The following is a 57,671-nucleotide window of genomic DNA, read 5'->3' as shown; positions in this document are numbered from 1 at the left end:
GATCTCCTCCTCACCCAAGGGCGTACCCGCGAAGCCCAAGCCATTCTGGAACTGCTCAAAGTCCAAGAATCCTCTAACTACGATGAACAACAACAAACATCCCCGATCCAATTCCCCCTCCATCCCCTAGAAACCCAAACCTGGCAACAGATCGAACAACAGAAAACCTTCTCCCTCGCCACCCTAGAACCCCTGGGTAAAACCCTCAAACAACAGACCGATCGCATCACCCAAGACATGAATCAATCCAACCTCGCGATCGGGAACCCCAACACAATCCTCAACGCCCAACCCAACACCATTCTGATTCAAAACCTAGTCGTCGGTGATAAACTCTGGGTCATCTGGACAAACGCGAAAGGTACCGTCAAAACTATCGCCCTCGATGTCCCGCAAAAAGAACTGACCCAAACCGTCGATCGGCTGCGCAAAGCCCTCGGCTCCCCCTACAGCAACCTCGACAGCCTCAAAGCCACCAGCCACACCCTCTACAACTGGCTCATCCCACCCCCCCTGCAAACCGAACTCAGCCAAAACCCCAACCTGCAACTCCTCTTCTCCCTCGACCACGTCACCCGCTACATCCCGATCGCCACCCTCTACGACGGCCAACAATACCTGATTCAAAAACACACCCTCTCCAACCTCATCACCACCGACACCGACATGGGCGATCGCTTTGCCCCCCCCGGTCAGACTCCCACCATCCTCGCCCTCGGCACCTCCCACGGCTTCCCCGGTTTCAACCCACTCCCCAACGTCGAAGCCGAACTCCACGCGATCGTCCGCCAGAATAACGATCGGGGTAATCGGGGTAACGATCGGGGCATCTATCCCGGCATCATCCAACTCAACGCAGCCTTCACCGCCAACAGCCTCCGCAACCCAGCCCCCTCCCGCGTCCTCCACATCGCCACCCACGGCAGCTTCAACCCAAAAACCATCACCGCCTCTTTTTTATTACTAGGCAACGGCGACAAACTCCCCATCACAGACATCGCCAACCTCACCAACCTCAGCACCAAACACCTCGTTGTCCTCTCCGCCTGCGAAACGGGCATCAGTAGCGCCAGTTCCGACGGCACCGAAATCTCCGGCATCAGCAACTACTTCCTACGGCGTGGCGCAAAATCCGTTCTCGCCTCCCTCTGGGCCGTGAACGATGCCAGCACCGCATTGCTCATGCAACAGTTCTACCAACACCTCGCCAACGGCCAAACCAAAGCCCAAGCCCTACAACAAGTCCAACAAGCCTTCATCACGGAACAATTCTCCCTCACCGATGCCCGCGCCTTACCCCGTGCCAATGCCCGCCCCGATGTGCCAGGGCAACCCGCCCCCAACTCCCTCGCCCATCCCTACTACTGGGCACCCTTTACCCTCGTCGGTAACAGCTTGTAACCCCTTGATTTCGACAACCTTGATAGACTAATTCAGTCCCAGCTTTCCCATTGCCCAATCTCCCCCGATCGAGGGAATACAACCCACCATGGACAACCTGAGTCAATACTGGACAATCCTCCGGCTCCAAGCTGACGGCACCTACCAACCCAAAGAGCTGCCCCCCGCCAAAGCATTCTTCCTTCAACAATTTCCTGAACCGATCGACCCTGCCAAAATCCTCGATCGCCTCCTGACCCATGCCGATTCCCAGGCGCAACTGTGCCTCCGTTGCTACATCTCCCATGTCATTGTGCAAGCCTGCCTCAAACTAGTTCGACAATTTGGCGACAACTACCAATTTCAACTCTCCGACCTTCTGCCCTTCGTCCTCGATGATGATGGGCGATTTGCCTATGACCCAGAAACTAGTTCCTATAAGCCCCTCGCGATCGTAATTTTGCAGCGCTTCCGGGCAGAGTCAGGCAGCCTACAGAACTGGATTATCCGCTTCGTTCGGCAGCATCCCGCCCTCCAGCAATTCCTACTCAGCCAAGGGTTACACCTCATCACCCCCTGGGCCATCCTCAACGACACCTCCCCCGATAGCCTAGAAAAAATGCTACGGGAGTTCTATCAATTATCCGTATCCGAAATTAGTTTTGCCATCGTTTTGCTCAACAGTTACCACAACGTTTATTTACACGATCGGCAACACCAAAAGGGACGTAGACGGTGTGAAGATCCCACCCCAGCCCAACTGGAACGTATGGCTACATTTATCGAACAAAGTATCCATGAACAATTAAAACCCGATAACATTTCCGATCGACTTAAAAAACTAGCAGAACAACTGCGCCAATATCGGATCTATCGTCGGGGTGGACTAGTCAGACAAAGGAACTTGAGCCAATCCTTAGATGTGCCCGAAACCGCTGAACAATTAGAATACCAAATTTCCCAAAATCAACCCACACCAGAGGATGACGATGCGATCGCAGACTTTCTCCACGCCTTTCGCCAAGAATTTACCAACGCCCTAGAACAAGCCCTCCAGCAAGTTATCCAGGATCGCCTCCAGCAAATACCACAAAAAGCAACTCAATTTCTCCAAGCCCTCGAACAACTCCACTGCCAACGCTGTTCCATGCGCGCCATTGCCCCCACGATCGGGCTACAACGCCAGGATGAAGTCACCCGTCTCCTCAAGCTCAAAGCGTTCCGTGCCGATGTGCGCAACCTCATCCTGCATCAACTCAAAAGCTTCATTCAGGAAAAAGGGCCATTTTTTGTGGATCCCGATCGGTTGGTGCAGGTCGCCCAACAGATCGATCGCGCTTTAGAAACGCAAGTCGATGAGATGATCGCAGCCGTCCAGGCAGAAATTAGCACCGCCAAAGGCTACAGCATCACCCCCAGCCTTTTTACGCAGAAACTCTGTACCTATCTCCATCTGATTATGACAGTTCCGTAATTTCTCGGAAAGCTTGATATTCATAGGGTTGCGGCTTCCAGATTGAGACAGTAATGTACACCAAACAGTACGCTAAGCAGTACACCAAAATACAGTACGCCAAGCAGTACACCAAAACACAGTACATCACCCGCTGATTAGGCAATTACCCGTCGAACCCACCATGAATTCTCAATCACCGACCTCTTCCTCACCCACCATCACTATTATGGACAGTTATCTACGCTCGACCGATTTTCTACTAGACGCTGATCTTCTCCTAGACTATGAACCGTTGCAAGGTGAGATTGTTCCCCTAGAAGATGCAGACTTTTCGCAAGCCCAAGAGATTAGCCAACGCTGGGGAAAAGCCTCCGAGTCTGTTCAGTCTAGTTGGGCAATTTATCTCCATGCATTGGCAATCCAAGCCTTTCAGCATTGGTTCAAACAACGAACGACCTCCGCATCACTCGATCTCTCCCAAGCAATCATCCTGTTGCCAGAGACAGCTGAGTCTTCCCAGCCTAGTATTCGCTCCAATACCACTCCCCCAACCATCAAAGGTCATATTGCAGTTTGTCGAATTAAAGTTGCAACCTTTAACCTTTGCCTAATTGTTACCGATGGCAGTGCTGATGATTGGTGTATTCCCGCTTCTTCTATTCATAATCCTCAGTTTGCCTCCCACTTTTATCTCCCGATCGTCCTCCATGAGGAATCCGGTCAAGCGGAAATCCTCGGGTTCCTACGCCATGACCAACTGCCGCAACTCCAGGAAACAGACCGCTATTGTCGTCTCGCGATCGAGCAAGCCAACCCAGACTTAGACGAGTTCTTACTCTATCTGACTTGCCTAGATCCCGTAGCGATTGCCTTACCCCAAGGTAGACCGACTCCCGACCTTTCCCAGCGACTGCGCCAACTACTGGTGCAACCTGTGGTGAGAACCGGACAATGGCTGCATCAGCAAGTCGATCGAGCCAATCAAGCCGCTAATCATCTAGGAGATGCGATCGCAACAGAGTTGGCGGCATGGCAGGTACTTCCCGCGATCGATCTCGCCCCGGCAACCCGTGAGTTACGGGATGTGGAAGCAGATTCTCCCATGGGTGATTTGTCTGCCATTCTGATGAGCTTGATGCGCAAGGGAATCGCAATCCCCCTAGAAAAAGCAACCGCCTACCAAGATGTGCAATTAGGTGACTTGGCACTGCGCCTGTATGCGGTGATTGCGCCTGTAACACCATCGCCGGAGTCCGGTGTAGCCGAATGGTCCTTACTCGTGATCTTGCGCCAGCAGGATCGCGCCGATTTACCTCGGGGCTTAGGGTTGCAGATTGCAGATGCTAGCGCGGTCTTAATCGATCGGCAAACGGAAACAACCCAATCTGACTTTCTCTATGGCAGCGTGACGGGGGAACTGGATGAACAATTTACAGTCACCTTGCAGTATCAAAATCAAACCATCACCCTCCCGAACTTTGCCTTTACATAAAAAATTCATGCTTCTCATGTTCTGCAAATCGTTTCATCCAACAATCCCCGATGTCTGCTAAACGTGTTTTTCTCCGCATTAGCCAAGCCGATCAAACTTGCATCTTCTTTTTGGATGCAGGCCAAGGTCGTTCAATCCAGCGGTCTATTCACTACCCTGCTAGCTTAAAGAATCTGTATGATAACTGGCGTGCTCTCTATGGCCGATTCTATCGCGATTTGCGGGGGCGACCCGGCCCCAGTGGGACGGGGGACGTTCCGCCGGAGGATTTGCGGGTGCAGCTTGCGCAAGCTGAGGTGTTATTGCTGAATGAATTTGATACTTGGCTTAGCCATGCAGAACTGTTACCGCTGCGGACGCAACTGGCTGAACTGGCGAAGGCCAATGGTGGAGAACCGATCGCCCTATTTCTAAGCTGTGACAATATCGACTTGGAGCGGTTGCCCTGGGAAGCTTGGGACGTGGGGCAGCAGTTTGGAGCGGCTCAGTCCATTCAAATTATTCGATCGCCCATCAACATTCGCTATTCCGCTAAAACACTGCAACGGCAGGGACGGCTGCGCATTCTGGCCATTATGGGCGATGACACTGGCTTAGATTTCCAAAATGAATACGAGGCACTGAAAGCCCTAAAAACAAATAAAGTGGCAGATGTGCAATTTGTGGGCTGGCAGGAGGGATTGGCTGAGAATGATCTGAAAGATCGAATTACCCAAGCGCTCAGTGATGTTGTGGGTTGGGATATCCTCTTTTTTGCAGGACACAGCAATGAAACTGAATTAAGTCAGGGCAGAATTTTTATTGCGCCTGGTCAGTCGCTGCTGATCAGTGAACTGCGACCGTTTTTAAAGCAAGCGCAGCAGCGGGGCCTCAAAGTCGCCATTTTCAATTCCTGTAGTGGTTTAAATATTGCTGAGGGCTTGGTGGATTTGGGGTTGAGTCAGGTGGTCGTGATGCGGGAACCGATTCACAATCAGGTAGCGCAGGAGTTTTTTCTTCAGTTTGTCAAAGGATTAGCCAGTGAGCAAACGATTCATGCCTCGCTCCGATCGGCCTGTCAGTACCTCCAGGGACGCTTAAAGTTTCCCTCGACCCATCTGGTGCCATCGCTCTACTGCCATCCTGATGCCCCGCTATTTCAGGCCCGTCCAGTGGGGACCCGTGCCAAGTTACGTCAATGGAAACCGACTGTTTGGGAAGCGATCGGGTTGACGGGGTTAGTCGTGCTGAGTAGCTTGCTGAATGTGCAACAGGCACTCATCGATCGCCGGCAGTGGGTTCAGGCGGTCTATCGGGATGCAACAGGGCAAACACCTGCGCCAAAGCCTTTGGTTTTACTGGTTCAGATAGATTCTGATTCGATCAAGAACAATCGCATTGAACCCGTCTGGCCGATTAATAAAGGCTATCTTGGTAAGCTGTTGACTCAGGCAGCCAAGATGCAAGCGCCGATCGTGGGTCTGGATTATTTGCTCGATCGTCCGCAGAAAGAGGTTGATCAGTCCTTTAGTCAAACAACGAAAAAGTTAGTAGCCCAAGGATTGCCCTTGGTGGTTGGGGTGGATTGTCGGGGCGAAACTTGCCAAAAACCCTTACCCGACCTATTTCCGAGTTCAGGGGTGCACTATGGCTCTATGGGGCTATTGCTGGCCGCTGAAGGCATGAATCGATCGTCGATTTATGTGCCCTTGCAGGATTCATCCCAGTCTGTGTTGCCCTTGGCTTACCAATTAGCCTGTTTAGGGCCAAGAAGTGCCGCCCAACCCTCCGCCTCTTGTCAGAGATCGCAGGGTTCACCGGATTGGCTCACGCCCAGTCCAATCACGCGGCTATCCTACGGTTTTGGACAAATGTGGTTCCATCCGCTGATTGACTATTCGATCGATCCGGAAAGCGTTTATAAAACATTACCTGCCCATCAATTTCTGGAAACTTTAAAAACATCACCGGACTTACAAGATTTAGCACAGCAGATCTTACTAATTGCACCAGGTCTGTATGACGAGGCGGGAGTGGAGCATAAAAATGCCGATCGCTATGGAACACCCCAGGCTTTTCGCTATTGGCAATCCAGTATGGATCAAATGCCAGGAGGAAATATCCATGCCTATTTAGCCTACCAATGGCGGAATCAATTATTTATTCGTCCGATTCCAGATCTCTGGTTGGTTCTACTAGCGGCATTTATAGCTAAGGGACTGGTCATCTATCGTTCCCAAAAAGGGATGAACCTCTATATCTGGAGTGGATTAATTCTTAGCTTTAGTATTATCACTTTATTCAGTTTTCAAGTCTATATCTCGTTTCAAATTTTGTTGCCAGTTTTGTTGCCAACGACGACGATTTCCATGTATATCTTATTAGCAGTAGTGAAGGATGCAGTCTATGGAAAGCGGGTTTAAGTTTCGACTTACAGCGTTAATCAGTACAACATGTCTGATGCTGGTTCTGGGTGATCTATCCTCGATCGCTCATGCTCAGCAGGAAAGTCCATGGAGCCGAATTTATAACAGTTTATTTGGGGGCAAACCTCCCGTCCCATCAGGAACTGGTGGCAGTCGTGGAGATCAATTATTATGCTCGGTAGTGCCTGGGCGATGGGGTACAGAAAAGCCCTTGATGCTCCGATCTCGACCGACTTGGGTGTGGCGTGGTCAAGTGAAATTTGTACAGTTAATAAAAGAATCCGGGCAAATGATTTGGGAGCAACCAGTCAGCCTCTTGCCGGATGCGGATGGCCTAACGCGCATGGTGTATTCCGGGCCAGATCTGGAGGCAGGACAAAAGTATCGTTTGATCCTGCATCAGAACTCGACGGAAATGTATGCGAATTTCCAAACCGTTACACCAAAAGCGAAGTCACAGTTAAGTTTTCAGCAAAAGCAAGTGCGGGAATCGGCTTGGCGATCGGGGAAACGGGGCTTAGCGATGGTGCAAGAGCAGGTTAGCTTTCTGACGCAGCAGGGGCTATGGTTGGATTTGGCCCAGGAGATTTTGACCAGTACAGAGGAGATCACGCCTGAATGGCGAGAGATTCAGGCGGGTATCGTCTATGAAACCTGTGATAAGCGGGAAGAGACAGTCCAGACTGACAGCACTGGTAAAAAATAGATCACCCGATTGCACCCTGAATCGATCAGTTGGCAGTCTTTTTTCAGTGGGTACCTTGATGAGGGGATTCTGTAAATTGAATTGTTGTCTGAATGTTCGCCAATAACTAACTTGAAACAAAGCATCTTGATCATGAATCATCAAGATGCTTAATTTTCAGGTGTAAGAATTTATTGACTAGTCATTACGGATTGATAGCTCCACTGTAAAGACCGACTAATAAAACTATTAGGGGCAACAGCGTCAGGATTCCAGTCATCGTTGATTTGAACGATGGCGTAATGTTGTCAGGAGGATTGAGTTCAGAAGCGTGGGAAGAAGACTTTTTCATAGAGAAGACCTGGAAAGATTCGAATGGTTGACTCTTCTATGGTGACGGAAATGTCACTGCATCCAATCACTATATAGAAGGGTTTAGCTAATTTAAAAAATCTCCTAAAAGATGGGTTTGGTAAATACCATAGTTAAACTGTATTTAGCCTGCAAAAATTGCTCGATCGCTGATAAAAAAGAGCTAGTGGATTCACTAGCCCTTAACTTAGATTGACAGAATACTAGAGAGTGAGTAACTATGACGCTTGTTTGTTAATTTTCTACAACCCTATTCCCCGATCGGTGCGACCATTCCCGGCATAGGCCCGGTTTCTGGATCAAATTCCGACTTATCTGCATGACATTGCGGGCAAGTCCAATCTTCGGGGAGGACTGCAAACGGTAGACCGGGTTCAATATTGGCTTCAGGATCCCCATTTGCAGGGTCATATACATATCCACATACTTTACAAACGTAGGTATCCATAATTTTCTCCTAGATGGAATAGAAATTGCATTGGGTTCGGTGAGGGGATGGAACAGCGGGTGAGTTACTGAAACTGTTGGCCCCTCAATCATCAGAATAGAAGGGTTACTCTTGAGTCGGCTCTATCAGAAGGGAGTGGATGGAGTCCGCCTATAGTGGGAGGTGGGGCCGCGCTGCTATTTGAATAAAAACGTATAAAACAGATGGCTGGGTAACTGAATTTGACTCGGGCTACCGCCTACACTGGAACTATTTCTTGCACTGGTTAGGAACATCAATGGTAAATTCTTCGGTTTATCCCCGTGATCTGATTGGCTATGGTGCGATGCCTCCCCATCCCCAGTGGCCTCACCAAGCTCGGATTGCGGTGCAATTTGTGATCAACTATGAAGAAGGTGGCGAAAACTGTATTTTGCATGGCGATCGGGCATCGGAAGCGTTTCTATCGGAGATTCCGGGGGCCCAACCTTTTGTGGGTCTGCGGCATATGAATATGGAATCCTGCTATGAATATGGCAGTCGAGCGGGCTTTTGGCGGCTGCATCGGCTGTTTACCCAACGGCAGATTCCGGTGACAGTTTATGGGATTGCCATGGCCTTAGAACGGCATCCAGAGGCGGTGGCGGCAATGCTGCAAGCGGATTGGGAAATTGCCAGCCATGGGTATCGCTGGATTGATTACAAAGATTTTGATGAAGCGGCGGAACGGGATCATTTACAACGGGCGATCGAGATTCACACCCGCGTCACGGGCAGTCGTCCCCTGGGTTGGTACACGGGCCGCAACAGTCCCCACACGCGCAAACTGGTGGTGGAAGCCGGGGGATTCCTCTACGATGCCGATAGTTACGCCGATGACTTGCCCTACTGGGTCTACGACTACGGCACGCCCCATTTGGTGATCCCCTACACACTGGATAATAACGATATGCGTTTTGCCACCAGTCAGGGCTTTAATTCCGGCGATCAGTTTTTTGCCTACCTGCGGGATGCCTTTGATGTGCTGTATGCCGAAGGAGAAACTGCCCCGAAAATGATGAGTGTGGGGCTACATTGTCGCTTGGTGGGACGACCGGGCCGATCGGCGGCTTTAGCACGATTTTTAGACTATGTGCAGGGCCACGATCGGGTATGGCTGTGTCGGCGGATGGATATTGCGCACCATTGGCACCAACACCATCCACCAACGGCATTCTAAATGCACCGAAGAGCCGAGACTACTGGCTGGCGGCGGCTTTGTAGGCGGCCCAACCGCCGTGGTGGGAAATATCGGGCCAGTTAAACTGCTCGATCAATTCCTGGGGATATAAAAATGCGGTTAGAACTTCCCCATCCTCCAAGACAACGTCGCTGGGATACATATGGGGCGGCTCATTGGCGGCTAGGTGGTCAAAGTCTGCCAGAGTTAAATCGTAGACCTCCCCCGGAATTGAAATTCCGCCAGAGTCCACGGCATAGATGGCGGGATGCCACCCATCCCCAGCCGCGTGGAGACGGTACAAGGGCTGTGTCTGCGCAGATCGAATGAATACCGCATCGCCTAAGTTGGCATGGTCGGGTTGTCCCCGTAGGGCTGATCCACAGATGAAAATTCGCTTATATTCAACGGAGGGCTGAGTCATCATGTCTTCTCCCAAGTGTCTTCTCCTGATCTGAGTTTTCTTGCAATCTGATCAGTCCAGCACAAATGCGCCACTACGCCTATGCTATAACGAAAATAAAATATTCCCAACTCTCCAATTTTGATCGACCCACTTTCCTGGTAAACACCAATGGGAAAACTCACAACCCATGTTCTAGACACGGCCCAAGGCTGCCCAGCGGCAGGGGTCTCCCTTCAACTTTGGCGGTACGATCGCGAATCCGGCGATCGGCAACTGTTAGTCACAGCAGTGACCAATTTAGATGGTCGTACCGATGTTCCATTACGGCTCAACGAACAGTTAAAAACGGGCGTTTACGAAATCATCTTTTTTGTGAAAGAGTATTTTGACCAACAGCCCCTGAATCTTCCGGATCTCCCCTTTCTGATGGAAGTTCCAGTTCGCTTTACAATTTCTGATCCCGATGCAAATTATCATATTCCGCTCTTAGTTTCTCCGTGGTCGTATACGACCTATCGGGGCAGTTAATCTTACTGAGTTTAGAAATTATGCTTCCGGTCTCTCGCGTGATAGTTTGTCTGAAGTATCTATGAGTTTAGGTATGGCTCCAACCTATTCCCTGATCGAATTGAATGCAATGTCTGAACTGGATTTTATAGCAGCCCTGGGGCATATTTTTGAACAAACGCCGAGAATTGCTCAACAGGCTTGGTTACAGCGGCCCTTTGTCAGTATTACAGATCTCCACCAGAAAATGGTCGCGATCGTAGATCAATTGCCCCCAGCGCAACAGATTGATCTGATCTGCGCCCATCCGGATTTAGGCAGTCGAGCCAAGATGGCTGAAGCCTCGGTCAAGGAACAGGCGGGGGTGGGGCTCGATCAACTCACGGCTAGTGAATACGATCGCTTTCAGGCCCTCAATCAGACCTACAAAGCCAAATTTGGCTTTCCCTTCATCATCGCAGTGCGCAACCATACCAAGACAACGATTCTAGAAGCCTTTGAACAACGGCTCCAGAATACACCGGAGCAGGAGCAACAAACGGCATTGGCAGAAATTGCGACTATTGCTCAATTTAGATTACAGGATAGTCTGAGATGACAGGATAGTCTGCATTAGGATGATGGCTGGAATCAACAACAGATTGATTGTTCGATGATTACTAGGGAGAAATTGTATGCAGGGTTTAAAGGCGATCGTCATTGGGGCGGGGATTGGTGGACTGACGGCGGGAATTGCTCTACGGAAGGCGGGCTATGAGGTGGAAATCTACGATCGGGTGCAGGAGCTCAGGCCCGTGGGTGCTGGGATTTCCCTCTGGTCGAATGGCGTGAAGGTGCTGAACTGGTTGGGGTTGGGGCGAGAAATTGCTCAGATTGGTGGCAGGATGGCTCGGATGGAATACCGTTGGTTAGACGGTCGGATTTTGAATGACATTGATCTGGCTCCGTTGGTGCAATCCGTAGGCCAATGTCCCTATCCTGTGGCGCGGGCGGATCTACAAGCCATCTTGCTGCAAGCCTTTGACGGAACCGTGAATTTAAACCATTGCTGCGTAGAGATTGAGCAGACCGATCGACAAGTCACCGCACGGTTTGAAAATGGCCATTGTGCAACGGGCGATCTGTTAATTGCGGCCAATGGGGTGCGATCGAACTTGCGGGAATACGTGTTGGGTCAACCGTTTCATCCCAACTATGCTGGCTATGTCAATTTCAATGGGTTAGTGGCAGCCAGTGCCGATCTCGCGCCGTCGCAAACCTGGGTGGTTTACGTTGGTCAGCACCAGCGAGCTTCCATGATGCCCGTGGCAAACGATCGCTTTTACTTCTTTTTTGATGTGCCGTTGCCGCTGGAGGCAGGGGCGAATCCGGCAGGGGTCAAAGCGGAACTGCAACACCATTTCCAAGGCTGGGCAGAACCTGTGCAACGGTTAATCGATGGCGTCGATCCGCAGGCAACGGCAAGGCTCGCAATTCACGACATGGGGCCGATCGATCGCTTAGTCAAAGGCCGTGTGGCGTTGCTGGGAGATGCGGCTCACACGACCTGTCCGGACTTGGGCCAAGGGGGATGCCAAGCCATGGAAGATGCCTTAGTCCTGGCGCAATGTTTAGTGACCACCAATGTGGGTGTGGAAGATGCATTACAGCTTTACGAACGCCAACGCCGCGATCGCGTGAGTGCGGTGGTGAGGAAGGCACGGCAACGGGCGGAAATGATCCATGGTAAAGATCCGCAGGTGACGCAGCAATGGTACGACCAACTGGCCACAGAAGATCCCTTGGAGGTGACGGGGGCGATCGCAAAAACGATTTTAGGGGGGCCGTTACATTAAGCGTTGCTATTCATCCAGCTAGATTAAGGCCGCGACAGTTTCCCAGGATTTGCCGCGCCGAATAATTTCGGGTTCTTCGGTTAAATCGATAATGGTAGACATCTGCCCCGAGGGTTCTTCGTTGCTGTCAATAATCACATCCACCAGATTATCGAAGCAATCAAAGAGGTCAAAGCGAGAATCGGCCATCTGGGGTGGCTCAAATTCCTCTTCCAAGGCGAGGGCATAGGCGCTGGTGGAAATAATCGGATTTCCCAGTTCTTCCATTAAGGCGAGGCAAATGGGGGAATCCGGGACGCGGATGCCGGTGGTTTTGCGTTTGGGATGCATCACCAGTTTGGGCACGAGGCGCGTGGTCGGCAAAACAAAGGTGTACGGCCCTGGAATCAACCGCCGCATGAGGCGATAGGCGCTGTCGCTGACGACGGCATACTGGGCGATGTCCGAGAGGGACGGGCACAAAAAGGTCAGGGGCTTGTCGTTGGACATTTGCTTGATCTGACGCACCCGCTGGACGGCAGTTTTGGAGTTGAGATCGCAGCCGATCGCGTAGAGGGTATCGGTGGGATAGAGCATCACTGCCCCTTTGCGCAGGGCATCGCAAATCATCTCGACGGTGCGAAGTTGGGGATTTTCAGGATGCAGCGAATAGATCTGAGCCATGGCCAAGACGGATTCCAAAAAGAACACTGGCCACGTCATTCATCAAACCCGTAGTTTTTCAAACACGCAATTTGTCAAATCTGCAACCAGTTCATGGGTTCAGCTTACCAGTCTGGGGTTCACCGGATCAAAGGACTCTGTAAAACTTCTTGAACCGATCGCTTTTAATTTGAATAACTATATGGTTATATTAGATAATCAGGTCAGGTAGTTTCAGCATTGAAAGCCGTTTCTCTGCTGTTTCTCTGCTGTTCCTCGATTGAAGGCGGTTTCCCTTAGGCAGCAAAATTTGGCATGGGCAGTCAATGGCTGCGTAGTCCTGTTGACGTTTCCTTTCCATAATTCCTTCTCCTTCCATTGCGTTTTTATTCCTGTCGGGATGACCGATTAGTGCATATTTCCGATGAATGCACATTCCCGTAATGCCTATTCCCGAATTGATGAATTAGGAGAATTCATATCCTATGGCTACAATTGTTGTGATTGGAGCTGGTTTGGGTGGACTGCCCACGGCTTACGAACTGAGACAGCTTTTGCCTGCTGAACATCAAGTGGTCCTAATTTCCGAGCAGCCCAAATTTATGTTTATTCCGGGGCTGGTTCGCGTGGCGTTAGATCTTGATTCGATCGATCATTTTCAGTTAGAGCTGCAACCCTTGGCGCAAAAGCACAGGTTAGACTTTGTCAATAGCCCGGTAACTGCTCTCGATCCGCATCAACGGCGCATTACGGTAGCCAATGGGCAGGTAATTGAGTATGACTATGTGGCGATCGCGACGGGGCCAGGATTTGCCTTTGACGCCATTCCTGGGTTGGGGCCCCACGGAGGTTATACCCATTCGATTTGCTCCGCTCAACATGCTTTGGAGGCTAGGGCTGCTTGGCTCAAGTTTTTGGAAAACCCTGGATCGTTGGTGGTGGGGGCGGCACCGGGAGCGGGATGCTTTGGGCCAGCCTATGAGTTTATCTTGATGGCTGATTGGATTTTGCGGCGCAAAGGATTACGCCAGCAAGCTACCCTCACCTTGGTGACACCAGAACCCTATGTCGGACATTTAGGGGTGAGTGGCGTGAAAAATGCGCAGCGATTGACGGAAAACTTATTGCGTAAACACAATATTAATATTATTAACAATGCTGCAATTACATCAGTGACGGTCGATAAAATTACGCTAGAGGATGGGCGAGAGATTGCCCAAGATTACGCGATGATTTTGCCAGCGTTCCGAGGTGTGCAATTTATTCTCGATGCACCGGGTTTGGGCAATGACAAAGGGTTTATTCCCATTACGGCGACCCACCAGCATTCCCAGTTCCCTGAGATTTATGCCTTGGGGGTTAGTGTAGCTCTGGCGCAGCCGGAGAAGTCTCTAGTGCCGATCGGGATGCCCAAGAGTGGCCAAATGACGGAAGCTATGGGGATGGCAGTGGCCCATAATATCGCAGTCTCGTTGGGAGCCCTTCAGGCCGATCCGCAAATCCCCACGTTAGAAGCCATTTGCTTTGCGGAGTTTGGGGAGACGGGCATTCTCTATGTTGCGGCTCCTGTGCTGCCTGACTCAGAGACTGGAAAACGTCGCTATTCCTATGCGGTGCAAGGCAAATGGGTGGTTTGGGGCAAAGCGGCCTTTGAGCAATACTTTATGACCAAGATGCGTTTAGGGGCGGCGGTTCCTTGGTTTGAGCGGTCGGGGTTAAAGGCGTTATTTGGGGTCGATCTGGTGCGATCGCAGCCGAGTACCCTCTCCCAGCGCATTGCCAATGGATGAGTTCATGATGAGTTCATGATGAGTTCATGATGATGAGGGCTTTATCGATTGGGAAAGACTGATCAGTTTGAGGCAAGGTGAATTGGAAAACGGCAACTACAACAATGAGGAGGCAATCTTATGACGGTCAAATATGTCACCCATGATCTGACGACGGGCAACATCACCGTGATGGGCCATGTGGAAGATGTGATGACGGTGCGAGGGAGTAAAGTGTCGCGGATTGGCGCGATCGTGGGTCAAGAAGCCCAAAACCCAGCGGAAATTCACCTCAATTTGGAAGTGGATCCCCATAAAACTGCATCACAAATGTTGGTGTTAAGTTTTAGTCCCCAGGATGCGGTGGAGATTGGGTTGCAATTGACGGCGATGGGTATTGAGGATAATCCGGCAATCAGTCTTGATTCGGTGAAACAACGGCTGGTGGATTTGCTGGCAGAACTAGATCGGACATTGCAAGTGAAACCTTAACTGCTGAGTTGAGCCATCATAGTGTGTAATGTCAAAGAGAATGGGTGAAGTTATCCTTTTACCATTGGGGTCGGTGACAGAGGACGGCGCTGCCACCAATCCCGCTATGGCAGAGGACTCTTTAGAGTGGCTGAGTTTTCATCGGGTGTGGGGGCAATTGGATGATCTGACTTTAGCTGCGATTGCCCAGTCTCTACAGTCCATGAAAGTGGCTGCCGGGACAGAAATTTACCGGGAAGGTCAAGGGGCGATCGGGCTCTATTGGCTGAAGTGGGGCAGTGTGGAAATTTATCGCGCCTCCGCTGTGGGAAAAACCCATATTCTTTACCATCAGGCCGGGGATGTGTTTGGTTATGTCCCCTTAGTCTCTAGTTTGATGACTGATGGGGGCGAGGATCTTGCCTCCATCGCAGTGACCTATCAAACCAGTGCGATTGCAGTGAGTGCTAGCGAAATCTGGTTTCTGGGGCGATCGAGTTTACTCCAATTGAGTCAAGCCTTTCCGGCGATTCTCAATTTGATCAGCCAACTCTTAGTCAAGGACTTGGCTGAGTTTACTCAACGGATCTCCCAGGAACAAGTTCGTATTCAGGGATTACAAGACTGGATTTGTTCTACACCCCACAATATAACGCCGATCGCGGCCAGTAAAGCGGCTCAGAAGTTGATTCAACAGATTGAACTAGCGGCCCAAGACGTGAAGCCGATCGTGTTTCAAGCGGCCAATGGAACCGGAAAAACGTTCTTGGCTGGTTATTTGCATCAGCAGTCAGGTTTGCGCGATCGACCCTTTGTGGAAATCGACTGCACCCAACTGCCGCGAGATACGACTGGCTTTGTCAGTTCAGATGTGATTTTTGGTCGGGACGGGGAAGCTGCGGGGGTCATCGAGTTACTGGAGCGGGGCACGGTGTTGTTGGATCAGGTACAGATGTTGTCTCCGGCGGATCACGATCGGCTGATCCACTATCTGAAAACGGGGCATTTCCTGCGAAATCCTTTGCTGAATACAACCAGAGCGCAGGCTAATTTGACGGATTCTACTGTCAATGCTCAAGGGAATCCTAAAATTGATGATTTCAAAGTTGGGCCTGTGGCCTCTTGGGCGAGGCTGATTTTGGCCAGTCCTTACCCGATCGCCTTGCCGGAAATTTCTGCCCATCGGCTCAAGTTATATACGCTGGCTCAGCGCAAAAGTGATATTCCTGCATTTGCGGACAGTTTGATTGCCCAATTCTGTCAGGCGCAGGGGCGCTCAGTCTTGCAACTCAGTCAGGCTGATCTTCGTCGCTTGCTTAGTTATGACTACCCTGGCAACTTACCTGAATTAGCAGGTATTCTGAAACGGGCGGTGATCATGACGCCTGTAGACCAAACGGTGATTCCGGAACAAGTATTATGGTCATTACAATCGAAGAAAAATGCCTTCCGCATTGACCTCTTGGAACAGTTACCTTGGCTACGGCGTTTGCTCTTGAGTTCATGGTGGCCTAAGGGTTTCTGGATGGTTGTAATGCTGATGTTTATACCCGTCACCGTGATGGGGTATATCGGTCCCCAAACTCGGGATGCCAGCATGACGCTGAATCTTTTTTGGGCTTGGTGGTGGCCTTTGTATTTATTTTTATTTTTGTTTGTTGGACGATTGTGGTGTGCAATTTGTCCTTTTATGATTACGGGGGAGTGGTTCCGGCAAATTTCGCTCTGGTTGTGGCCGAGGCCGTTATTACCCTGGCCAACGAAGTGGCTGAATCGCTGGGGGGCATGGCTACTGTTTGGGGGATTCTTGTTGATTTATCTATGGGAAAAGTTTTGGGATTTGCCCCATACCCCCTATTTGTCGTCCTGGTTGCTAGTGGTGATTTCTGCGGGGGCGGTCATTGGGAGTGTGATTTATGAACGCCGTGTCTGGTGTCGCTATCTTTGTCCCATTGGTGGAATGAATGGTTTGTTTGCAAAACTATCATTGCTGGAACTACGATCGACCCAACAAATCTGTGGCACTCAGTGTAGTACGTTTGGTTGCTATAAAGGGAGTGATGCAACGCCAGTGAGTTTCAAGGATGCATTACCGAACGAAGGTCAAGCTACGGGGGGGTGTCCACTCTATTCCCATCCCGCGCAATTGCAGGATAATCGTGATTGTGTGTTATGTATGACGTGCTTGAAAGCTTGTCCGAATCGATCGGTGCAATTAAATTTACGCTTTCCAGCCACGGATTTATTAGAAGATCACCGTGGTTTTGGGGCGGAAGTTGCTCTATTGTTGCTATTATTGGGTGGTGTGTTCATGCACCATAGCGATCGTATCTTAGCTCTGGTAGGTGCGGCTAACTGGAGTATTGATGCTAATCATTTGTGGACTGGACTTCCCTGGGTGTTGGGGATATTGAGCTTACCAATGCTGTTGACCTACATAGTGCATCAGTTCGCTCGATTGTTCGATCGGCAAATGCCAGATTATTTAACCGTAATTTATGCCTATTTACCCATCACCCTTGCGGCTAATCTTGCTCACTACACTCCTGCTGCCATGACGGAAGCGGGTCAAATTCTCCCGGTCATGGCAAGAACATTTGGTTTCAGTGGACTAGGTTGGCCAACCTTAACTTGGAGTATAGATGTTGCTCAGTTTTTACAGGGATTAACCTTGCTATCAGGTTTAGGATTTAGTGTTTATCCACTGTTACGAATTACTCAGCGATCGTGGATTCATAATCTACCCCATTTGCTCTGTATGATGAGTTTGACGTTGATTTTTTTCAAGTTGATTCTGTGATGAATTTGTGATGAATTCCAATCAGAAGTGTGGTTAATCCTAATTATATATTTTTCAAAATTCTTTATTAAATAAAAATTAACTCATTGATCATTGCATTCTTCTAAAACTGATACCGATTTTGTCATTCTTGTTTTGTAATCCTGATTTTCATCATGACTATTCATACCAACATTACCGAATTGATTGGTCGTACTCCGTTAGTGCAACTTCAGCGGCTCCCACAGCAATACCAGTGTCTTGCGCAGATTGTGCTTAAACTGGAAAGCATGAATCCAACTAAATCGGTGAAAGATCGGATTGCTATCAGTATGATCAATGCCGCAGAAGCAGCGGGTTTGATTCAACCGGGACACACCACGATTATTGAAGCGACCTCCGGAAATACAGGAATTGGTCTAGCGATGGTTTGTGCAGCCAAGGGGTATCGTCTTATTTTGACGATGCCGGAAAATATGAGCCGTGAGCGCCAACAATTATTACGGGCCTATGGTGCGGAAGTGGTGTTGACTCCGACCTATGCTGATATGCCAGGGGCGATCGCCTGCGCCAATGAGTTGCTTGCCAGTATCCCTAAGGCTTTTTCTCCCCAGCAATTTAGCAATCCTGCTAATCCACAAATCCATTACCGCACAACTGGCCCAGAAATCTGGCAGGATACCAATGGCGAGGTGGATGCGATCGTGGTTGGGGTGGGAACGGGAGGAACCCTCACCGGAGCTGGGCGCTACCTCAAGCAGCAGAAGCCTAGTGTTCAAATCATTGCCGTCGAGCCTGCTGCTAGTGCGGTTCTCAGCCACCAGCCAGCGGGTATTCATAATATTCAAGGTATCGGTGCAGGCTTCATTCCCGATGTCCTAAGGGTAGATTTGATTGATGAAATTATTACTGTTAGTGAATCACAAGCCTACAACATCGGTAAACAGCTTGCGACCCAGGAAGGAATTATGGGTGGAATTTCCACTGGGGCAATTCTGTTCGCAGCCCTACAAATTGGGCAACGATCGACCTATCGAGATCGTTTAGTTGTAGGGATTCAACCTAGTGATGGCGAGCGTTACTTGAGCACTCCCCTCTGGCAGTCGATCGATTCTCTAAACCCTCCGGATGTTGGGGATTTAGAGAATGAACAGCTTGGGGTTATGGATGAATGCCTCGTGCAAGCATTGCAGCAAATAGGGGAATGAGCGCAAATCCTAATAGCTCTCCTCGGATGAACCAGGATAGGCGTTGCACTTGGGGTAAAGCCAACGGGGGAGGTGTCTGGTTCCGTAATCCTTTGATCCAGGAGAGGAAGGAAAAGGTGGGATATAGGGACAGTAGGCTGACGATGATGAAAATTCCAATCTTGGTATAAAAAACGGGATCACTCAAATAGTAATCGGTGCCTTTACCAAAATAAAGAACTCTCAAAATCCCAGTAACCAAAACCATTAATGCCGAGAGGCCATAAATAGTATCGGCGATAAGAAGTTGCCAAGCTGCTTGGAGTTTGAGGTCGGGTTTGAGAAGGTGATGTTCCATAACTAAGGCTCCAAAGGCCAGCATGAAGCCCAAGTAATGTAAATAGGCTGTAATCGCACTCTGCCACATAGTGATCTCGATCGTGATTTCGTTAGAATCCTATGGGTATTTAACCACAGATGGCTTTTTTCAGGGATGAATAGGGCGATTTGTGCCGTCTAGAAAATTCTGAGGTTGCTCCTATTGTGGCGATTTTAGTAAATCCAAGGAATCAGCTTTTTAACGCGGGATTGATAATTTTCATAATCGGAAAATTTCGTCTTGAGCCAGGATTCTTCTTGCTTAGCTTTCTGATCAAAAAATAGCAAGAAAATCACGGCTCCGATCGCGTGGCTCAGACTCCACCGCCAGCAACTGTAGGCGATCGCGGCAAAAATCACGCCACTGTAAATCGGATGGCGGACGATGCTGTAAACGCCGATCGTCACTAATTCGCCATCGTCTTTTGGATGGGGTAAGGGGGTCAAATTACCTCCCAGTTTCAGCACGCCGCCCACTAACAGGACAATGGACACTAAACCCAATAGTCCTGTGAGGCCCCAAACACTATAATTCCACAGGGGGGATAGCGGTTCTCTGGAAAGGAAAGGATAGACAGGCAGCAACACAAAAGTGATGAAGAGAATCATCTGTCCCATAACCCAATATTCCCCCCGCTTGCCCCGCCACCATTGGGTGGAATAGCCCCATTCTTTGAATTGATTCATGGTTAATCTCGCAATGGAAAATTGGATAATTTATTGGTTATGAATGATTGGTTATGAATGATTCACTAGCTTTCGATCGTACCTTAAAACTCAAAAATTGCCCGTACCGTTCCAACCACGATCGTGTCGTTGTTGCTGTTGTTTTCAGGATTGAAAATTACCAAGACTCCAGGATTGAGGGATAAATGTTGATTCACTGGATAGCGATAGAGTCCTTCGAGGTGCCAGGAACTTGTACCCTCCTCCGCACCACTGTCATTTTGGGTGACTTTGGGTTGCTGGCCAATAATTAACCCAGCTAAGCTACCTTTTTTACCCAAGTCGGGAAAGGCGAACGTGACAGCCCAATTGAAAATCGAGGCGCGGTCCCCTTGGCGGACGGGCACGCGACCTAAGCCAAAGCCATCGCCTTCAGCTTCGGCCCGCGTCCAGCCGACCCACCCCGATAGGGTAAATTTAGGATTGACGCGCCAACTAGATTCCAAACCAAAGTGATTGGCTGACGTGGCGATCGTGCCAAAGGGGGAATTAGCCAGCCGACTGCCCGTGCCCCCGGTGAGGAAGGCTTTGCCAGGGGGATAGTAAGCTCGTACATAGGTTGCGCCAAAACTGAGCGTGTCAGACGGGCGGACGGTTAACTGGGCTAAGGCGGCAAAGGAGCCATTCAACAGGCCATTGTTGGCGGTCGGTTCCGCAGGATTGCGTGCCATGTAGCCGACGGAGAAATTCAGCGATCGACTGATATCGTAGGAGACGGTGACGCCTGCGCCTCGGCGACCTTGGATATAAATGGGATTGAACCGCCCAAAGTTGGAAATTGCGCCTTTGTAGGGGCTGGCAAAAAAGGGATTGAACGTTTCAACAGCGGTATCGTAGCGACTCTCGGCGGCATCGATCGTGACCCGCAATTTGGGTGATAGGGGAAAGCGATAGAATAATCGCCCGATTTGCAATTGGTTATCCGTTGACCCGTCGAAGGCCAAGCGGGTCATATTGGTGCCCGTGACGTTGACGCCAAAGGGCGTGGTATTCAAGGCGTCAAGGCGAATTTTTAACAGGTCTTTGCCCGTAAAACTGGTATTTAAACTCAATCGCACTCGGTTATCCATAACCCAATTGTCATCGACACTGCGTCCGCTGCCATCGGCCCGCTCATCCCCGATCGCACCAGTCACCGAGAAAATGACTTCACCCTGTAATTTAGTGGTGGTGGAAAACTGTTGTTTCTGAAGCGTAGCAGTTTTGGCCTCTAAGCCATCCACTCGCCCCCGCAAAGTCTCCAGTTCTGGGGCAAATTCCGTTTGGAGGCGTTTGAGGGTCGCTAAATCTTGCTGGGTAGCGAGTTCTGCTCCTGCGACGGCAATCCGCTGGTTCATTTGGTCAATGCAAGCATTTAATCCAGCGGCAAACTCGTAACGGGTGACTGCTCGATTACCACGATAGGTGCGATCGGGATATCCTGCAATGCAACCATAGCGTTCTACTAAGGCTTGCAGCGCTTGAAACGCCCAATCCGTAGGTTGCACATCACTCAATTGGGAAACGCTAGTGACTTGAGCCAAGGGATTTGCCAAGGAATCGGTGGAGGGATTAGTCAGTGAATTGTCGAGGAAATCGTTCGAGATCGAGTTAGAGTTGCGATCGAGTGTTGCTGGTGCGGACGTAGTTTCTGCTGCTACTCCACTGGCAAATCCACTGGTAAATAGTAATAATGAACTGGGAAATAGGATTGCAGTGATTGACTTAAAATTGATATGAAGTTTTGTCATAATACAGGACTCCTTCCTAACACCAGAAAACCGTAAATCCAATGAACAACGCAACACAGTCAACGAATCTTAATACTGTGCCCTGGAAAATCCACGATCGCTTTGTTGAAATCCAGTCCCGTTGGTTAACGGTGATTGGCGAACATCTCCAGGATCATCAAGGGAATTACCTGGAATATTGGCGAGTCGAAAAGGCTGATTCTCTGATCGTGATTCCGATTCAAGATCAGCAGTTTCTGTTGCCCCAACCAAGCTACCGTCCCGGTGTTAGCCAAGCGACATTAGATTTTCCGGGGGGACGACTGCCACTAGGGGCTGATTTGCGGGAAACGGCCTACGACATTCTGCTCCGGGAATTGGGGATTCCTGCGGCTGCGATCGCAACCCTAGAACCGCTGAATTCCCAAGGCTGGGCAATTAATAGCTCGTTTTCTAACCAAAGGCTCTATGGATGGGTTGCAGAAATTACAACGGCTTCAGCTTCAGCATTAAATCCTGCAAATACTGTTGGCTCCATCCTGCGTTATCCGATCGAGGCAAAGGGGCTGCGATCGCTGCTCCAGGATTTAACCTGTCTGCAATGTCGATCGGTCTTACAGGAATGGTACTTGATGCAACGGATTTAAGCTGGAGCAGTGGCGGAATGAGATCCCCGCTCAGATTGGAATGCCATTCCAGATTCATCTTCCGACTCGGAGAAAGCCATGTGGCCGCGATAGCCTGTGATAATCCGCTGACCATCTTGCAAAATATGGATTTCTACTGCGTCGCTGGCCCAGTCAATTTGATGTTGTAGCGCTGGGTTAAACACATGCACCCGTTGATTGCTAGAGGAGACGGGGGAATTGGGGGAATGAATGGCCTGGGAGGCAACGTAGGGGCCATCAATGAGAATGTCTAACTGGTCGAGTAAGTCCTGACTACCCACTGGGGCTTGGCGCGATCGCAATTGTTCCAGCGTAAAGCCTGTAAAGGACATTACGGTCAATCCTTGCGCCTTCAGTTGTTTAGCGACCTGGGCTAAGGCCACTGCTTGCTTAAAGGGTTCGCCACCGGAAAAGGTGATGCCTTGGTTGCGAGGTTCGCGCAGAACCTGGCGCACCACTTCGTCCACACTCACCAATTGGTTAATCTCAAAGGGCCAAGAATGGGAATTGAAGCAGCCCGGACAATGCCGTCCACAGCCCTGTACCCACAGGACGGCCCGCACCCCAGGGCCATTGACTTCGGAGTTATCTACATAGCCCATGACATTAAGATAGCCGGGGGGAATTTCTGGGAGGGCTGGCGGTTGGTTGGGTTGGTGGTGGGTTGAGGTGGATGCGATCGTGGATGGCATGGGTGTTCTCCCGTAGGTAGTTAAGGAATCGTGATTGAAGTCAGGATCAACGTTAAGAGGGGCGTTGTTAAGATTGTCGTTGTAGACAACGCTCAAACGCCGGTTTATGGTTGTTTTCGGAAACGGAACGTAATTGTGTGAAGAGATCCCGCAAATCAGTCTGTTGAACAAAATTTAAAAAATTGTCGTACAGTTTGATGTTGGCAATTTCAGCATCGATGCCCATTTGACAGGCTTGTCGCAAGGTTTGCGGGGCGTCTACTCGATCGGCAAAGGTGTCCTGGGGGATGGGGATTCCATAGCGTTGGAAAAGCGTTTCCCAGTGCTGAACATGGCGATTTTCCGCTTGGACAATGTTGCTAAAAGGACGGAGAGTCCCAAATTTCTGGATGACTGCGGTGTAGAAAGCGCGTGCATGAAACTCATCGTTGATGGCATCAATCATGGCCTGGTGGGTTTTTGCATCTAGGGGCGGACTAGCGGCGCTCATGGTGGTGGTGGGTGAGGTGGCAGAAACCATTAACCCGATCGCGAAAACGGAAAAACTAGCGGTTAATCCATACTGTAGGCGGTAGGAATTCATGCTGATCTCCAGGGTTGGAAGAATGTTTGCTAGGGGATGGATGCACGATCGTAAAAGTGATGGATTGCGGGTGAATCAACGATGACCGACTTGTGATGACCGGCTGCTGACTCTAATCCTTGGTTTGCTGATCCAACGTTCTCCAATCGGCTAGGAATGTGGCGGGTAAGGCGAATGTGATGGCATTACCGGATTCTGTGGGTAGGGTTATGCGCCAAGGCAGCTCTAGTCGTAAATCAGACACAATCGGTTGTAGGTTGTATTGTCCAATGTGGGGTTCCGGTGCGTTGGTATTGCTAAACATTTGACTAGAGGCGTCCTCAGCGGTGAGGATCTCGCCAAAGGAATTGCGGAATTGTAGGGGCTGGGTGCGATCGATCCGAACGCTGCCGGGGAATCCTGCCAGTCTGAAATTCAAGACGGTGGCTCCATCGGGTTTAATGCGCTTAAAGGCGATCGCTTGCCAGGTGCGACCTTGTTGATCCTTGAGTGGGTGTCTGGTTTGGTAGACGGTTTGACCCGGTTGTTCCTCAAATTGCTGGATGGCTGCGATCGCGGGTAAGGTTGGGATGAAGCCTAAAACTGTGGTCAATGTAATTACAGTGATGATGACGATCGCGATTATGGAGCGTAACCAGAGAGAGAATTGCTTAGACATCGATGGAAGTACGTTTTAAGAAATCATTGACAGCAAGAACAAATGACTACGGATGACTAACTGGGGAAAGTCTGATTGAATTCGTATCAATTGATCGAGAATCTTGGCTGGAACCTTGACTAAATCATTTACTGAATCGCTTACTGAATCCCGTCTTGTAATGCGGATTGAATGGCGGCTTTCAGATCAGGCATGAAAACGGAATACATGCCGCGTAGGTCGCCCACGTTGAAATCATAGGCGCGATCGTCGAGATACTTCTCTTGAATAAACTGAGGCCGTTGATTTTTCTGTCCGTGACAGGCGAGGCAACTGGCTTCTACATTAATGCGGCGATAGTAACGAGTGCCTGCTTGCCCGTTGATTGTTGCATGTTCCCAAAATCCCATTAAGTCCGGATTTTTTCTAAAGGTTGCTAAGGCTTGGCGTGCCTGGGAACTGTCCGGCGCATGATCGGGATTGCGATATTTATCGGCTATTTGCTTGACCTGCCAACCGTTTTCTTGGCTGAGTCGTTGCGCCTGCATACCTACGGGACGGCAAACTTCTTTCATCGTTTCCAGGGTTGGTTCTTCGGTGTGTCCTTCCAACGTAGAAGCAAGTCCCGATCGCATCTGATCTAAGTCCTCGATCGCTTGAATGGCTTTGGTTAACTCAGCTGGATTGGTGACGATCGGCGGTACGGACTGGGCGATCGAAGCTTCTATAGCCCAAGCGGGTGCTGGGATGATCCAGCAAATGATCCCGAGAATAATCACCATCCCAAACAGTAGCCTCAAAGAAAATTGGGAAAACTCGTTGACCATGGTGGGATGCCTCGATGTAATGCTGCTAAGTAGGGAAATTACCCGCAAGTCATGGCTGCCCACAGGTTATTTCTGAAGAGATTGAATTCAATAGTTGCATTCTACAACTATTTAGTTATATTATCAACTAGCTGGTGAAGTCTGATTCTTACCGGGCGAATTCCTTAGACCTTTCACTCAGCTCCTTAATATAGTTGACAATTGTTCACGCTCATTAGGCTATAACCGATGGCTTATCACTTCAGTCAAACTTTGAATTGCACCTTTGATGACGCGATCGCGCAGGTGACCGCAGCGCTTCAGGCGGAAGGGATGGGGATTCTGACCGAGATTGATGTCCAAGCGGCCTTTAAGAAAAAGCTGGATGTTGATTTCCGCCGTTACAAAATCCTAGGCGCTTGCCATCCCAAAATCGCCTATCGGATGTTGCAGACCGATGATAAGGCGGGTGTCTTTTACCCTTGTAATGTTGTTGTTCAGGAACAGGAAAACGGCCAAATTGAGGTGTCTGCGGTTGATCCTAAGATGATGTTTCTAGCGATTACTGATCCCCATGCTCAAGTGATTGCTAACGAAGGGAGTCAAATTATGCAGGCTGTGATGGAGCGGTTAAGGCAAAATGCTTCGCTTCCGGCATAAATGACGAATTCACTAGCGCCTTGACTAGCGCCTTTACAGAAGTCACGGATTGATCATTAACCTTGGGTTGACTGAATGGTCAGCAGTTGACCCATGCTACAGGAGGGCAACTATTGTGTGGAAATTTTTAGGGCTGCTTCAGAAAAATTTGGTTTGGTCGATTCCCATTTGTATGATTGCAGGAATTGTCATAGGCGTAGTGGTGAACCCAGATCCACTGAAGGCTTGGGTGATTCCGCTAACGTTCCTCATGGTCTATCCCATGATGATCAATTTGCAAATTCAAAAAGTGTTGACGGGAGGAGATTTTAAGCTTCAATTCGTGACGCAGTTGATCAATTTTGCTGTTATCCCATTTATGGCTTTTGGAATTGGCCAACTGTTTTTCCATGGGCAGCCTTTGGTGCTGTTGGGGCTACTGTTGGCTTCGCTGTTACCCACTAGTGGAATGACCATTTCCTGGACAGGCTTTGCGAAGGGCAATCTGAGTGCTGCGGTCAAAATGACGGTGGTGGGTTTAATCCTAGGTTCACTGGCGACTCCGTTTTATGCGAAGTGGCTGATGGGAGCCGCGATCGAAATTCCCCTTATGGATATTTTCCGACAAATTATTATCATTGTATTTCTGCCGATGATTTTGGGGATTGCCACGCGGCTTATCCTAATTCGCATTGTGAGAATGGATAAGTATCAAAAAAATCTCAAAGAGAAGTTTCCCAGTTTTTCGACGATCGGGGTTTTAGGGATTGTCTTTGTTGCCATGGCTCTCAAAGCGAAGAGTATTGTTAGCAACCCTGGTATCTTGTTATCTTTTCTGATTCCTTTGGCAATTTTATATGTTGCAAATTTTTTAATCAGTACAGTTGTAGGTAAGATGTTCTTTCAACGGGGAGATGCGATTGCTTTAGTGTATGGCACGGTCATGCGTAATTTGTCCATTGCCCTTGCGATCGCGATGACGGCCTTTGGGAAAGAGCAGGGCTCTGAAATTGCTTTAATTATTGCCATGGCTTACATTATTCAGGTTCAGGCTGCGGCTTGGTATGTGAAGTTAACCGATCGCATTTTTGGCCCTTCACCCAGCTTTACTTTGACCTAAATTTGGCTCAGGGCAACTGTTTGGGAGAAAGGGATAAGGACTACTGCATCAAGATTGCTGAATTGGATTCTGGTATCGCTGGACGAAGGGGGTAGCGTAGTCAAGACGATCGTTAGCCTCTACAATAAACGATATAAATGAATTCAGGAGCTTCTTTGTCTATGGTTGCAGCTCGTGATCTACCTCGTTTTACGCCTCAGGAATATTTGGTCTGGGAGGAGCAACAACCGGAGCGCTATGAGTACTTCGATGGAGAAGTTTACGCGATGACGGGTAGAACTCTTCCCCATGCCGACATTGCTCTCAATATTGCGACTGCGATCAAACAGCATTTGACCGGTTCTTGTAAAGTGAGAAACTCAGATGCCAAAGTTGCAATAAGTGAAGCGGGGCCATTCACCTATCCCGACATTAGTGTTAGCTGTGACGATCGCGATCGCGTCGCCAAACAATATATCCAATTTCCCTGCTTAATTATGGAAGTGCTGTCACCCAGCACAGAAGCCTACGATCGGGGGGCTAAATTCCGTCTCTATCGGAACTTAGAGAGTCTTCAGGAATATGGATTAGTGAGTTCGGAACTGAAATCGGTTGAAATTTTTCGTCGTAATGCTGCTGGGGTGTGGGAGTTTACGGCCTATGGTGAGGGCGAAACCTTTACCCTGACCAGTATCGGGCTAACCCTTTCAGTCGATGTATTTTACGAAGATGTAGTGCTAGAAACTCCGATCGCAGAATAAGGCCCCGATCGGTGTTGTATCTGTTCTAGAACCCTAATGCCCGTGCTCCTTGGTAGAAGACAAAACTGGCTATCCAAGCCAATCCGAGGGACCATCCGACGGATAGTAGGGCAAACCGCAGGCTTTTCGCTTCATTTTTCAACACGGCGATCGTGGATAGACAGGGAATATACAGCAACGTAAAGAGCATAAAGCTGTAGGCTTGTACCCAATCGATTTGCTGGGCGATCGTCCCGGCTAGGTCGGATTCTGCGGCTTGGCTGTAAATAACTGCTAACCCCCCGAGGACAATCTCTTTCGCAATAAATCCAAAAAAGAGGGCGATCGTTAATTGGGCATTGATTCCTAGGGGAGCAAAGAGCGGTTGTAAGGTCTGTCCCAGTAGCCCTGATAGGGTTTGACTGCTGGCTGAGGGGACATTGGTGGGTAGGTTATTGAGGAGCCAAATTGCAATAACTCCCACAATAATGAACCGTCGTGACCAAATCCAAAAATGTTTGACTTCGCACCAAGCTCGCACTAGGATTTGCTTCAACGTTGGGAGACGGTAGGGAGGCAGTTCTAAAACCAGGGGCTCTTGGGTCGTGAACTTTCCCTTAAACAGTGCAGCAGTCAGGATTGCCGCTGCAAAACTCATGAGATATAAACTAAAAAGAACGGTTGGCGCGATGGTGGCGGCAAACATGGCCGATGTGATGAAGATAAACACATTCAATCGCGCAGAACACAATGAAAAGGGAATCACTAGCATGGATAACATGCGGAGTCCCGGCGATCGCATGACCCGCGTGCCTAAAAGAGCCGGTACATTACAGCCAAATCCCATCAGGGACATAACAAACGATCGCCCATCCAGTCCCAATCGTTCCATCAGGGCATCCATCAGGAATGCAGAGCGGGACAGGTAGCCGCTATCCTCCACGATCGCCATGCAGAGAAAAAACAGAAAAATGACTGGGAGAAATGCTGCAACGGTTCCTAAGCCTTCATAGACACCATCAATTAGAAATCCCCTGAGAAACGCAGGAAAGTTTGCTAGAAGAGGCTCCAGGGCATTCAGTTTTAACCACTCTAAGCCGTCGCCTAGGCTTGCTTGGAGGGGGGTACCCATGGCGTAAATGGTCTGGAATACCAGATACATCGCGCTGAAAAAGATGGGTAAACCCAGGATGGGATGCAATAAAATCCGATCGAGCCGACTGCTCCAGCGATCGGAGAGGCGAGCGGGCATTTGCACTGCGTCGGCTAATAGCGTTTGGAGGGTACGGTTAGAGGGGAGTTCGGCAGGGAGTTGCTGGCTGATGTTGTTGACCTGAATGGGGTGATCCTGCTGATCTAACACTTCTGTGATCGCCTCGATCGCCTTTGGGTAACCTGCGCCATACTTGGCACTGATGGGAAACACAGGAATCCCCAAGCGATCGGACAAAATCTCAGGGTTGACCCGTACCCCAAATCGCGCTGCTTCATCCACCATGTTCAACAGCAATACAACGGGTACGCCCAGTTGAAGCACTTGGAGCGGTAGGGAGATCTGGCGATCGATCTGAGTTGCATTCAAAACAACCAGGACTAGATGAACGGGAGTTGTTTCCAAAAATCGTTGAACAACGGCCTCGTCCTCGGAGAGTCCCCGTAAATCATAGATGCCAGGTAGATCAACCACTTCAGCTAACTCATGGCCCAGCTTGACCGTGGCTAGCATTAAGTCAACAGTGATTCCTGGCCAGTTCCCAATGTGAGCATGGGAACCAGTGAAGCGGTTAAAAAATGTGGACTTACCCGTATTGGGCATTCCCAGAACAGCAATACGTTTCATGGATCGTTAACCGTTCACCGCAGTGACGCGAACGAGATGGGCATCCCGATGACGCAGCATGAGTTCTGTCATACAAATGCGTACATGGAGTGGCCCTGACAGCCAGCCTCGTCGCAGAAGATGAATTTCCTGTCCTTGACGAAATCCTAGGGCATGGAGCCGACGTTCTAGGCTGGGATCAACCTCAAAATCTACAATTTCAGCGGATTGACCGGGTTTGAGGTTTGCAAGACTGGTGGTAGGCATATAAGGATGTAGGGTAAGAATCTAGGGTAGGGATAACAGAATCGACGAAGTTGAGATCAACGTTGAGGTAAACAGAAATGGGGGGATCGTGGGGAATGGGTTGTGGAACTGGGACGGGATGGAAGGCAGAAATTCAGAGGCGATCGAGATTCAAAGGGAATGATAGATGTCTGACTCCTTAGCAAGATTCTAGGAGAAAAGTGGACAAAGAATAGGGAATTTCGACTGACCAACAGCTTATTGATATTTAATCTCAATAATACACTATATTTCCGATGGTTGGAAGCTGGACTGCAAATTTATGTAACTTGTCAGAGGGGAATGGATAGAGATTGCTGGGAACCGTCCTCAGGGATAGTCCTCAGGAAAGTAGGGTCAAGTTTGACTGGGCTGTTTGTATTCAATGATGGTGCGTTGTTTGCCCTGTCGTCGTAGTTGCTGGAATTGCATCTGTCCGAGGGCTTGGGGAAATTTGACTAGAACGCAGAAAAACGCATAGAGTTGAGCTTGGGAGGGTGTCATCGATCGCTGTCTACGACAATATTGGTAGATCCGATACCCTTGAAGTCCGTAGAGGGCGATTAACCCCACGAGGCTCAACCCGAAGGTGAAAGGGGCGAAACCGAGGGCTAAGACTGGAAACATTAAGCCCCAGAGCCAAATGCTACGGGTTTCCTTGACCCAATGGCGTTCTGGGGACCGTCCATGCAGCCATGCTCCTTCTGCGTAGGCATAGCCCGATCGCAGCGATCGTCGCCACCACTGGCTAAACCGTGTCATATTGGCGTCATGCCATGCCATATCAGCCGCAATCCGCCGAATGGTGCCCCCTTGCCGTCGCAGCCGCACGCAGAGTTCTGGCTCTTCTCCGGCAATTAACTGGGGGTTAAATCCACTGACGGCTTGGAAGGCCGATCGGCGCATCAGGGCGATCCCGCCGCATTCTTTCGTTTCGCCTACAGGTGTGTTCCATTCCAAATCGCACAGGGCGTTGTAGCGGGAACGATCGGGAAAGCGTTCGTGCAGGCGACCACAGACGACCACGACTTGAGGATTCCCATCAAACGTTGCGATTGCGCTGTCAAACCACCCCTCAATAAACTCACAATCCCCATCAATAAACTGCACAAAATCTAACTGGGGATACTGTTCAAATAACTGATTTGCTCCAGCGTTTCGGGCACGGGCAGCCGTAAAGGGTTTGGAGAGGTCTAATTCGACCACCTCAACGCCGATCGATCGAGCAAAAGCAACACTCTCGTCCGTTGATCCAGAATCCACATAAACAATCGGATACCGAATAGAAGTCTGCATCGTAGCGGAAGTCTGGGTTGCATCCGGGGGAAGCGCACTTTGGCAAGACTCATCGGATATCTCTGCGATCGCACGCATTTGAGCTTGAGCCGAGAGAAGACAGCGTTTCAGCCGATCCCCTTCATTTCGACCGATCGCAACAATTCCAAATCGCAACTTAGTCAACTTAGTCAACTCAGTCATAGCTGTCATAGCTGTCATAGCTGTCTGAGACACAGTTATCTTCTGAGACACAGTTATCTCCAGTGAGTGATCTCCAGCGAGTGATCTCCAGCGAGTGATCTCCAGTTTTATCCCCAAATAATTACTCAACTCATCGCTCAACGCCCACTTTCCTACTCCCTGATCAAATCCTGTACCCCTCCGACGATACTGGCATATTACCGCTTCAGCTATCTATCCTACGACGGAAGAATTCAGACTCCGGCTATAGATTTTCACAATTTAGCGAGGGACGTTAAAATAAAAGCGCTGGAAACCCCGGTATTGACGATTGCTAAGGACTCTCTGTGACTGCGCCATTGCCCCCTTCTAATGACAACCCGAGCTGGCAGGAAGCTCTGCAAAAGCTCTACAGCCGCAAATCTGCGGAGCGGCCTTTGGCGGAAGGGGATCCCCGGCGCTATCGGGAAACGGCGGTGGAGCTGACGCAACAGCGGATGGAACGGCCCACCCCATCCGAAGATCTATCCGATTTGCCCGATGCCCCAGCGCCCTTGGATGCGTCCGATCGCCCTCAGCCGGGGCAACCTCCGATCGGGACAGGTGGGCAACCAGAAGCGACTCCGATGCCGTTGATGACGGTGTTTCAAGAGAGTTTGATTGAACAGGAGATTGTGGTTCAGCAGCCCGATCGGCAGCAGATTCACCTCATTCCGGGGCGGGCGGCTTGGGAGATTTTGCAGCGCTTGGGGATTGAGGCGGCCTATGTGTTTCTGTCATTGGTGGCGGAAGTTTCGGAAGCCGATCGGCCCTGGCGCAGTGTCCTGACCCTTCGAGGGACGGGTTTAGTCGATTTTGTGATTGGTGAGAAGCAAGCTGACCTGACACTGCTCCAAAAGCTGAAAAAGCTGGAAGAGATGCTGCAACTGTTGTGCAGTTTGTCAGTGATGGTCAGTTATCTGGACGAAAGCCAAGGCTTGTTCCGCTGGGTGAACTATCCCATGTGGCTGCTGGAAGAATTAAGTTACAGTGGTAAGTTGCTGCCTGGACAGGAGGCTGGGTCTACCCATCGCCCAGGGGCTCCGGATGAGTTGATGATTCGGCTGCGACCTGGAAATTGGGTGGAGATGCTGGGGGCGGCGGACTTGTCCCGAGGGATTCAAGCCCTTCAGCAGTACGGAAATTGGGCGCGGGGGATTTTGCAGATCAACCCGAACCGTAAGCGATTGGCGGCTCGGCTGGCGATTTTTATTTCGGTGATTGGGCAGTTGTATGTGACGGGGCATTATCGCGTTCAGGATTTATTGGAACAGGTGGAAGATCCGAAGGTGCTGTCTGGGTTTTATAAGACGGAGGAAACGCGGACGCGATTGTTTGTGCGGTGGAATAATGCCCTGTTGTCGTTGAAAAATTTAGGTTGGGAAATTGGCTTTGATGCGATGACCTATCCGGTATCGTTACGGCCTAGTTGGAGTGTGAATGGTGGGGAGGCGGGGCCGCTGCCAGAAAGTCTTGCGCAGTGGTTTGAAACTTGGTTGGATGCAAGGCTGATGATTCGCCCGATGCAAATTGTGATTGCTAAGGATGGGATAGATACCGGGATAGCCATGGCTGGGGATGAGGGGGCGGGGCCGCAAGGGAGCCCGTCGAGGGACGATCGCAAAAAAGCGGCGGTGCTGATTCGTCCGAAGGCTGGGCTGGGGGCGGCTCGGATTCCAGCGGTAATTTCTGGGCAAACGTTGGATGTGGCGTTGACGTTGAAGGGCTGGAGTAAGGCGTATTTGGCGACGCAATTAAAGATGGATCGATCGATGGTGACCCATTGGATCAAGGGCAGTCGTCCGATTACGCCGGAGCAACGCAAACGTCTATGGAAGTTGCTCGGAAAAGAGTTACGGGCTGCCCAAAAATTAAAGTACTAATCCCAAAAGCTAGCGTTAAAAGGCCAAATCCCATGCCTCACTGTCTAGCTTAATTGTTCAATCAGGTGATCTCCCACTCGTAGGGCATTGGCAATAATGGTCAGAGTGGGGTTCACCGCAGCACTGGAGCGGAAAAAGCTGCCATCTACTACGTAGAGGTTCTCTACATCATGGGTGCGGCAATGGAGATCGAGAACAGACGTGGTCGGATCTTCTCCAAAGCGACAGGTGCCGCATTGGTGGGCTACGCCTTGTAACGGGAGTTTTTTACGGAAGTAGAAACTAGCAGAAATCACTTGTTCGCCGCATCCAATACTTTTTAAGGTTTTGATCCAACGGTTTAGTAAGCGATCGTAGGCTTCTGTGTTGTTTTCGGTGTAGTTTAACTGAATGGAATCGTTGCGAAGGGTAATGCGATTGTTGGGATCGGGTAAGTCTTCTGCGGTGAGCCACCAATCGACGGAATGGGCCGCGATCGCTTCAAAGGTTCGGTGTTCTCGCAGGGATAGCCCTAGGACTGAGGGCGATTCCTGCGCAATCATATCAGCATTGACTTTCCCGAGTAGCTGCACATGGCCCATCGGATAGTCAAAATCTTCATCACCCCAATAGAAATCATTAATTGCTAACGTTTTCTGAAAGGCTGTTAAATTGGATTTCGTTGTAACGCCAATAATGGCACCGTTCTGATGCTTCATAAAGTTGCGTCCCACTTGGTCTGAGCGATTGGCGAGTCCGTTGGGATGCTTGTCATTAGCTGATTTGAGCAGCAGTGCCGCAGAATTAATTGCGCCACAGGCAACCACCACGATCGACCCAGAAAAAAGATAGGTTTCCCCGTTCCATTCCGTTTCGACAGCAGTCACTTCGCGACCGGAGGGGCTGGTGTGTAACTTGTGAACTCGCGCCTCGGTGAGTAATGTCACGTTGGGATACTGTTCTGTGGGACGGATGCAGGTGATATCTGCATCGGCTTTTGCATCCACCAGGCACGGGAAACCATCACAGGTGTTACAACGAATGCAGGCACTGAGTCGTCGATCGACTTCGTTGAGCTTGATTGCCAACGGTAAATAAAAGGGATGTAATCCCCGATCGATCAATGAATTATGGATTTCCTGAATGCGGGGTTCATGGCTGATGGCAGGGTGGGGATATTCGCCGCTGGCAGGGGGTTCGGTAGGATCGCTGCCCCGTTTTCCATGGACTTGGTAGAGTTGCTCGGCTTGGCTGTAATAGGGCTCAAAATCGGCATATTTCAGCGGCCATTCCGGCGAGATTCCCCCTTTGTGGATGACTTGGTGAAAATCCTGTTCCCGCCAGCGAAAGAGGGCTCCGCCGTAGACTTTGGTGTTGCCTCCGACGAAATAGCCGACCCCTGGATGGATGGCTTGGCCGTTGTTGTCGTACCAAACTTCTGAAGTATGATAGCGGTCTTTTTGGACGACTTGTACCGTGTCCCAGTTGTCTTTCTCCCGGGGAAGGAATGGCCCTCGCTCGAGGATGAGAATTTTTTTGCCCGTGGGCGCTAACCGATAGGCCAGGGTGCCGCCGCCTGCCCCAGTACCGATAATAATCAGGTCGTAGTGGTGGTTGATTGGAGAAGAAGGTGCCATAGGAATTGCGGAAAAAATTGCTAGGTTGCTAATTACATGTCATGGTTGGAGGTCATGAGGTTGGATTCTTCGATCGCGCGGGTACGGCGACGGCTCATCTTTTGTTCGTGGGCTTCGTAGGCGATGCAAACCCAAATTAGCGTCATGAATAGAATGTTTTTATTGAAGCTCTCTGCGGCGTTGGGAACCAGGCTACCGGCGGGAATGATGCCAAAGGCAAGGACGATACTGAAGGTCATCAGGATGAGTAATAAGCCTGTCCAACGAACCCAGTAATTGAGGGCAAATAATGCACCTAGGACGATTTCTGCCAACGGTAGCAACCAGCCATAGGGAACTGCGATCAGTGCAGGCAGTGGGCCAATGCCTTCCCATCCCGGTGGGATATTGGGGCCGATGATTTGTAGCTTTTGGGTCAGTACCGTTTGGTAGAAGCCATTGGGAATGCCAAAGTTGAGATAATTGGCAATCCCTGAGAAAAAGAAGAAAACCCCGAGAGTAATCCGATTTGCGATCACGGCAGCACGGAGGTTAAATAGGTAATTCATGATCAATGCTCCTTATGTTTCTAAGTTAGTAGGATGAAGATAACTTCACTGGTGAGAGAATCGTTTTGACTGACGATGGCTTTAGTGGATCTCAGCAATCCATTTCAGCGTTTTGCAGTGACCCATTGATCGAGTAATGTGGGAATGCCTGACCAATGGAGGGATTGTTGGAATTGCTGAGGTTGGGCAGCCCGCCAAGCTAAGGGGGAGGCGAGAATCAAGCTGGCGGCGATCGCGGCCATACCTTGCAGAAACGGGGTTTGTCCCAGTTGCATTGGCGTAAAGGGTCGGTGACGTTGTAACAGTTCGTCGGTCAGCCATTCGGTGGTAATGCGGGCGTTGTGGGCGGGAGTGGGTAGGAGCCGTAAATAGGTGGCCTGCCGCATTAGATGTCCTGGTTGACCTTTGATTTGCACTTTGTTGAAAAGATTGGCGACGCCTTCGTTTAAGCCCAGTTTCATTAAGGTTCCCCGTAGGTAGACTTGCACGGGAAGGAGCGCTTTGCCTTCAGTTTGTAATTTGAGATTTTGCGCGATCGCCTGTCCTTGCTGGTAGGCGACTTGGGCGGTGGGTGGCTGAGGATTGCTGGGAGTGATGGCGCAATCTCCAGCGGCGAAGACTTCGGGGAATTCGGGGAGTTGCAGCATGGGGGTGACGATTAAGCGTCCGCGCGGATCGCGATTTTCAGCGGCGATGGGTAACGTCATCAACAAGGAATTGGGACTGGTGCCTGCTGTCCAGACGATGGTTCCAGCGTTTAATGTGTGGTCTTGTTTATGTTGTTGGTAGTGAAGGCGATCGGATTGGATTTCACTGACGGCTGCATCAAAGAGAAACTCAACTTGTCGTTGTTTCAATGCCCGCTGTACGGTGCAGCGGAGTTGACTGTTGATGTCTCCTTTGAGTAACTCGCGGCTGCGGTTGACTAAGACAATGCGAATTTCGTGACTATCGCCGCCGAGTTCGTCGTACCAAATGGGGAGTAAATCCGCCAGTGTACAGGCTAATTCAATTCCCGCAGGCCCTGCACCGACGATCGCGACGGTTAAGAGGGCACGGCGTTCTGCGCAGGTTTTGAGTTGTAAAGCCTCGTGCAGACGGGTTCGTAGGTGCCTGCGTAGGGCGATCGCTTCGGCTCCGTTGGTGAGGGGAAAGGTGTGGCGATCGGCTCCTGGGGTGTGGAAATAGGTGGTCTTGCTGCCCAAGGCTAAGACTAAGTTGCCATAGTCGTACTGCTGGCCGGATGCGACAGTGATTTGTTTTTGATGGAGGTCGATCGTGGTGACTGTATCCTGTACAAATTTCACTCGACTGCCAGCGAGGAGGTCTTGGTATCTGGGATAAACCTGTTCGCTGTGCAATTCATGACTCAATAATTCATACAGGAGGGGTTTAAAGCTAAAGCGATCGTTTTGTTCAATTAACAGGATGGGGTGGGAGTAGTTTTGGTGACTTAAATGTAGAGCCGTGAATAACCCTACAAAGCCGCCGCCTACAACGATGGTTGGATGATCTGCTGAAGGATCGTTTGCTTGTGAAATGGCCTGTGAGGTTGCTTTTGAGGTTGGCTGCATAGCGAGGCTACCCAGGATAGATTTGAAGGTTGAGATTGATACCAAATGGATTTATCACTGCTACAGATCTGATCCCCCCTAACCCCCCTTATTAAGGGGGGAATTCAGCCAATTTCTTTCAAGGTCCCCCTTATTAAGGGGGATTTAGGGGGATCGTTATGGGTTGCAATCACAAGTTGATTTGGTATGAGAATTGAGATTATTGCTTGGGTTGTGATTAGTATTGTGGTTTTAACTCGGTGGTGAATGATGGGTGGCTAAGGACTGCCTGAGAGAGTTAACTCTAGGACTCAATGGAGCATTTAGGGCGTTCTCAGCTAATATTCAGACTTTTTCTCTATACCTAATCCCATAGATTGACGTAGAAATTATTTAGGAGTGGCTCCTATGACACTGGAAGGAAAAGTTGCGTTGGTGACGGGGAGTAGTCAAGGGATTGGGCAGGGAATTGTGCTCAAACTGGCGCAGGCTGGGGCCGATGTGGTCATTAACTATCGATCGCATCCTGAAGGCGCTGAAGAAACCCTGGAAAAGGTTCAGGCGATCGGGGGAAAATGCTATTTGGCAGAATGTCCCCATTCCCGAGGACGCACAATTCAAGCGGATTTAGGTAATCTTGAAATGGTGCGTGAGTTGATTTCTGAAAGCATTGCTCACTTTGGCAAATTGGATATTCTAGTGAACAATGCGGGTATTGAAAAACATGCGCCTTTTTGGGAAGTGACAGAAGCAGATTACGACACGGTTCTCAACGTGAATTTGAAGGGGGTCTTTTTTGCAACCCAGGCGTTTGTTCAACATCTGATAGCAACCCAACGTCCCGGTAAAATTATTAACATCAGTTCGGTGCATGAAGATTTACCGTTTCCCAACTTCGCAGCCTACTGTGTTAGCAAAGGGGGCATGAAAATGTTAACTCGTAATTTGGCGGTGGAACTGGGGTCGCTGGGAATCACGATTAACAATGTGGCACCGGGCGCGATCGAAACTCCCATCAATACCAAGTTACTCAATGATCCCGACAAGCTCAATGCCCTGCTGAATAACATTCCTTTGGCACGGTTAGGGCAACCCCAGGATGTGGCCTCTCTGGTGGCGTTTTTAGCGTCGTCTGAGGCGAATTACATCACAGGCAGCACGTTTGTGGTGGATGGTGGACTGCTTTGGAATTACCGAGAGCAATAATTTTTCTAATCACTGTTTTGCTGTTTCTGTATTTTTCTAGAAGCTTTTGTTGTAATCGTGTTTTTTCAGTTCTGAGATGTATTTGTTAAAGTGTTGGTGAAGATAATGGCTAATCCTGATGCAAATCGTGATACTTCAGTGAAAACCCAAGAAGAATTGCGCTTAGAAGAGGCTCGATCGCACACTGCCCATTGGCGACGCTGGGGGCCGTATTTAAGCGATCGGCAGTGGGGAACGGTACGGGAGGACTACAGCCCCTATGGTTCCGCTTGGGATTACTTTAGCCATGACCAAGCGCGTTCTCGGGCCTACCGCTGGGGTGAGGATGGCCTGCTGGGCATTTCGGATAATCACCAACGCCTATGCTTTGCGATCGCGCTGTGGAATGGGGAAGATGCCATTTTGAAAGAACGTCTGTTTGGGTTGACGGGAAATGAGGGGAATCATGGTGAGGATGTCAAGGAGTACTATTTCTATTTAGAGAATACGCCAACGCATTCTTACATGAAGGCGTTATACAAGTATCCCCATCAAGCGTTTCCCTATAGCCAATTGGTTGAGGAAAATCGGCGTCGCGATCGCCATCAGCCGGAGTTTGAATTGCTGGATACAGGAATTTTCGATGAAAATCGTTACTTCGATGTGATGGTGGAATATGCCAAGCGATCGACGGATGATATTCTAATTCGAGTTACGTTAACGAATCGAGGGCCAGAATCAAAAACGCTACACCTCTTGCCTAGTCTTTGGTTTCGCAATACTTGGTCATGGAATGGAGAGTCTGATAAACCCATCTTACAGGCACTCGAAGATCATCATCACTCAGTGATTCAAGCCAGTCATCCAACTCTAGGTCAACGCTGGTTATACTCACAGAGGGCTGAGGAACTCCTGTTTACGGAAAATGAAACCAATAGCGAACAAGTATTTTCGCTGCCCAATGATTCTCCCTATGTGAAGGATAGTATTCATCGGTATATTATTGAAGAAGCAAAGAGTGCGGTTAATCCCAATCATATCGGTACGAAAGCTGCGTTGCATTATGTATTAGAACTTGCTCCGGGAGAAGTGCGAACAGTTCAGTTACGGCTGAGTGACCTATCTCCAGATCAGGTGGAAGTGCTGGCTGGGGATCGATCGATGTTCACTGCTGAGTTTGATGCCACATTCCTAGCGCGCCAACGGGAAGCGGATGAATTCTACCATCGGATTACGCCCTTTGCGCTGAGTGACGATGCGCGGAATGTGCAGCGGCAAGCCTTTGCGGGAATGCTGTGGTGTAAGCAGTATTATCACTACGTGCTGGAGGATTGGCTCAAGGGGGACTCAGCAAATCAGCCACCCGTGGAACGTAAACGGGGACGTAATCATGAATGGATTCATCTCCATACGGATGATATTTTATCCATGTGTGATAAATGGGAATATCCTTGGTTTGCGGCTTGGGATTTGGCGTTTCACTGTATTCCGTTAGCAATGATCGATCCGGATTTTGCCAAGTATCAGTTAGATGTGTTGACGCGGGAATGGTACATGCATCCGAATGGCCAAATTCCCGCCTATGAGTGGGCCTTTGGGGATGTCAACCCTCCGGTTCATGCCTGGGCAACTTGGCGCGTTTACCAGATTGAGCAAACACTGTACGGTAAAGCCGATCGCTTATTTTTGGAGCGGGTTTTTCAAAAGTTGATGCTGAATTTTACCTGGTGGGTCAATCGCAAGGATGTGGAAGGGAGAAACGTCTTCCAAGGAGGCTTTTTGGGATTGGATAATATTGGCGTGTTCGATCGGAGTGCGGCGTTGCCGACGGGGGGACATATTGACCAGTCCGATGGGACGAGCTGGATGGGGATGTATTGCCTGAATATGCTAACGATCGCCCTAGAACTCGCCAAAACTAATCCTGTGTACGAGGATATTGCCACAAAGTTTTTTGAGCATTATCTCTACATTGCGGATGCGATGAATCGAATTGGTGATATGGAAGTATCCCTGTGGAATGAAGAAGATGGTTTTTACTATGATGTTTTGCATTTACCGGACGATCGACAAATTGAATTAAAAGTACGATCGATGGTGGGTTTAATTCCGTTGTTTGCAGTGGCTACCTTAGAGCCAGAGACTCTACAGCAGTTGCCGAATTTTAAGAAACGCTTGGAGTGGTTTATTCAGCATCGGCCCGATCTACGCCGGAATGTGGCTTGTATGGAGACGCGCGGTGTGGGAGCACGGCGGTTGCTAGCGATCGCGTCTCAGGATAAGCTCCGGCGTATTTTACAAAAAATGCTGGATTCTTCCGAATTTTTAAGCGACTTTGGGATTCGAGCCGTTTCGCGTTACCATGCGGAAAATCCCTATATTTTCTATGCCAATGGTCAGGAATGCCGTGTGGACTATGAACCTGCCGAATCCAGTAGCGGTTTATTTGGTGGTAATTCTAATTGGCGTGGGCCGATTTGGTTTCCGGTCAATTTCCTGTTGATTGAATCTTTGCAAACGTTCCATCGCTATTTGGGGGATGAGTTTCAGGTGGAATGCCCAACGGGGTCAGGCCAGTGGATGAATCTTCAGGAAGTAGCGATGCTTCTGTCCCGACGGTTGACGCAAATCTTTCTGCGCAATGAGGCGGGGCATCGTCCGGTCTATGGAGGCAGCGCTATCTTGCAATCCGATCGCCATTGGCAAGATTTCATTCTGTTCTATGAGTACTTCCATGGGGATAATGGTGCAGGGATTGGCGCGAGTCATCAAACGGGTTGGACGGGATTGGTGGCCGCGCTTATCCAGGAATTGGGAGAACAGGAAAAGCCTTCTGATCAGTTAATGGCTGATGTAATTTACTGAAGAGATCAGCGATCGTGCTCCATGATCAAATTTGGTATAGATCATAAAATGCCGATCGCTCATCCCACGATCGGCAGATTGCCTTTAAATCAAGTTGTTAGGAGAAATGCTAATGCATGATGCAGTGTTAGAAACTAGTAAAATTAAGCCTGACGTAACGCTACATAGTCTTGGAGTTGTCGTTTAGCGGCGTCAAAGGAATCTCTAAGTGCAACGTAAAGGTCTTCGTGGGAGTGGTCGGCATCGGAATTACGATTAACAATGATTTCCTTGCCGGGAACAGAGAGGTCGATGCGAACTTGGTATAGGTTGCCTTGCTGATGACGGCCTGCTGTGCTTTCTAGGGTGACTCGACAATTGGTCATGCGATCGCAGAACTGGGTAAGTTTCTCTACTTTTTCTTGAATGGCAGTTTCGATCGCGGGAGTAACGGAAAAACTACGGCTGATGATTTGAAGCGGAACTTGCATAATCTACTCTCTCCGGTCGAGTCGAGTAACTTCTTTTTATGCTTTTAGAGTAAGACAAAAAGTTGAGGAACTTGTGAAGGGGACTGTAGTCTCTGTAACAATTGATGACGAGGGCTGGGTCGGTTCGGGAGAGAGAGGCCCGCTCTCCCAAGTCTCCTCAGCGATCGCGGATCACGATTGATGATCACGATCGGAGCGCAATTTCTGCGTCAATGACGCTAGGATCGGCGGTTCTGCGCAATTGGAAGCCGAGTTTATCGCACACATGTTGCATATCGCGATTTTCGCTGAGAATGGTGGCCCGAATCCAGTCTAAGCCTTCTGCTTTGCCGATCTCAATTAACCGACGCAAAATTTCGCTGCCTAGCCCCTGGTGTTGATAGCGATCGCTGACGAGTAATGAAAATTCGGCTTCGTTGACGCCATGCTGTTTACTGAGGCGACCAATGCCTAGCATTTCCCGTTCTCCTGTTGCGGGATTTTGGTAATCGGCGACGAGGGCCATTTCCCGATCGTAGTCGATGCAACATAGGCGTAGGAGTCGTTCGTGGGCAATGCGTTGGTTTAATTTAATCAAATGGAAATAACGCAAATATACGCTCTGTTCGGACAAGGTTTTGTGGAATTGAATGAGCAAGGGTTCGTCCTCTGGCCGGATAGGACGAATGGTGACTGTTGTTTTGTCTTGCAATTGCCAAGTGGAACAGTATTGGGTGGGATAGGGACGAATGGCGGGTTTGGCAATGGTTGCCGGGGCGATCGTGCGATCGTGGAGGACGACTCGGCCATCGAGAGCGGTTAAAGTGTTGCCGTGGGCTAGGAGCGGATTGATTTCAATTTCCTTAATTTGCGGTTGCTCGACGACGAGTTGACTAAAGCGGACGATCAACTGCTCAAGAGCGGCACAATCCACGGGCTGTTCACCGCGTACCCCTTGCAACGCATGGTAAATTTTGGTGCGTTCCATGAGTCGTTTGGCTAAGGTTGTGGTTACGGGCGGTAGGGCGATCGCGACATCTTGAAAGACTTCGACCCATTGTCCTCCGGCTCCAAAGGCTAAAACTGGCCCAAAGAGGGGATCGTAGCTACTGCCGATGATGAGTTCATAGCCTTTCTGATTCAGCATCGGTTGCACTGTGACGCCATTAAAAGCTGTGTCTCCTACTTTTTGCGTGACGGATTGCTGAATGGTTCGATAGGCCGTTCTGACAGCATCTGCGTTGCGAATATTCAGTTGTACACCACCGACATCGGTTTTGTGGGTAATGGTTTTCGATAGCAATTTAAGAACGACGGGATACCCGATCTCGTCAGCGATGTTAACGGCTTGATCTTCACTCAGTGCTTCCTGGGTGGGTACGATCGGGATGTCATAGGCGGCTAAAAGGGATTTGGACTCGATTTCCGTTAGCAAAGTCCGGCCTTGGTCTAATGCTTCGTGTAAAATGCTCTGAACCGTCGATCGATGGGGAGCGTGGTTATTTTCAGAGGATAAAACAGGCGTTTCATAGATGCTGCGCAGATTTTGGCTGTAGCGCCAGAGGTAGTTAAACATGCGCGCTGCTGTATCGGGAAACGGGAATGTGGGAATGCTGGCTTGGTTGAGCAGTTCTGCCCCCGCTTCCACTTCCGTATCCCCCATCCAACTGGCGAGAATGGGTTTCCCGAGGTTGGCATACTTCTGTAACCGCTGGGCGGTTTGGGTGGGATGGGTCATGGCCTGGGGGGTCAAAATCACCAATAATCCATCGCTGTTGGGATCTTGCGCGGCAATTTCAATGGCTTGGGCATAGCGATCGGGGGTGGCGTCGCCCAAAATATCGATCGGGTTGCTGTGGCTCCAGTGGGCGGGCAGAACCTGGTTAAGGGCTGCGATCGTCTCCTCGGAAAGTTCTGCAAGCTGCCCCCCGTCGCTAATCAGGGCATCGGTGGCGAGAACCCCAGGGCCACCTGCATTGGTAATAATTGTCAGGCGTTTGCCCTTGGGACGGGGTTGTTTGGCGAGGACTTCGGTGATGTCGAATAATTCAGCAATGCTATTGACTCGCAGAACGCCGCAGCGTCGTAAGGCGGCATCAAAAACGGCATCACTGCCGACTAATGCGCCCGTATGGGAGGCAGCAGCTTGGGCGGCAGCTTGGGTACGGCCTGCTTTAATGACGATAATCGGTTTGGTCAAGGCGACTTCCCGCGCGGCGGACAGGAACGATCGCACGTCGCCCACGGATTCCATATACAGGACAATGCTTTTGGTGTAGGGATCATCGCCTAGGTAGTAAATCAGATCGCCCCAGCCAACATCGGCCATGGACCCGATCGAAATGAATTTACTAAACCCGACGTTTTCCCGGAAGCTCCAGTCCAGAATGGCGGTACAAAGGGCTCCACTTTGGCTGATAAAACCGATGTTGCCAGGTCGGGCGATCGTGCTGGCAAAGGTGGCGTTAAATCCACCCTGGGGATTCATGACGCCGAGGCAATTGGGGCCGATGATCCTGAGTTGACCGCGCTTTGCCTCGGCTAAAACTTGTTGTTCTAGGGCAATGCCATCTGCGCCAATTTCCTTGAAGCCTGCGGATAAAATAATGGCTGCCTTGACGTTTGCATCAACACATTCGCGGACAATATTGGGAACGGTCTGAGCCGGGGTTACGATAATGGCTAGGTCAACGGTTTCTGGAATGCTTCCGATCGTTGGATAGGCTTTAATACCCAAGACATTATGATGCTTTGGATTGACTGGAAAAACAGTTCCCCCAAAGGGATGGCGAATCAAATTCCAGAGAATGGTTCGACCAACACTATTCAATCGTTCTGTTGCACCGATGACGGCAACGGTTTTGGGTTCAAAGAAGATATCAAGGGGATGGTGCTCCGATCGGAGAATGTCATGGGCGCGATCGGCACATTGGTTGACTGAAACTTGCATAACCCACTCCTTGTAGGTTGCCCTGTGTTGTTTGGCGTATGTTGGTTGGTGTATGTGTATGTTGTTTGACGTATGTTATTTGGCCTGTGTCGGTTCGTTTCTGTTGGTTTGTTTCTGTTGGCTGGCCGATGCTGCTGTGAGAAATTTCAGCTTGTGGGTGGGTTACTTGATTCAACACACCCACAATTTGCTGTCCAAGGTCTGTCCAACCTTGGGGTCACTCGTGAATTACTAGCAACCAATCTTTTGTAGCCCATCGCTGGGTAAGTCCGTGGGCACCTCATTGGCTACTAAGTTCGTGTCTGCCGATGGCCCGTGATAGGCAGCGAGATACAAATCCTGCAAATCTTGGATCAGGGGATAGCGAGGGTTAGCCCCTGTGCATTGGTCATCAAAGGCTTGTTCTGCCATGGTTTCTAAGTGATCCAGGAATTGCGGCTCATCGACTGCGATCGCGGCTTTAATGGTGGCTGGTACGTCTAATTTGCGTTTCAGGTCTTCGATCGTGGCGATGAGGCGTTCTACTTTTTCGGCTTCATCGTTGCCGCCGAGGTTGAGATAATCGGCGATGCGGGCATAGCGCCATTTGGCGTTGGGGTATTTATACTGCGGGAAGATCGCTTGTTTGAAGGGCACATCCGTCGCATTGTAGCGAATCACTTGGGTGATCAGTAAAGCATTCGCTAGACCATGGGGCACATGGAATGCTGAACCCAATTTGTGGGCTAGGGAGTGACAAATGCCCAGGAAGGCGTTGGCAAAGGCCATTCCGGCCATAGTGGCGGCGTAATGAACTTTCTCGCGGGCCTTGGGATTTTCGGCTCCCTCTTGGTAGGCGGCGGGTAGATATTTCACCAATAGGCGAATGGCTTCCAGGGCTAACCCGTTGGTAAATTCTGAAGCGAAGACGGAGACATAGGCTTCGATCGCGTGGGTGAGGGCATCCAAGCCACCGTAGGCAGTCAGCTTCTTCGGCATGTGCATGACGAGTTCCGGATCGACGATCGCCATGGTGGGGGTCAGGGCGTAGTCGGCGAGGGGATATTTAATGCCTGTGCGGGTGTCGGTGACGACGGCAAAGGGCGTAACCTCTGACCCGGTGCCGGAGGTGGTGGGAATGGCAATCATCATCGCCTTTTGGCCGAGGGGCTGCACCTCGTAGACCCGCTTACGAATGTCCATAAAGCGCGTGGCCAAGCCCTCAAATTCCGTCTCCGGTTGTTCGTACATCAACCACATGACCTTGGCGGCATCCATGGGCGACCCACCCCCGATCGCGATGATGACATCCGGCTCAAACAGTTGAATTTGGCTCAGGCCCCGCTGGACGGTGTCTAGGGAGGGATCGGGTTCGACATCGTAGAAAGTTTGATGGGTGATGCCGAGATGGTCTAAGGTGTCGGTGACTGGCTTCGTGACGCCGAGGTCAAATAACGGTTTATCGGTGACGATGAAGGCGCGTTTACGATCGGTGATTTCCTTGAGTGCAAAAGAAACGGCTCCGTACTTAAAGTAAACCTTGGGCGGGACACGGAACCACAGCATGTTTTCCCGCCGTTCGGAGACGGTTTTGACGTTCAACAAATGGTGCGGGGCCACGTTGGCTGAAATGGTGTTACCGCCCCAGCTACCGCATCCTAGCGTTAACGAGGGATCCAGGTGGAAGTTGTAAAGATCGCCGATCGCGCCTTGGGAGGACGGTGTGTTAATCAATACCCGCGATGTTTTCAGATGGGTTTCAAATTCTTGAATGTGACTGTGGTTATTCGGTGCTGTGTATAACACCGCAGTGTGACCTTTACCACCAAATTCGACAAACTTTTCTGCGGTTTGAACTGCTTCCGTAAATGTGGGAACTCGATACATCGCAAGAATCGGAGTCAGTTTCTCATGGGAAAAGGGTTCCGATTCCCCAATGGTTTCAACTTCAGCAATCAAAACCTTGGGCATAGTTGGGGGCGTGCCTTCTGGAGTGTCCCAGCCTTCCAGCGTTAGTCCAGCAATGTCGGCAATTTTGGCGACGGGTTGCCCGACGATCGCGGGATTCATATGGCCATCTTCGAGGACGTGCTGGCGCAATTGCTCCGTGTCTGCGGGGCTGAGGAAATGGGCTCCCCGATCGCGGAATTCCTGTTTGACAGCTTCGTAAACGTCATCCATGACAATGACGGCTTGCTCACTGGCGCAGATCATGCCGTTGTCAAAGGTTTTACTGAGCAGGATGGAGGAGACGGCCATTTTGATGTGCGCAGTTTCGTCAATCACTGCCGGGGTATTGCCTGCACCCACGCCCAGGGAGGGATGGCCGGAGGAGTAGGCGGCCTTCACCATGTTGGGGCCACCGGTGGCGATGATGAGTTTGATGTCGGGATGGCGCATCAGGGCTTGGGACAGGACGACGGTGGGTTCCTCAATCCACCCAATGATCCCCTCGGGGGCTCCGGCAGCCACAGCAGCTTGCAGAATGATTTTGGCTGCTTCGATCGTGCATTGTTTGGCCTTGGGATGGGGGGAAAAAATAATGGCATTGCGGGTTTTCAGTGCCAGCAATGCCTTAAAAATGGTGGTGGAGGTGGGATTGGTGACGGGGACAATGCCTGCGAGGATGCCAACGGGTTCCGCGATTGTTTGGTAGCCGAGGGCCTCATCTTCTTCTAGGATGCCGCAGGTTTTTTCGTGTTTGTATTTGTTGTAGATGAATTCCGAGGCGAAGTGATTCTTAATCACTTTATCTTCTATGATGCCCATGCCGGTTTCCTGTACGGCGAGTTTAGCGAGGGGAATCCGGGCGACGTTGGCGGCTTGGGCGGCCTGCTTAAAGATGTGATCGACTTGTTCTTGACTGTAGGTGGCAAAGGTGGCCTGGGCGGCTTTGACGGACTGAATCAAGGCTTCCAGGGATTGGAGATCGGTGACGTGGAAATGAGTGACCATGAGGAAAACCCTCAACTGATTGCTTCAAACTTTTGATTTTGAAGATAGGGCATGGAGTTGAGGATCTTGTGAAGATGGCGAGAAAATTAATCGTTATGAGCGTTTCCTGATGAAGTTAGGGTTTTGTGATGCTTGGTAAGGAACGGAAAAACTATTCTATCCGCAACCGTATTAACAACCGTATTAACAACTATATTCGCAACTCTATCAGCAAATTCTGGGTAAGGGATCTCCTGTGAGGAGTGTGAGAATGCGCTTGACTCCTAGGGAATTGCGGATTGTAACGTAACCCCGATCGATGTTGGGAGCCTTCGATCGCACTTGGCCGATGACACAGGCTTGCTGGGGAAAAAATTGATGAAGTATGCTCAAGGCTGCTTCGACGGTATCGGGGGGCACAATGGCGATAAATCGGCCTTCATTGGCAACATAGATGGGATCAAGCCCGAGAATTTCGCAGGCTCCGCGCACGGTGTCATGGACGGGAATAGCGTCGTCGGTTAATTCGATTTCAACGTTAGCGGCTTCTGCGAGTTCGATCGCGGCGCTAGCGAGTCCGCCTCGGGTCAGGTCGCGGAGGCAATGGATGGGAATGCCTTGCTCGAGCAAGGCTAAAATCGGTTCTGCGAGGGGGGCACAGTCACTGACGATCGGGCTGTCAAACTGGAGTCCTTCTCGTAGGGCCATGATTGCCATGCCATGTCGGCCTAAGTCGCCATTTAATAGGATGACATCGCCTATTTGAATCGATCGGGGTGCAAGGGTCATTTTGTGTTCCACAATACCAATTCCCGCAGTATTGATAAATAGGCTACTACCGTGACTTTTCTCATGGTTACGATTGATAACTTTATCAATAACTTTTGTGTCTCCTGTAACAATCTGGACTTTTGCATGATCTGCGGCGGCTTGCATTGACTGGATAATTTTTTCTAGAGTGGCGATCGGGAACCCTTCTTCGATAATTAACCCGACGCTGAGATAGCTGGGACGACTACCCCCCATGGCGAGATCGTTGACGGTTCCGTTGACTGCTAGGGAACCGATGTCTCCACCGGGAAAAAATAAGGGTTGAATCACATAAGAATCGGTTGTAAATGCGATTCTAGTATCCCCTAAATTAATAACAGTGCTATCGTGTCGCTGATTAAGAAGGGGATTGTTGAAATTGGGTAAAAATAATCCTTCGATTAATTGCTGCATTAACTTGCCACCGCCGCCATGACCCATGAGAATATGGTCGGTGGAATGAAGGGGCAAAGGGCAGTTGAAATCTGGCGTGTTAAACTCTGGATTATCCTGCATAGTGAAAAGTGAAGAGTAACTGGGCTGTTAGGACGAAGTAGACGGGTGGGAATGGGTCAGAGATTGATAATGGTAATAGGCGGCACAGGCTCCCTCAGAGGAAACCATGGGGGCTCCGAGGGGATGCTCTGGGGTGCATTTTGTGCCAAAGACGGAGCATTGGTAGGGCTTCCGTAAGCCTTGTAGAATTAAACCGCTGATGCAGGTGGAATTGGCATTGTCGTTTACGTTTTCTTGGACGTTCTCTAAGGTGTCACTGGGCGGCTTCCCTGTGGGTAGAGCAAAGCGCTGGGCTGTGTCAAATTGAGCGTAACTGGGCTTTAATCGTAGTCCGCTGTTGGGGATGGTTCCTAGGCCGCGCCACGATCGATCGCAGACCTCAAACACCTGTTGCATAAATGACTGGGCTGTGAGATTCCCTTGGGGCTGAACCGATCGGGCATACTGATTTTCTACTTGGGCAGTTCCCGCTTCCAACTGCTGCACACAGTGATAGATTCCCTGCATAATATCCAACGGCTCGAACCCTGTAACGACGATGGGAACGCGATAACGGCTGGCGATCGTTTCGTATTCACCGTAGCCCATGACGGTGCAAACATGCCCTGCGGCTAAAAAGCCTTGAATTTGGCAGTTTTGAGCCGCTAACAATTGCTCCATTGCGGGGGGAACGAGGACATGGGCGACCAACATCGAAAAATTAGTGAGTTGCTGCTGCTGGGCTAGATGCACGGCTAGGGCGGTTGCGGGGGCGGTGGTTTCAAAACCCACGGCAAAAAAGACGACCTCGCGATCGGGATTAGCTTGGGCGATTTTGACGGCATCTAAGGGCGAATACACGGTTCTGACATCGCCGCCCTGGGCTTTGAGGGTGAGCAAGTCTCGATCGTAGCCGGGGACGCGCAACATGTCCCCAAAGGAGCAGAAAATGACTGGGGGTTGGGCGGCGAGCCAGAGGGCTTGTTCGATGGTTTCGATCGCGGTGACGCACACGGGGCAGCCGGGGCCGTGGATAATGGTGAGGTGGGTGGGCAGGAGTTGTTCTAAGCCGAATTTCAGGATCGTGTGGGTTTGGCCGCCACAGATTTCCATGATTGTCCAAGGCTGGGTTGTGATGTCTGCTATTGCTTGTGCGTATTGCTGAATGGCGGATGCGTTGCGATATTCATCCAGATATTTCATCCGATGCCTCCTCGGATTCCTGAGCTTGGGCCATGGCTTCGAGGTCTGTAAAGATTTGCTGGGCTTGCTCAGCGTTGAGAATGCTAATCGCACAGCCGACATGAACGATGACATAATCCCCAATTTTGACCTCTGGAACATAGGCCAAATTGACTTCTTTGGTGACGCCCCCAAATTTAACGAATCCCGATCGGGTCAATGGGTCATCATTGGTGATTCGCAGTAGTTCTCCAGGGATTGCAAGACACATACATATTTCCCTCTAATATTTTCTTAATTGAACGTTGCAGTTTTACCCACTCGATGATTTGTTTAGCTAATGTGAACAAATTTTGACTCTTGTGACTATTCGTATGACTGTTTACGTGATTACTTAAGTAATTTTCGTATAACTCCTGTGACTGACTATAGTAGATGAGTTAAATGCTAGAAAATATCTTTGTTATTATTTTTCACGCGATTATAGATTTCTTCCATGAGTTCAAGAAAGGATGTTTGATGTTCCCAAAATGGGGGAAAGTCGCCTTGTTTTTTTAACAAAATGCCGGAAATGGGAATAGCTTCGATCGGTTCGCTCTCCTTGGGTAGGCTTTGGCTGCCCATCCAGAATTCCTTGAGACTGGGGGGCTTTTCGGCGGGGATTAGTTGGGGACGGGGGTAAAAACTCTCGATCGTCGTTAAGGGTGTGGCACTGCGATTGAGTCCCTGGGACATAGCTTTGCCCAGGGGGGATTCTGCGAGGAGGGATTGAAAGCGATCGCGGGGGATGCCTCGGAGTTCAAAGAGTAAAAATGGATCGCGATCGAGTTCTGCGGCAATCAGGTAATAAACGCCTGCAATGTGTTTGCAGGGATTGCTGTAGTCGGGGCAGGAGCAACGGGTGATGATGTCCGATCGTCGTTGGGGCAGGAGATGAATTCCTAGGGTTTTGAAAGGTTCTTCAATGTTTTCTGGAATTTCATTCATCATTAATTTGGACAGAAATCCGGCCTTGGTGGCAATTAAGGCAATGATGGCGGCCCATTGGGCTTCGCTGATTAAAGGAAATTCAATTTCTGTGGTGTAGAGGGGTTCTTTATAAACTCCAAAATAGGGGTTAACGGAGCCTCTGACCTTGGCTGTGATGTGGCCATCTGCAATGGTAAAGCTTTTGACTTTGTTGCCTCGGGCATAGGAGCGGCCTCGGCTGAGGCGATTGGTTTCAGTGAAGGATTCTAGGGCTTCGATAAAGCGTTGGCCCCACCAGTTGCGACTGAATTCGTTTTGCTTTGCCATAATGTTTCCTGAGCTGTTTCCTGAGCTGTTTCCTGAGCTGTTTCCTGAGCTGTTTCCTGAGCGGTAGTGAATCGGGTGGTGAGTTGGGTAGTGAATCTGGAGTGCTGGGGAATTTGAGCGGGGGACGTTTGCTGTAACCGGCGGATGACGGATCTGCTGGAGGGTGGCTAGTCTACGATCGCTTTTTTATTTAAAGCAATCAACTGTTTGAAGGCGCGATTATCGAGTTCGCTTAACCAGGCTTCGTCGTTACCCACGATCGCCCCTGCAAGTTTTTTCTTATCTTCAATCATTTGATCGATCTTCTCTTCCAGTGTTCCCAGGGCGATGAATTTGTGGACGAAGACGTTTTTAGTTTGGCCAATGCGGAAGGCGCGATCGGTGGCTTGGTCTTCTACGGCGGGGTTCCACCAGCGATCGAAGTGAAAGACGTGGTTGGCTCGGGTGAGGGTGATGCCGACGCCTCCAGCTTTGAGGGAGAGAATGAAAATGGAGGGTTCGGTGTTGGGATCTTGGAATTCGGCAATCATTTTTTCCCGTTTGGCTCGGAGGGTTCCTCCATGGAGATAGTAGGTGTTGTAATGCTGTTGTTTGAAGGTTTTCTCTAGGGCTTCACCGATTTCTGTAAATTGCGTAAATATCAGGAGGCTTTCTCCTTCTGATCTGATTTCTTCAATCATTTCCAAAAGTCGCTCTAGTTTGTGCGATCGAGTGGCAGTGAATTCACTATTATCCTGGAGGAACTGCATGGGATGATTGCAGATTTGTTTGAGTTTCGTCAGCGTTGCTAAAATCATCCCTTTACGCTTGATTCCAGTGATTTGGTCGATCGATTCACTGATTTCTTTAACGACTGCTTGGTAGAGGGAGGCTTGTTCTTTGGTCAGGTTGCAGTAGCATTTCTGTTCGACTTTGTCGGGGAGGTCTTGGATGATGGCGGGGTCGGTTTTGACGCGGCGCAGGATGAACGGTTCAACGAGTTTCTTAAGGGTTTGGGATTGACTGAGGTTGTTGTCTTTTTGAATGGGAATTTCGAAGGATTGTCGAAACTGCGATTCTTTGCCCAGGTAACCGGGATTTAAAAAGTTAAAAATCGACCATAGATCCATCAGCCGGTTTTCGACGGGGGTGCCAGTGAGGGCGAGGCGATGGGTACTGGGCAGTTTGAGGATGGCTTTGGTTTGGGCGGCTTTGGGATTTTTGATGTTCTGGGCTTCGTCGATGACGATGCGATGCCAGGTTTGGCCACTCAGGAGGGCTTCGTCCATGCGGGCTAGGGTGTAGGAAGTGATGACGACATCACAATCGGCGATCGCGGTTTTCAGGGCTTTGGCATCCCGAATGCGATCGGCCCCATGGTGCAGCATGAAGCGCAGGTGGGGGGCAAATTTTTCGATTTCTTTGCCCCAGTTGCCAACGACGGAGGTGGGGGCAATCAAGAGGGTGGGGGCGAGGTCGATCGGTCGATCGATCGTGGAAGCATTCCTACGACGGGTTGGCGATTTTGGATGACCCTGTTCGCGTTCATAGACCAAACGGGCGATGACTTGGGCGGATTTGCCCATGCCCATGTCGTCTGCCAGACAGCCGTTGAGTCCGAGGCTTTCTAAATAGACTAGCCAGGAAACGCCGCGCCGTTGGTAGGGACGGAGCTGCCCCTGAAAGGTTGGGGGATCGGCAATTTCTTCCATCTGGGTGGGATGGTTTAATCGATCGATCATGGCTGACAGGGTGCGATCGTGATCGACGGCTAGGTCCACATCATCGTCACTGCCAGCGGAAAATTTCATTAAGTCGATCAAGCTGAGTTCCGGTTTCTGTTCCCGTTCTTTTTTCCAAAACTCTAGCATTTGTTTCATTTTGGCCTGGTCTAATACCATCCATTTCCCTCGGAATTGCACCATGGGCATTTTGCTATTGACCAGGGTTTGCCATTCCCGTTCGCTAATGGTCTGATCGCCGATGGCGAGTTCGTAGTCGTAGGAGGCGAGGGCTGTTGCGGAAAAGTAGCCTGTGGATTCGCTGCTGGATTTGGGCTGGGTATGGGCTCTCAGTCGTACTTTGGCGCGTTGCCTGCCTTTGGGTGTCCACCAAGTCGGCACGAGCACTTGGTACCCAGCGGCTTCCAGTACCCAGGCGGATTCCTGTAAAAAGTCAAAGGCTTCGCTGAGGTTGAGGGTGATTTCGCTGGGGCGATCGGTTTCTAACCCTGCCCAGAGTTTGGGATAAATGCGAGCAGCATACCCAAGGTGGAGCAGGAGGCTTTGTTCAAAGTCTTGGCCAAGTCCGAGTTTGTGGCGATCTTTGCGATGGGTGCGCCAATAAAGCCCCAGGTCGATGCGGTGGGAGGGATCGGTTTTGGGGGAGGCTTGAAAGACGAGTTCCCAGGGATCGTCTGGGTCTTGGGGTTCGTCTAGTTGAAAGCAGAGGTTGAAATTTTCCGGTGCTTGGGATTGGTTGATGCGATCGCGCCATTGTTGCCATTGTTCATACAAGCCTAGGGCGGCGGCGGTTGTCCACGGATCGCTGGGGTCGAGGCAGGCATGGAGGAGGGTGCCCTGAATTTTTTTCTCCAGTGCGGTTGGTCGGGGGGTGTGAATCAGAATTTCATCTAACAGGCATTCGGAAAAGTGGCGCAACAGGGTTTCCCGATCGTAGAAGCACGCTTGTTCGGAGGGATCGGCAAATCCGGCACAGCAGAGTAACGGCATCTGGCTGATGGCCGTCTGAATCAGGGTGTCATACTGCTCGGAAATAATTTCCCAGCCGGGATGGATTTCAAAGGCTGGAGGGGCTGCGGCGATCGCGGGTTTCGATCGGGTGGTTTTGCGGGGTGGGGTGGGGCTGGCTGGTGTGATTTCGCGATATTTCAAGGCGGGAATGTATTGATCGCGCAGAATCACTTGTTTGAAGCGTTGGGTATAGTGATACCAAAACAAGAGGTCAGCTCCCATTTGCACATCACTCAGGCGATATTGTGTGAGGAAATGCAAATCGTTCAGGAATTTAATGACGTTGTTGACGTTGGTTTTATAATTTAGGTAAATGACGGTTGCGTAACAATCAATTTCCCAGTATTGCCACTCGTAGCGATCGGGCAATTCGGCTTCTAGATACCGGGCCATTTCCCAGGAGGGGAGGGGCTGTTTTTTGGCAGTGGGTAATAGGAACGATCGGGGAATAATGTCGGCTTCGAGGGCTTGGTGAGGGTCTTTGGCGGCGTTTTTGTAGGGCTTGATCCCTAGAGTTTCGCAGAGAAAAGGGATGAGATCGGGGGTGCGTAAATGGCGCGGATGGGTCTCAGGGCTCCGTTTTCTGCGGGAGTTTTCTTCTGTTTCTACCCAGAGGTAAAATTGCCCGGTTTGAATAAATTCTGGGTCTGTATCTGGAATCCAGGTGCCGTGCAAAATATCCATGGGCGTGTGTACGATCGATGCAAGGGTGCGTGATAGTTTGCATTGTACTGAATCACTGGGTAAGGGATTGCTGAAATGAATACTTCTGTAACCATAAAAATTGGTGTAACCATAAAAATTGGGGATGGGTGCATTTAGACTTAATGCACCCATCCCCAGGGAGATGTTGTAATGGATGCCTAGCGGGTTGCTTCGGCTTTGACGGTGGCGTAGGCCCAATCTAACCAGGGCAGTAAGGCTTCCAGATCACTGGTTTCGACGGTGGCTCCGCCCCAAATCCGTAGTCCTGGAGGGGCCGATCGGTAGGGGGCGATGTCGTAGGCGACGCCTTCTTTTTCCAGCACTTTGGTCAGCTTCTTGGCGATGGAGGCTTGATCGTCGGCGCTCAACCCTGTGAACCATTCATCGACAATTTTCAGACAAATGGAGGTGGAGGAGCGCTCTTCGGCGTTTTCCGCTAGGAACCCAGCCCAATTGCTCTTTTCGACCCACTGGGCGATCGCTTGGAGGTTAGCGGTGCTGCGGGTGATTAAGCCGGAGAGTCCCCCGAGACTTTCTGCCCATTTGAGGCTGTCTAGTACGTCTTCCACGCAGAGCATGGAGGGGGTGTTAATTGTGTCGCCTTTGAAAATGCCTTCGATCAGTTTGCCTTTCTGCGCTAGCCGGAAAATTTTGGGAATGGGCCAACTGGGTTGATAGCTTTCTAACCGCTGGACGGCGCGGGGAGACAGGACGATGACGCCGTGCTGGGCTTCGCCGCCGAGTACTTTTTGCCAGGAATAGGTGAGAACATCAATTTTTTCCCAGGGGATGTCCATGGCGAAGACGGCGGAGGTGGCGTCGCAAATGGTGAGTCCTTCGCGATCGTTGGGAATCCAGTCGCCATTGGGCACGCGGACGCCGGAGGTGGTGCCATTCCACAGAAAGACAACGTCGTGGCTGAAATCGACGGTCGTTAAATCGGGTAAGCTGCCGTAGGGGGCTTTCAGGAGCCGAACGTCTTGTAGTTTCAGTTCGTCTACGACATCTTTCACCCATTCTTGCCCGAAGCTTTCCCAGGCAAGGATATCCAGGGGACGTTGACCAAGAACCGACCAGAGGGCCATTTCCACGGCTCCAGTGTCGGAGGCTGGAACGATCCCAAGGCGGTAGTCTGCGGGAATGCCGAGGATTTGTTTGGAGCGATCGATGGCTTCGGCGAGCTTGGCTTTTCCATCCGCAGAGCGGTGGGAGCGACCCACGCAGGCATCTTGAAGGTTGCTCACTGACCAGCCGGGGCGTTTTGCGCAGGGGCCAGAGGAGAAATGTGGGCGTTGGGGTTTAACGGTCGGAGGTGTAAGAGATTCTGCCATGGGTGCTGGAATGCAGCGGTACGTGTAAACAGTGAACGATGTATATGTAGCACTTCTTTGGTGCAAAGATCTATTCTCAATCGGCAACCCTAGATTGCCCAGTCTCCTTAAGAATTGTTTAGAAAATGCGATGTTCAGTAAACTACGGTGTTTGGTAAACTACAACGGCTTCGGGGGATGGGCTTCCTGTGCCTGTGGCGTTGTGTAGGAAGGGATTCCCTGCGCGAGGGCGTGATAGAGATCGGCTGTGAGATCTTGAACGGCTTGCTTGGCGGAGGCACGATCGCGATTGTACAAGGGCCAACGATCGCTGACGGAAATGGGTTGACCGATCGTCACTTGGGTTTGTCGCCAGCCCAACTGAGGTCGCTGGGGAATTTTATCTCCCTTGATGCGGGCAACGAAATCGAAGAGGATGAGGGTGAGTTCTGCAAGTTGCTCCACGGTGAGTTGGGTTTGCAGGTAGGGCTGGGTAACAGCCACGAAGCTTTCCACAAGGCGCATATGGCGAAGGGCTAGCTGGGCTTCGGTGGCAGCCCAATCGGCCAGCCCTCGGCTGAAGGGATCAAGGGTTTGTAAGTTTGTAATGTCTTCGCGATAGATGATTTTCCAACCGGCTTCTTCTAGACGGCGGCAGCGTTGGATAATGTTTCCTTCAGACGGTAGCCCAAAATGTTGTTCTGCAATGGTTAATGCGATGTCTAAAAGTGTTTGCAGTCGTGTAATTAAATGGGCTTGTTGATGTTGATGATCGTCTACCTGATGAGATTTATCTAATTTACAATCTTGGTTAGTTTCTAGTGCGATCGACAGATGATAAAACTGCTGATAAAATTTCTCCATCTGAGCGATCAAGTGTTCTCCTAAACGCAAGAGCCGTTGATAAATCTGCTGTTCAGGGCTGTTCAGGGCTGGGATGGAAAATGGTAATTGGGAAAGCCCGGTATCCTGTTCTAGCTGGCTGATTACGTCATCAAGTTTGCGCCACGGAGGTGAGGCGTAATGGTACTGAATCCCGATCGGTAAAATCCAAACCTGTTCTGGTCGATCGGCTTTTACGAGGTCTTCTACGCACCAAAACCCTAATTGTGCAACGCCGGGTTCTAGGGGGCTGACAATGTGGCTATGTCCGTTGGTGGCTCCTTCGGGGGCAACAGCGAGGGGAAATTGCCCGTTGAGTAATACTTCCCGTGCGGCTTTTAACCCTTTTAGATCCAGACTTTTGCCTCGGTGGATCGGAATACCGCCAATCCGAGCAAAGAACCAACCTAACCAGTTCCCTGCCCAGATCGTCATGCCGCGATCGTAGAGAAAGTGGGCATGAATCGGCTGTTGCAGTGGGATGCCGCGCTGTTGGGCGACTTGGGGAATGGTGCGGGAAAGAACAAAGAGATAGCTGAGGGGATCGTCTACTTCGGGATGACGAGCGGCAATGAGAAGCCGAATTTTGCCCTGCTGAAATTGGTGATAGGCTGTAGCCAGACGTTCTGGATAGATCACTTCTACCTGGTTGATACCAGCAGGCAGCCAACGGCGCAATCTAAAGCGCAATGCGAAAGGTAACAGTAAGTGCAGTAGCCTCAATACCCAAGGCTGAAACGTTTGAGGAATAAATTCTAGTCGCGGTTGAACATGGAGCGAGGGCAAAGGAATTCTCCGAGCAAGAGATTCTAGAATTTTTGCAAAATTAAATAAGGGGTAGAAGCAGAAAAGTAGAAAAGACATCAAAACCCGAAGGTTTTGTACCTTCGGGTTTAAATAATCAAGAAAGATTAATTAGGAGAGAGCATTGATAGCGTAATCGAGGTAGGAATTAGCTTCCACAGCGGAGTCACCGGAGAGGCCATG

At 50.2% G+C, this 57,671-nt stretch carries 46 protein-coding genes and 1 pseudogene (1 of these 47 running past the window's edge); 20 read left to right on the top strand and 27 right to left on the bottom strand.

What is annotated here, in order from left to right:
- From H6G21_RS25440 to H6G21_RS17750, 5 genes are all read left to right on the top strand, one after another.
- Positions 1-1,401 carry the end of a tetratricopeptide repeat protein gene (locus tag H6G21_RS25440; protein ID WP_199307293.1) on the top strand. 2,466 nt of this gene lie to the left of the window's left edge, so 1,401 of the gene's 3,867 nt are visible here — the last part of the coding sequence; the start codon falls outside the window, past its left edge; it ends in the stop codon at positions 1,399-1,401.
- Between the two features lie 88 nt (positions 1,402-1,489).
- Positions 1,490-2,854 carry a hypothetical protein gene (locus tag H6G21_RS17765; RefSeq protein ID WP_190574749.1) on the top strand — a complete coding sequence of 455 codons (1,365 nt, stop codon included), beginning with the start codon at positions 1,490-1,492 and terminating at the stop codon, positions 2,852-2,854.
- 163 nt (positions 2,855-3,017) lie between these two features.
- A complete protein-coding gene (locus tag H6G21_RS17760) occupies positions 3,018-4,328 on the top strand; it encodes a DUF1822 family protein (RefSeq protein WP_190574748.1) in 1,311 nt (436 codons plus the stop codon).
- Between the two features lie 50 nt (positions 4,329-4,378).
- Positions 4,379-6,730: a CHASE2 domain-containing protein gene (locus H6G21_RS17755; RefSeq protein WP_190574747.1), complete on the top strand. Its 2,352-nt coding sequence runs from the start codon at positions 4,379-4,381 to the stop codon at positions 6,728-6,730.
- Between the two features lie 292 nt (positions 6,731-7,022).
- The gene (locus H6G21_RS17750; RefSeq protein ID WP_190574746.1) at positions 7,023-7,439 is read left to right on the top strand and encodes a hypothetical protein; all 417 of its coding nucleotides are present in this window, start codon (positions 7,023-7,025) and stop codon (positions 7,437-7,439) included.
- 601 nt (positions 7,440-8,040) lie between these two features.
- On the opposite strand, the gene H6G21_RS17745 is transcribed toward H6G21_RS17750, so the two are convergent.
- Positions 8,041-8,238 (bottom strand): rubredoxin, encoded by a 198-nt coding sequence (locus H6G21_RS17745; RefSeq protein WP_190574745.1) that lies wholly within the window; start codon positions 8,236-8,238, stop codon positions 8,041-8,043.
- A 277-nt stretch (positions 8,239-8,515) separates the two neighbouring features.
- On the opposite strand from H6G21_RS17745, the gene puuE reads away from it, so the two are divergent.
- Complete coding sequence (gene puuE / locus H6G21_RS17740) at positions 8,516-9,436, top strand: allantoinase PuuE (RefSeq protein ID WP_190574744.1); 921 nt, start codon at positions 8,516-8,518, stop codon at positions 9,434-9,436.
- Between the two features lie 19 nt (positions 9,437-9,455).
- Here the strand turns inward: puuE and H6G21_RS17735 are convergent, their stop codons facing one another.
- Positions 9,456-9,860 (bottom strand): gamma-glutamylcyclotransferase, encoded by a 405-nt coding sequence (locus H6G21_RS17735; protein WP_190574783.1) that lies wholly within the window; start codon positions 9,858-9,860, stop codon positions 9,456-9,458.
- Between the two features lie 150 nt (positions 9,861-10,010).
- Here H6G21_RS17735 and uraH point away from each other — a divergent pair, with 150 nt between their 5' ends.
- From uraH to hpxO, 3 genes are all read left to right on the top strand, one after another.
- A complete protein-coding gene (uraH, locus tag H6G21_RS17730) occupies positions 10,011-10,370 on the top strand; it encodes a hydroxyisourate hydrolase (protein ID WP_190574743.1) in 360 nt (119 codons plus the stop codon).
- Between the two features lie 73 nt (positions 10,371-10,443).
- Positions 10,444-10,947: a 2-oxo-4-hydroxy-4-carboxy-5-ureidoimidazoline decarboxylase gene (uraD, locus tag H6G21_RS17725; RefSeq protein ID WP_242041909.1), complete on the top strand. Its 504-nt coding sequence runs from the start codon at positions 10,444-10,446 to the stop codon at positions 10,945-10,947.
- A gap of 76 nt (positions 10,948-11,023) precedes the next feature.
- Positions 11,024-12,184 (top strand): FAD-dependent urate hydroxylase HpxO, encoded by a 1,161-nt coding sequence (gene hpxO / locus H6G21_RS17720; protein WP_190574742.1) that lies wholly within the window; start codon positions 11,024-11,026, stop codon positions 12,182-12,184.
- A gap of 18 nt (positions 12,185-12,202) precedes the next feature.
- Here hpxO and H6G21_RS17715 read toward each other — a convergent pair whose 3' ends face one another.
- Positions 12,203-12,847, bottom strand: coding sequence for an L-threonylcarbamoyladenylate synthase (locus H6G21_RS17715; RefSeq protein WP_190574781.1), 645 nt, complete (start codon positions 12,845-12,847; stop codon positions 12,203-12,205).
- 464 nt (positions 12,848-13,311) lie between these two features.
- On the opposite strand from H6G21_RS17715, the gene H6G21_RS17710 reads away from it, so the two are divergent.
- The 4 genes from H6G21_RS17710 to cysK all read left to right on the top strand — a co-directional run bounded on the left by H6G21_RS17710 (position 13,312) and on the right by cysK (position 19,053).
- Positions 13,312-14,616, top strand: a complete 1,305-nt coding sequence (locus tag H6G21_RS17710) for an FAD-dependent oxidoreductase (protein ID WP_190574741.1) — start codon at positions 13,312-13,314, stop codon at positions 14,614-14,616.
- A gap of 120 nt (positions 14,617-14,736) precedes the next feature.
- The gene (locus tag H6G21_RS17705; protein ID WP_190574740.1) at positions 14,737-15,087 is read left to right on the top strand and encodes a hypothetical protein; all 351 of its coding nucleotides are present in this window, start codon (positions 14,737-14,739) and stop codon (positions 15,085-15,087) included.
- 40 nt (positions 15,088-15,127) lie between these two features.
- Entirely contained in the window at positions 15,128-17,866 is a 2,739-nt protein-coding gene (locus H6G21_RS17700) for a sigma 54-interacting transcriptional regulator (protein ID WP_190574739.1), read from the top strand.
- Positions 17,867-18,021: 155 nt separating this feature from the next.
- Complete coding sequence (gene cysK / locus H6G21_RS17695) at positions 18,022-19,053, top strand: cysteine synthase A (protein WP_190574738.1); 1,032 nt, start codon at positions 18,022-18,024, stop codon at positions 19,051-19,053.
- Here cysK and H6G21_RS17690 read toward each other — a convergent pair.
- From H6G21_RS17690 to H6G21_RS17680, 3 genes are all read right to left on the bottom strand, one after another.
- On the bottom strand, positions 19,007-19,459 hold the full coding sequence (locus H6G21_RS17690; RefSeq protein ID WP_190574737.1) for a DUF2214 family protein: 453 nt from the start codon (positions 19,457-19,459) through the stop codon (positions 19,007-19,009). The two genes, cysK and H6G21_RS17690, sit on opposite strands and share 47 nt — an antisense overlap.
- A gap of 125 nt (positions 19,460-19,584) precedes the next feature.
- Positions 19,585-20,097, bottom strand: a complete 513-nt coding sequence (locus tag H6G21_RS17685; protein WP_190574736.1) for an isoprenylcysteine carboxylmethyltransferase family protein — start codon at positions 20,095-20,097, stop codon at positions 19,585-19,587.
- 83 nt (positions 20,098-20,180) lie between these two features.
- Positions 20,181-21,866 (bottom strand): iron uptake porin, encoded by a 1,686-nt coding sequence (locus tag H6G21_RS17680; RefSeq protein ID WP_190574735.1) that lies wholly within the window; start codon positions 21,864-21,866, stop codon positions 20,181-20,183.
- Between the two features lie 41 nt (positions 21,867-21,907).
- On the opposite strand from H6G21_RS17680, the gene H6G21_RS17675 reads away from it, so the two are divergent.
- Entirely contained in the window at positions 21,908-22,492 is a 585-nt protein-coding gene (locus H6G21_RS17675; protein ID WP_190574734.1) for an NUDIX hydrolase, read from the top strand.
- Here the strand turns inward: H6G21_RS17675 and H6G21_RS17670 are convergent.
- The 4 genes from H6G21_RS17670 to H6G21_RS17655 all read right to left on the bottom strand — a co-directional run bounded on the left by H6G21_RS17670 (position 22,489) and on the right by H6G21_RS17655 (position 25,207).
- Positions 22,489-23,205 (bottom strand): 4Fe-4S single cluster domain-containing protein, encoded by a 717-nt coding sequence (locus H6G21_RS17670; RefSeq protein ID WP_190574733.1) that lies wholly within the window; start codon positions 23,203-23,205, stop codon positions 22,489-22,491. The genes H6G21_RS17675 and H6G21_RS17670 overlap by 4 nt on opposite strands.
- A 67-nt stretch (positions 23,206-23,272) precedes the next feature.
- Positions 23,273-23,788: a DUF2202 domain-containing protein gene (locus tag H6G21_RS17665; protein ID WP_190574732.1), complete on the bottom strand. Its 516-nt coding sequence runs from the start codon at positions 23,786-23,788 to the stop codon at positions 23,273-23,275.
- A gap of 112 nt (positions 23,789-23,900) precedes the next feature.
- Positions 23,901-24,446: a DUF3122 domain-containing protein gene (locus H6G21_RS17660; RefSeq protein WP_190574731.1), complete on the bottom strand. Its 546-nt coding sequence runs from the start codon at positions 24,444-24,446 to the stop codon at positions 23,901-23,903.
- Positions 24,447-24,586: 140 nt separating this feature from the next.
- A complete protein-coding gene (locus H6G21_RS17655) occupies positions 24,587-25,207 on the bottom strand; it encodes a DUF3365 domain-containing protein (RefSeq protein ID WP_190574730.1) in 621 nt (206 codons plus the stop codon).
- 273 nt (positions 25,208-25,480) lie between these two features.
- Between H6G21_RS17655 and H6G21_RS17650 the strand changes: the two genes are divergently transcribed.
- The 3 genes from H6G21_RS17650 to H6G21_RS17640 all read left to right on the top strand — a co-directional run bounded on the left by H6G21_RS17650 (position 25,481) and on the right by H6G21_RS17640 (position 27,730).
- A complete protein-coding gene (locus H6G21_RS17650) occupies positions 25,481-25,891 on the top strand; it encodes a DUF302 domain-containing protein (protein WP_190574729.1) in 411 nt (136 codons plus the stop codon).
- Positions 25,892-26,006: 115 nt separating this feature from the next.
- The gene (locus tag H6G21_RS17645; RefSeq protein WP_190574728.1) at positions 26,007-26,990 is read left to right on the top strand and encodes a bile acid:sodium symporter; all 984 of its coding nucleotides are present in this window, start codon (positions 26,007-26,009) and stop codon (positions 26,988-26,990) included.
- 161 nt (positions 26,991-27,151) lie between these two features.
- Positions 27,152-27,730 carry a Uma2 family endonuclease gene (locus tag H6G21_RS17640; RefSeq protein ID WP_190574727.1) on the top strand — a complete coding sequence of 193 codons (579 nt, stop codon included), beginning with the start codon at positions 27,152-27,154 and terminating at the stop codon, positions 27,728-27,730.
- 25 nt (positions 27,731-27,755) lie between these two features.
- On the opposite strand, the gene feoB is transcribed toward H6G21_RS17640, so the two are convergent.
- From feoB to H6G21_RS17625, 3 genes are all read right to left on the bottom strand, one after another.
- The gene (feoB, locus tag H6G21_RS17635) at positions 27,756-29,549 is read right to left on the bottom strand and encodes a ferrous iron transport protein B (protein ID WP_190574726.1); all 1,794 of its coding nucleotides are present in this window, start codon (positions 29,547-29,549) and stop codon (positions 27,756-27,758) included.
- 6 nt (positions 29,550-29,555) lie between these two features.
- Positions 29,556-29,795 carry a FeoA family protein gene (locus tag H6G21_RS17630; protein ID WP_190574725.1) on the bottom strand — a complete coding sequence of 80 codons (240 nt, stop codon included), beginning with the start codon at positions 29,793-29,795 and terminating at the stop codon, positions 29,556-29,558.
- A 375-nt stretch (positions 29,796-30,170) separates the two neighbouring features.
- Entirely contained in the window at positions 30,171-31,292 is a 1,122-nt protein-coding gene (locus tag H6G21_RS17625; protein ID WP_190574724.1) for a glycosyltransferase, read from the bottom strand.
- A 326-nt stretch (positions 31,293-31,618) separates the two neighbouring features.
- Between H6G21_RS17625 and H6G21_RS17620 the strand changes: the two genes are divergently transcribed.
- Positions 31,619-33,193, top strand: a complete 1,575-nt coding sequence (locus H6G21_RS17620) for a helix-turn-helix transcriptional regulator (protein ID WP_190574723.1) — start codon at positions 31,619-31,621, stop codon at positions 33,191-33,193.
- A gap of 44 nt (positions 33,194-33,237) precedes the next feature.
- Here the strand turns inward: H6G21_RS17620 and H6G21_RS17615 are convergent, their stop codons facing one another.
- The 3 genes from H6G21_RS17615 to H6G21_RS17605 form a co-directional block, all read right to left on the bottom strand.
- Complete coding sequence (locus tag H6G21_RS17615; RefSeq protein ID WP_190574722.1) at positions 33,238-34,809, bottom strand: GMC family oxidoreductase; 1,572 nt, start codon at positions 34,807-34,809, stop codon at positions 33,238-33,240.
- Positions 34,810-34,841: 32 nt separating this feature from the next.
- A complete protein-coding gene (locus H6G21_RS17610; protein WP_190574721.1) occupies positions 34,842-35,357 on the bottom strand; it encodes a DoxX family membrane protein in 516 nt (171 codons plus the stop codon).
- A gap of 104 nt (positions 35,358-35,461) precedes the next feature.
- Positions 35,462-36,931 (bottom strand): NAD(P)/FAD-dependent oxidoreductase, encoded by a 1,470-nt coding sequence (locus H6G21_RS17605; protein ID WP_190574720.1) that lies wholly within the window; start codon positions 36,929-36,931, stop codon positions 35,462-35,464.
- A gap of 387 nt (positions 36,932-37,318) precedes the next feature.
- Here H6G21_RS17605 and H6G21_RS17600 point away from each other — a divergent pair, with 387 nt between their 5' ends.
- A complete protein-coding gene (locus tag H6G21_RS17600) occupies positions 37,319-38,116 on the top strand; it encodes a glucose 1-dehydrogenase (protein ID WP_190574719.1) in 798 nt (265 codons plus the stop codon).
- Between the two features lie 105 nt (positions 38,117-38,221).
- Positions 38,222-40,960, top strand: coding sequence for a glucosidase (locus tag H6G21_RS17595; protein ID WP_190574718.1), 2,739 nt, complete (start codon positions 38,222-38,224; stop codon positions 40,958-40,960).
- Positions 40,961-41,103: 143 nt separating this feature from the next.
- On the opposite strand, the gene raiA is transcribed toward H6G21_RS17595, so the two are convergent.
- The 11 genes and pseudogenes from raiA to H6G21_RS17540 all read right to left on the bottom strand — a co-directional run.
- Positions 41,104-41,430 (bottom strand): ribosome-associated translation inhibitor RaiA, encoded by a 327-nt coding sequence (raiA, locus tag H6G21_RS17590; RefSeq protein WP_190574717.1) that lies wholly within the window; start codon positions 41,428-41,430, stop codon positions 41,104-41,106.
- A 184-nt stretch (positions 41,431-41,614) separates the two neighbouring features.
- Positions 41,615-44,359: a bifunctional acetate--CoA ligase family protein/GNAT family N-acetyltransferase gene (locus H6G21_RS17585; protein ID WP_190574716.1), complete on the bottom strand. Its 2,745-nt coding sequence runs from the start codon at positions 44,357-44,359 to the stop codon at positions 41,615-41,617.
- A gap of 231 nt (positions 44,360-44,590) precedes the next feature.
- On the bottom strand, positions 44,591-47,293 hold the full coding sequence (adhE, locus tag H6G21_RS17580; RefSeq protein WP_190574715.1) for a bifunctional acetaldehyde-CoA/alcohol dehydrogenase: 2,703 nt from the start codon (positions 47,291-47,293) through the stop codon (positions 44,591-44,593).
- 207 nt (positions 47,294-47,500) lie between these two features.
- Complete coding sequence (gene hypE / locus H6G21_RS17575; protein ID WP_190574714.1) at positions 47,501-48,598, bottom strand: hydrogenase expression/formation protein HypE; 1,098 nt, start codon at positions 48,596-48,598, stop codon at positions 47,501-47,503.
- Positions 48,599-48,625: 27 nt separating this feature from the next.
- Entirely contained in the window at positions 48,626-49,780 is a 1,155-nt protein-coding gene (hypD, locus tag H6G21_RS17570; RefSeq protein ID WP_190574713.1) for a hydrogenase formation protein HypD, read from the bottom strand.
- Entirely contained in the window at positions 49,764-50,030 is a 267-nt protein-coding gene (locus H6G21_RS17565; protein WP_190574712.1) for a HypC/HybG/HupF family hydrogenase formation chaperone, read from the bottom strand. The genes hypD and H6G21_RS17565 overlap by 17 nt, the downstream gene beginning before the upstream one ends.
- Positions 50,031-50,206: 176 nt before the next feature.
- Positions 50,207-51,055 carry an SWIM zinc finger family protein gene (locus tag H6G21_RS17560; protein ID WP_190574711.1) on the bottom strand — a complete coding sequence of 283 codons (849 nt, stop codon included), beginning with the start codon at positions 51,053-51,055 and terminating at the stop codon, positions 50,207-50,209.
- 167 nt (positions 51,056-51,222) lie between these two features.
- Positions 51,223-54,471, bottom strand: coding sequence for a DEAD/DEAH box helicase (locus tag H6G21_RS17555; protein ID WP_190574710.1), 3,249 nt, complete (start codon positions 54,469-54,471; stop codon positions 51,223-51,225).
- A gap of 179 nt (positions 54,472-54,650) precedes the next feature.
- Complete coding sequence (locus H6G21_RS17550) at positions 54,651-55,823, bottom strand: phosphoserine transaminase (protein WP_190574709.1); 1,173 nt, start codon at positions 55,821-55,823, stop codon at positions 54,651-54,653.
- Positions 55,824-55,982: 159 nt separating this feature from the next.
- A complete protein-coding gene (locus H6G21_RS17545) occupies positions 55,983-57,470 on the bottom strand; it encodes a 1-acyl-sn-glycerol-3-phosphate acyltransferase (RefSeq protein ID WP_242041907.1) in 1,488 nt (495 codons plus the stop codon).
- Positions 57,471-57,599: 129 nt separating this feature from the next.
- Positions 57,600-57,671, bottom strand: a pseudogene (locus H6G21_RS17540) (phycocyanin subunit alpha); the annotation flags it as partial.

The sequence above is a fragment of the Alkalinema sp. FACHB-956 genome (assembly GCF_014697025.1).
Classification (GTDB): Bacteria; Cyanobacteriota; Cyanobacteriia; order Leptolyngbyales; family Leptolyngbyaceae; genus Alkalinema.
The sequence above is the reverse complement of the archived record's forward strand: the minus strand, read 5'-3'. Positions and strand labels throughout refer to the sequence as shown.

Coding starts and splice junctions, on each gene's coding strand:
- H6G21_RS17765 (WP_190574749.1), top strand. CDS start 1,490: ATGGACAACCTGAGTCAATACTGGACAATCCTCCGGCTCCAAGCTGAC.
- H6G21_RS17760 (WP_190574748.1), top strand. CDS start 3,018: ATGAATTCTCAATCACCGACCTCTTCCTCACCCACCATCACTATTATG.
- H6G21_RS17755 (WP_190574747.1), top strand. CDS start 4,379: ATGTCTGCTAAACGTGTTTTTCTCCGCATTAGCCAAGCCGATCAAACT.
- H6G21_RS17750 (WP_190574746.1), top strand. CDS start 7,023: ATGATTTGGGAGCAACCAGTCAGCCTCTTGCCGGATGCGGATGGCCTA.
- H6G21_RS17745 (WP_190574745.1), bottom strand. CDS start 8,238: ATGGATACCTACGTTTGTAAAGTATGTGGATATGTATATGACCCTGCA.
- puuE (WP_190574744.1), top strand. CDS start 8,516: ATGGTAAATTCTTCGGTTTATCCCCGTGATCTGATTGGCTATGGTGCG.
- H6G21_RS17735 (WP_190574783.1), bottom strand. CDS start 9,860: ATGACTCAGCCCTCCGTTGAATATAAGCGAATTTTCATCTGTGGATCA.
- uraH (WP_190574743.1), top strand. CDS start 10,011: ATGGGAAAACTCACAACCCATGTTCTAGACACGGCCCAAGGCTGCCCA.
- uraD (WP_242041909.1), top strand. CDS start 10,444: ATGGCTCCAACCTATTCCCTGATCGAATTGAATGCAATGTCTGAACTG.
- hpxO (WP_190574742.1), top strand. CDS start 11,024: ATGCAGGGTTTAAAGGCGATCGTCATTGGGGCGGGGATTGGTGGACTG.
- H6G21_RS17715 (WP_190574781.1), bottom strand. CDS start 12,847: ATGGCTCAGATCTATTCGCTGCATCCTGAAAATCCCCAACTTCGCACC.
- H6G21_RS17710 (WP_190574741.1), top strand. CDS start 13,312: ATGGCTACAATTGTTGTGATTGGAGCTGGTTTGGGTGGACTGCCCACG.
- H6G21_RS17705 (WP_190574740.1), top strand. CDS start 14,737: ATGACGGTCAAATATGTCACCCATGATCTGACGACGGGCAACATCACC.
- H6G21_RS17700 (WP_190574739.1), top strand. CDS start 15,128: ATGGGTGAAGTTATCCTTTTACCATTGGGGTCGGTGACAGAGGACGGC.
- cysK (WP_190574738.1), top strand. CDS start 18,022: ATGACTATTCATACCAACATTACCGAATTGATTGGTCGTACTCCGTTA.
- H6G21_RS17690 (WP_190574737.1), bottom strand. CDS start 19,459: ATGTGGCAGAGTGCGATTACAGCCTATTTACATTACTTGGGCTTCATG.
- H6G21_RS17685 (WP_190574736.1), bottom strand. CDS start 20,097: ATGAATCAATTCAAAGAATGGGGCTATTCCACCCAATGGTGGCGGGGC.
- H6G21_RS17680 (WP_190574735.1), bottom strand. CDS start 21,866: ATGACAAAACTTCATATCAATTTTAAGTCAATCACTGCAATCCTATTT.
- H6G21_RS17675 (WP_190574734.1), top strand. CDS start 21,908: ATGAACAACGCAACACAGTCAACGAATCTTAATACTGTGCCCTGGAAA.
- H6G21_RS17670 (WP_190574733.1), bottom strand. CDS start 23,205: ATGCCATCCACGATCGCATCCACCTCAACCCACCACCAACCCAACCAA.
- H6G21_RS17665 (WP_190574732.1), bottom strand. CDS start 23,788: ATGAATTCCTACCGCCTACAGTATGGATTAACCGCTAGTTTTTCCGTT.
- H6G21_RS17660 (WP_190574731.1), bottom strand. CDS start 24,446: ATGTCTAAGCAATTCTCTCTCTGGTTACGCTCCATAATCGCGATCGTC.
- H6G21_RS17655 (WP_190574730.1), bottom strand. CDS start 25,207: ATGGTGATTATTCTCGGGATCATTTGCTGGATCATCCCAGCACCCGCT.
- H6G21_RS17650 (WP_190574729.1), top strand. CDS start 25,481: ATGGCTTATCACTTCAGTCAAACTTTGAATTGCACCTTTGATGACGCG.
- H6G21_RS17640 (WP_190574727.1), top strand. CDS start 27,152: ATGGTTGCAGCTCGTGATCTACCTCGTTTTACGCCTCAGGAATATTTG.
- feoB (WP_190574726.1), bottom strand. CDS start 29,549: ATGAAACGTATTGCTGTTCTGGGAATGCCCAATACGGGTAAGTCCACA.
- H6G21_RS17630 (WP_190574725.1), bottom strand. CDS start 29,795: ATGCCTACCACCAGTCTTGCAAACCTCAAACCCGGTCAATCCGCTGAA.
- H6G21_RS17625 (WP_190574724.1), bottom strand. CDS start 31,292: ATGACTGAGTTGACTAAGTTGACTAAGTTGCGATTTGGAATTGTTGCG.
- H6G21_RS17615 (WP_190574722.1), bottom strand. CDS start 34,809: ATGGCACCTTCTTCTCCAATCAACCACCACTACGACCTGATTATTATC.
- H6G21_RS17610 (WP_190574721.1), bottom strand. CDS start 35,357: ATGAATTACCTATTTAACCTCCGTGCTGCCGTGATCGCAAATCGGATT.
- H6G21_RS17605 (WP_190574720.1), bottom strand. CDS start 36,931: ATGCAGCCAACCTCAAAAGCAACCTCACAGGCCATTTCACAAGCAAAC.
- H6G21_RS17600 (WP_190574719.1), top strand. CDS start 37,319: ATGACACTGGAAGGAAAAGTTGCGTTGGTGACGGGGAGTAGTCAAGGG.
- H6G21_RS17595 (WP_190574718.1), top strand. CDS start 38,222: ATGGCTAATCCTGATGCAAATCGTGATACTTCAGTGAAAACCCAAGAA.
- raiA (WP_190574717.1), bottom strand. CDS start 41,430: ATGCAAGTTCCGCTTCAAATCATCAGCCGTAGTTTTTCCGTTACTCCC.
- H6G21_RS17585 (WP_190574716.1), bottom strand. CDS start 44,359: ATGCAAGTTTCAGTCAACCAATGTGCCGATCGCGCCCATGACATTCTC.
- adhE (WP_190574715.1), bottom strand. CDS start 47,293: ATGGTCACTCATTTCCACGTCACCGATCTCCAATCCCTGGAAGCCTTG.
- hypE (WP_190574714.1), bottom strand. CDS start 48,598: ATGCAGGATAATCCAGAGTTTAACACGCCAGATTTCAACTGCCCTTTG.
- hypD (WP_190574713.1), bottom strand. CDS start 49,780: ATGAAATATCTGGATGAATATCGCAACGCATCCGCCATTCAGCAATAC.
- H6G21_RS17565 (WP_190574712.1), bottom strand. CDS start 50,030: ATGTGTCTTGCAATCCCTGGAGAACTACTGCGAATCACCAATGATGAC.
- H6G21_RS17560 (WP_190574711.1), bottom strand. CDS start 51,055: ATGGCAAAGCAAAACGAATTCAGTCGCAACTGGTGGGGCCAACGCTTT.
- H6G21_RS17555 (WP_190574710.1), bottom strand. CDS start 54,471: ATGGATATTTTGCACGGCACCTGGATTCCAGATACAGACCCAGAATTT.
- H6G21_RS17550 (WP_190574709.1), bottom strand. CDS start 55,823: ATGGCAGAATCTCTTACACCTCCGACCGTTAAACCCCAACGCCCACAT.